The sequence below is a fragment of the Cryobacterium sinapicolor genome, assembly GCF_004403465.1.
In the GTDB taxonomy this organism is placed as follows: Bacteria; Actinomycetota; Actinomycetes; order Actinomycetales; family Microbacteriaceae; genus Cryobacterium; species Cryobacterium sinapicolor.
The window spans coordinates 1-49412 of the sequence record NZ_SOGQ01000025.1 but is presented as its reverse complement, the minus strand read 5'-3'; the positions used below and the strand labels follow the sequence as shown (position 1 = coordinate 49412).

45 protein-coding genes are annotated in these 49412 nt (G+C 68.6%); 26 read left to right on the top strand and 19 right to left on the bottom strand.

Annotation, left to right across the window (positions count from 1 at the left end; translation table 11 throughout):
- Positions 1 to 167 precede the first annotated feature (167 nt).
- The 5 genes from E3T28_RS16775 (at position 168) to E3T28_RS05485 (ending at position 3874) form a co-directional block, all read left to right on the top strand.
- Positions 168 to 338: a hypothetical protein gene (locus tag E3T28_RS16775; protein WP_166786933.1), complete on the top strand. Its 171-nt coding sequence runs from the start codon at positions 168 to 170 to the stop codon at positions 336 to 338.
- A 499-nt stretch (positions 339 to 837) separates the two neighbouring features.
- Positions 838 to 1518, top strand: a complete 681-nt coding sequence (locus E3T28_RS05500) for a GAF and ANTAR domain-containing protein (protein WP_134428711.1) — start codon at positions 838 to 840, stop codon at positions 1516 to 1518.
- A 247-nt stretch (positions 1519 to 1765) separates the two neighbouring features.
- A complete protein-coding gene (locus tag E3T28_RS05495) occupies positions 1766 to 2095 on the top strand; it encodes a hypothetical protein (protein ID WP_134428710.1) in 330 nt (109 codons plus the stop codon).
- Between the two features lie 179 nt (positions 2096 to 2274).
- On the top strand, positions 2275 to 2757 hold the full coding sequence (locus tag E3T28_RS05490) for a heme-degrading domain-containing protein (RefSeq protein ID WP_134428708.1): 483 nt from the start codon (positions 2275 to 2277) through the stop codon (positions 2755 to 2757).
- A gap of 112 nt (positions 2758 to 2869) precedes the next feature.
- The gene (locus E3T28_RS05485) at positions 2870 to 3874 is read left to right on the top strand and encodes an acyl-CoA thioesterase (RefSeq protein ID WP_338145386.1); all 1005 of its coding nucleotides are present in this window, start codon (positions 2870 to 2872) and stop codon (positions 3872 to 3874) included.
- A gap of 410 nt (positions 3875 to 4284) precedes the next feature.
- Here the strand turns inward: E3T28_RS05485 and E3T28_RS16770 are convergent, their stop codons facing one another.
- On the bottom strand, positions 4285 to 4452 hold the full coding sequence (locus E3T28_RS16770) for a hypothetical protein (protein ID WP_166786932.1): 168 nt from the start codon (positions 4450 to 4452) through the stop codon (positions 4285 to 4287).
- Between the two features lie 5 nt (positions 4453 to 4457).
- Positions 4458 to 4583: a hypothetical protein gene (locus tag E3T28_RS17550; RefSeq protein ID WP_277613359.1), complete on the bottom strand. Its 126-nt coding sequence runs from the start codon at positions 4581 to 4583 to the stop codon at positions 4458 to 4460.
- Positions 4584 to 4821: 238 nt separating this feature from the next.
- Between E3T28_RS17550 and E3T28_RS05480 the strand changes: the two genes are divergently transcribed.
- Positions 4822 to 7497: an excinuclease ABC subunit UvrA gene (locus tag E3T28_RS05480; RefSeq protein WP_174843997.1), complete on the top strand. Its 2676-nt coding sequence runs from the start codon at positions 4822 to 4824 to the stop codon at positions 7495 to 7497.
- Between the two features lie 58 nt (positions 7498 to 7555).
- The gene (locus E3T28_RS05475; RefSeq protein ID WP_134428706.1) at positions 7556 to 8842 is read left to right on the top strand and encodes an ATP-binding protein; all 1287 of its coding nucleotides are present in this window, start codon (positions 7556 to 7558) and stop codon (positions 8840 to 8842) included.
- Positions 8843 to 8876: 34 nt separating this feature from the next.
- On the opposite strand, the gene E3T28_RS05470 is transcribed toward E3T28_RS05475, so the two are convergent.
- On the bottom strand, positions 8877 to 9626 hold the full coding sequence (locus tag E3T28_RS05470) for a FadR/GntR family transcriptional regulator (RefSeq protein ID WP_134428704.1): 750 nt from the start codon (positions 9624 to 9626) through the stop codon (positions 8877 to 8879).
- Positions 9627 to 9803: 177 nt separating this feature from the next.
- Between E3T28_RS05470 and E3T28_RS05465 the strand changes: the two genes are divergently transcribed.
- Together E3T28_RS05465 and E3T28_RS05460 are read left to right on the top strand one after the other, a co-directional pair.
- Positions 9804 to 11195 (top strand): GntP family permease, encoded by a 1392-nt coding sequence (locus E3T28_RS05465; RefSeq protein WP_134428702.1) that lies wholly within the window; start codon positions 9804 to 9806, stop codon positions 11193 to 11195.
- 1 nt (position 11196) lies between these two features.
- A complete protein-coding gene (locus E3T28_RS05460) occupies positions 11197 to 11787 on the top strand; it encodes a gluconokinase (protein WP_134428700.1) in 591 nt (196 codons plus the stop codon).
- Positions 11788 to 11885: 98 nt separating this feature from the next.
- Here E3T28_RS05460 and E3T28_RS05455 read toward each other — a convergent pair whose 3' ends face one another.
- Positions 11886 to 12584, bottom strand: a complete 699-nt coding sequence (locus tag E3T28_RS05455; protein ID WP_134428698.1) for a CHRD domain-containing protein — start codon at positions 12582 to 12584, stop codon at positions 11886 to 11888.
- Between the two features lie 230 nt (positions 12585 to 12814).
- Between E3T28_RS05455 and E3T28_RS05450 the strand changes: the two genes are divergently transcribed.
- From E3T28_RS05450 to E3T28_RS05415, 8 genes are all read left to right on the top strand, one after another.
- On the top strand, positions 12815 to 13090 hold the full coding sequence (locus tag E3T28_RS05450; RefSeq protein ID WP_134428696.1) for a hypothetical protein: 276 nt from the start codon (positions 12815 to 12817) through the stop codon (positions 13088 to 13090).
- Positions 13091 to 13197: 107 nt separating this feature from the next.
- Positions 13198 to 13770, top strand: a complete 573-nt coding sequence (locus E3T28_RS05445) for a hypothetical protein (protein WP_134428694.1) — start codon at positions 13198 to 13200, stop codon at positions 13768 to 13770.
- 96 nt (positions 13771 to 13866) lie between these two features.
- Positions 13867 to 14487 carry a DUF305 domain-containing protein gene (locus tag E3T28_RS05440; protein WP_134428692.1) on the top strand — a complete coding sequence of 207 codons (621 nt, stop codon included), beginning with the start codon at positions 13867 to 13869 and terminating at the stop codon, positions 14485 to 14487.
- Complete coding sequence (locus tag E3T28_RS05435) at positions 14487 to 15446, top strand: F510_1955 family glycosylhydrolase (RefSeq protein ID WP_198417159.1); 960 nt, start codon at positions 14487 to 14489, stop codon at positions 15444 to 15446. Before E3T28_RS05440 ends, E3T28_RS05435 begins: the two co-directional genes overlap by 1 nt.
- An 84-nt stretch (positions 15447 to 15530) precedes the next feature.
- Entirely contained in the window at positions 15531 to 15806 is a 276-nt protein-coding gene (locus tag E3T28_RS05430) for an SHOCT domain-containing protein (RefSeq protein WP_134428690.1), read from the top strand.
- On the top strand, positions 15803 to 17344 hold the full coding sequence (locus E3T28_RS05425; protein WP_134428688.1) for a multicopper oxidase family protein: 1542 nt from the start codon (positions 15803 to 15805) through the stop codon (positions 17342 to 17344). The genes E3T28_RS05430 and E3T28_RS05425 overlap by 4 nt, the downstream gene beginning before the upstream one ends.
- 123 nt (positions 17345 to 17467) lie before the next feature.
- Positions 17468 to 18697, top strand: coding sequence for an aminotransferase class V-fold PLP-dependent enzyme (locus E3T28_RS05420; RefSeq protein WP_166786930.1), 1230 nt, complete (start codon positions 17468 to 17470; stop codon positions 18695 to 18697).
- Positions 18698 to 19759 (top strand): DsbA family protein, encoded by a 1062-nt coding sequence (locus E3T28_RS05415; RefSeq protein WP_134428684.1) that lies wholly within the window; start codon positions 18698 to 18700, stop codon positions 19757 to 19759.
- 42 nt (positions 19760 to 19801) lie between these two features.
- On the opposite strand, the gene E3T28_RS05410 is transcribed toward E3T28_RS05415, so the two are convergent.
- From E3T28_RS05410 to E3T28_RS05380, 7 genes are all read right to left on the bottom strand, one after another.
- Positions 19802 to 20254 carry a DUF2269 family protein gene (locus tag E3T28_RS05410; RefSeq protein ID WP_134428682.1) on the bottom strand — a complete coding sequence of 151 codons (453 nt, stop codon included), beginning with the start codon at positions 20252 to 20254 and terminating at the stop codon, positions 19802 to 19804.
- A 74-nt stretch (positions 20255 to 20328) separates the two neighbouring features.
- Positions 20329 to 20976 (bottom strand): hypothetical protein, encoded by a 648-nt coding sequence (locus tag E3T28_RS05405; RefSeq protein WP_134428680.1) that lies wholly within the window; start codon positions 20974 to 20976, stop codon positions 20329 to 20331.
- Between the two features lie 13 nt (positions 20977 to 20989).
- On the bottom strand, positions 20990 to 22201 hold the full coding sequence (locus E3T28_RS05400; RefSeq protein ID WP_134428715.1) for a ferrochelatase: 1212 nt from the start codon (positions 22199 to 22201) through the stop codon (positions 20990 to 20992).
- The gene (locus tag E3T28_RS05395; protein WP_134428678.1) at positions 22170 to 23357 is read right to left on the bottom strand and encodes a TIGR04053 family radical SAM/SPASM domain-containing protein; all 1188 of its coding nucleotides are present in this window, start codon (positions 23355 to 23357) and stop codon (positions 22170 to 22172) included. The genes E3T28_RS05400 and E3T28_RS05395 overlap by 32 nt, the downstream gene beginning before the upstream one ends.
- A complete protein-coding gene (gene hemG, locus E3T28_RS05390) occupies positions 23354 to 24784 on the bottom strand; it encodes a protoporphyrinogen oxidase (protein ID WP_166786929.1) in 1431 nt (476 codons plus the stop codon). The genes E3T28_RS05395 and hemG overlap by 4 nt, the downstream gene beginning before the upstream one ends.
- Before the next feature lie 194 nt (positions 24785 to 24978).
- Positions 24979 to 26391: a pyridoxal phosphate-dependent decarboxylase family protein gene (locus tag E3T28_RS05385; protein WP_134428674.1), complete on the bottom strand. Its 1413-nt coding sequence runs from the start codon at positions 26389 to 26391 to the stop codon at positions 24979 to 24981.
- 9 nt (positions 26392 to 26400) lie between these two features.
- Complete coding sequence (locus E3T28_RS05380) at positions 26401 to 28491, bottom strand: heavy metal translocating P-type ATPase (protein ID WP_134428672.1); 2091 nt, start codon at positions 28489 to 28491, stop codon at positions 26401 to 26403.
- An 89-nt stretch (positions 28492 to 28580) separates the two neighbouring features.
- Between E3T28_RS05380 and E3T28_RS05375 the strand changes: the two genes are divergently transcribed.
- Positions 28581 to 28832: a heavy-metal-associated domain-containing protein gene (locus E3T28_RS05375; protein ID WP_134428670.1), complete on the top strand. Its 252-nt coding sequence runs from the start codon at positions 28581 to 28583 to the stop codon at positions 28830 to 28832.
- An 81-nt stretch (positions 28833 to 28913) separates the two neighbouring features.
- On the top strand, positions 28914 to 29111 hold the full coding sequence (locus E3T28_RS05370) for a hypothetical protein (protein WP_134428668.1): 198 nt from the start codon (positions 28914 to 28916) through the stop codon (positions 29109 to 29111).
- 7 nt (positions 29112 to 29118) lie between these two features.
- On the opposite strand, the gene E3T28_RS05365 is transcribed toward E3T28_RS05370, so the two are convergent.
- Positions 29119 to 30153, bottom strand: coding sequence for an NYN domain-containing protein (locus E3T28_RS05365; RefSeq protein WP_134428666.1), 1035 nt, complete (start codon positions 30151 to 30153; stop codon positions 29119 to 29121).
- A gap of 48 nt (positions 30154 to 30201) precedes the next feature.
- A complete protein-coding gene (locus E3T28_RS05360; protein WP_134428664.1) occupies positions 30202 to 30666 on the bottom strand; it encodes a hypothetical protein in 465 nt (154 codons plus the stop codon).
- A 38-nt stretch (positions 30667 to 30704) separates the two neighbouring features.
- Between E3T28_RS05360 and E3T28_RS05355 the strand changes: the two genes are divergently transcribed.
- Positions 30705 to 31523 (top strand): pyruvate, water dikinase regulatory protein, encoded by an 819-nt coding sequence (locus E3T28_RS05355; protein ID WP_134428662.1) that lies wholly within the window; start codon positions 30705 to 30707, stop codon positions 31521 to 31523.
- 162 nt (positions 31524 to 31685) lie between these two features.
- Positions 31686 to 34124, top strand: coding sequence for a phosphoenolpyruvate synthase (ppsA, locus tag E3T28_RS05350; protein WP_134428660.1), 2439 nt, complete (start codon positions 31686 to 31688; stop codon positions 34122 to 34124).
- Between the two features lie 85 nt (positions 34125 to 34209).
- On the opposite strand, the gene E3T28_RS05345 is transcribed toward ppsA, so the two are convergent.
- The 3 genes from E3T28_RS05345 to E3T28_RS05335 form a co-directional block, all read right to left on the bottom strand.
- On the bottom strand, positions 34210 to 34965 hold the full coding sequence (locus E3T28_RS05345) for a TIGR03943 family putative permease subunit (protein WP_134428658.1): 756 nt from the start codon (positions 34963 to 34965) through the stop codon (positions 34210 to 34212).
- Positions 34955 to 35977: a permease gene (locus E3T28_RS05340; protein WP_134428656.1), complete on the bottom strand. Its 1023-nt coding sequence runs from the start codon at positions 35975 to 35977 to the stop codon at positions 34955 to 34957. Before E3T28_RS05340 ends, E3T28_RS05345 begins: the two co-directional genes overlap by 11 nt.
- A gap of 80 nt (positions 35978 to 36057) precedes the next feature.
- The gene (locus E3T28_RS05335; protein WP_134428654.1) at positions 36058 to 37521 is read right to left on the bottom strand and encodes an Ig-like domain-containing protein; all 1464 of its coding nucleotides are present in this window, start codon (positions 37519 to 37521) and stop codon (positions 36058 to 36060) included.
- A gap of 315 nt (positions 37522 to 37836) precedes the next feature.
- Here E3T28_RS05335 and E3T28_RS05330 point away from each other — a divergent pair, with 315 nt between their 5' ends.
- The gene (locus E3T28_RS05330) at positions 37837 to 38616 is read left to right on the top strand and encodes an HAD family hydrolase (protein ID WP_134428652.1); all 780 of its coding nucleotides are present in this window, start codon (positions 37837 to 37839) and stop codon (positions 38614 to 38616) included.
- Positions 38613 to 41114 carry a glycoside hydrolase family 65 protein gene (locus E3T28_RS05325; RefSeq protein ID WP_134428650.1) on the top strand — a complete coding sequence of 834 codons (2502 nt, stop codon included), beginning with the start codon at positions 38613 to 38615 and terminating at the stop codon, positions 41112 to 41114. Before E3T28_RS05330 ends, E3T28_RS05325 begins: the two co-directional genes overlap by 4 nt.
- A 220-nt stretch (positions 41115 to 41334) precedes the next feature.
- Here the strand turns inward: E3T28_RS05325 and E3T28_RS05320 are convergent, their stop codons facing one another.
- Both E3T28_RS05320 and E3T28_RS05315 read right to left on the bottom strand, forming a co-directional pair.
- Positions 41335 to 42129, bottom strand: coding sequence for an SGNH/GDSL hydrolase family protein (locus E3T28_RS05320; RefSeq protein WP_134428648.1), 795 nt, complete (start codon positions 42127 to 42129; stop codon positions 41335 to 41337).
- Positions 42130 to 42430: 301 nt separating this feature from the next.
- Positions 42431 to 43906, bottom strand: a complete 1476-nt coding sequence (locus E3T28_RS05315) for a hydroxymethylglutaryl-CoA synthase family protein (protein ID WP_134428646.1) — start codon at positions 43904 to 43906, stop codon at positions 42431 to 42433.
- A gap of 189 nt (positions 43907 to 44095) precedes the next feature.
- Here E3T28_RS05315 and mvaD point away from each other — a divergent pair, with 189 nt between their 5' ends.
- Genes mvaD through E3T28_RS17140 form a run of 3 tightly spaced genes read left to right on the top strand, consistent with a single transcriptional unit; the run spans position 44096 to position 48587 of the window.
- The gene (mvaD, locus tag E3T28_RS05310) at positions 44096 to 45106 is read left to right on the top strand and encodes a diphosphomevalonate decarboxylase (protein WP_198417158.1); all 1011 of its coding nucleotides are present in this window, start codon (positions 44096 to 44098) and stop codon (positions 45104 to 45106) included.
- 2 nt (positions 45107 to 45108) lie between these two features.
- Positions 45109 to 46212, top strand: coding sequence for a mevalonate kinase family protein (locus tag E3T28_RS05305; RefSeq protein ID WP_198417157.1), 1104 nt, complete (start codon positions 45109 to 45111; stop codon positions 46210 to 46212).
- Positions 46209 to 48587: a hydroxymethylglutaryl-CoA reductase, degradative gene (locus tag E3T28_RS17140; RefSeq protein WP_198417156.1), complete on the top strand. Its 2379-nt coding sequence runs from the start codon at positions 46209 to 46211 to the stop codon at positions 48585 to 48587. Before E3T28_RS05305 ends, E3T28_RS17140 begins: the two co-directional genes overlap by 4 nt.
- 254 nt (positions 48588 to 48841) lie before the next feature.
- On the opposite strand, the gene E3T28_RS05295 is transcribed toward E3T28_RS17140, so the two are convergent.
- Complete coding sequence (locus E3T28_RS05295) at positions 48842 to 49123, bottom strand: helix-turn-helix domain-containing protein (RefSeq protein WP_134428642.1); 282 nt, start codon at positions 49121 to 49123, stop codon at positions 48842 to 48844.
- Positions 49124 to 49412: the final 289 nt, after the last annotated feature.

Below are 49412 nucleotides of genomic sequence, written 5' to 3'. Positions count from 1 at the left end.
GTCGGCAAATTTGATGGACTCCTCGGCTGCGTAGAGCAACGAAACGAGAGTTTCGAAGTGATGGAAATCGGCGGCGGTTTTCGCTGGACCACCTTCACAGCACTTCGCGAGGTGGTCACGCACTTGGCATCAAGGGCAGAGTCCGGATCTCCACGGCCGGTGAACGCATGACCGTGCTCACTCCTGTGCTTGATCCGATGAATGGTCTCGATAACCGGCCGGCGTTGCCAAAGTCTGCCGCGCGCGGCAGTGAACTGCAGTTCTCAGCCGACCTAACTGAAGTCATCGCCATTTGGGTCGCGGAGATCGCCGTGCACGATTCGAAACGATCCTCGTAGACCTTGTTCAGCCCCGGCGAATTTTGCGTATGGGTCATTATTTTTCGCGGAAGTCTTGATCGCGGTCGCGGTCGTCGACATGGGCGCCGATAGTTAGGGTTTTGGTGCAGAGCACGCCTCGTAGTGGGTCGCATTCGTCAACGTCGGCTACTTCATCAGCTGGGTCTGGCGAAGTCAGGAACGCGCGGTCACGAAAGCAACGACGACCACTGGGCAATCCCGGTGCATCAGACGGCCTTATGGTGCCGGCCGACACGGTGCACCCTGTGTCGACAGCTGAAGATGGTCGTGCCTTCAGCGGTACCACCGATCAGATTCTGATCACCGCCCGCCTCAACCCGCAGGAAGTGGATATGTCCGGATTTCTAAAGTTTGCCTGGCGGGCTGCAGCTGGGCCCGCTCAGGCGGGCACGATGCCCTCAGCGCGGGGCGGGCGTAATTGGTCTGAGGTCGCGATGAAAAAATTGTGGAGCGTCAGTGTCAGGCGTCGCGTTCGCCAATGAGTCTGCCCAACGACGGAAAGGTTGTAGTCGGGGTCAGGAGGGCACTCGCGGATACTTCTATATCGGGTCACGAAGCCAGCGATACCCTCGACCTTTTGATGCATGGCGCATCCTCGCTCACGCGTGTTGTCGAAGCCGGAATTTTGTTAGCTGATAGCAATCAACACCTTCACGTTGTCGCCTCTTCGAAGGAGAGAAGCGGTGACGTCGAGGAAGCGCAGTTGGGCTTTGAACAGGGGCCGTGCCTGGTGGCGTTTCGAACCGGTGAAACTTTGGATGTGCCCCACATCGCTGCATCTTGGCGCGCTTGGCCTACGTTCGCTGCCATCGCCGAAGCCCGCGGGTTCCAGGCGGCGCACGTGGTCCCCTTACGTCTCCGGGGACACATCCTCGGAGTGTTGTGTCTCTTTTTGGAGGAGTTTGGCCCAATGAATGACAAAGATGCTGCGTCGATCGAAGCCTTGGTCCGTGTCGCGACGGCCAACCTCCACGAGGAATTGCAGCAAGCACTCGACGCTCGGGTGACGATAGAGCTCGCCAAAGGGGTCCTCGCTCAGCAGTATGGCGTGCCAATGGGCGTCGCGTTCTCACTCTTGCGCGCTCATGCGCGGAAGACGGATAGGCGGCTGAGCGAAATCGCCAGGAAAATTGTGGATAGTCGAGGCAGGTTTAGATGATTTTGAAGACCGTTCGGATGTGTCTTGGTCACGCCCCTCTACAGGGTGTGTTTTCTACGGCAAGAATGGCGCCGGATTGGGTCAGCGGCGAGTGCTGTGGGCATGTCACTTCTACCGGCATCGGGTCCAGATCGACCGGTGACAAGCTTTTGCCCCTCTCCTTCCGTGAACCCGGGCATTCCAGCTGCGGAGGCCTCCTGTGTGGCGTAGTGGAATCTGATGCTGGCTTTCGAAGCGGAATAGTGTGGTGACGCCGTTGTTCGAGGCAACCGATCAGCGGAAGCTGATGCAGAGCATGGCTTCGGGCAGTCAGGCTGCGTTCGGCCTGATCTACGATCAGTTGTGTGTTCCGACGTTTGCGATCTGCAATCACTATCTGAAGTCCTCGGCCGCGGTCGACGAGGCCATGTGTGGCCTGTGGCTGTACGTTTGGCAACATGCGGCCCTGTTGTCGGGGCTTGAAGGCTCGCCTTGGTCGATCATCATTGGGACAGCGGAGCGCCACGCCGAGTATTACGCTCAGGCAGAGCGCCTAGCCCGAACGTCATTCAAAGTAGCGCAGGATGCAAAAAGATAGCGTGACCTCGGCGCTCACCCGCCCTGGCTCCATCGGAGCACGCACCACCAGCCCCATAGCCCAGAACTGAAAACTAGGATACCCAGTTGCATGAGTGAAAGACTGGCCTTGGGCGTTCCGACATGGATCAAGACGCTCACCTTCAGTTCAGCCGACTGACTCAACCCGAAAGGCCTGCGATGACCGACGCGCACGACGCCGCAGAGCTCCTCCCGCTGCTTCTCGAGCAGGAACGCATCCTTCAGTTCGACTCCTTCGACGTGGACGACGCCTGGGCCGTCGGGTCGCGGCTGGTCGAACTCGGCAACGACCGCAAGCATCCGATCGCCGTGTCGATCACGTTCGGCGACCAGCGCGTCTTCCATGCCGCGCTACCGGGCGCCTGCGCCGACAACGACGCCTGGCTCGAGAACAAGTTCCGGGTGGTGCGGCGCTTCGCCAGCTCCTCCTTCGCCGTGGGCACGCGCTTCCGGGCGAACTCCCGCGACTTCCGCACCGAGTCGAACCTCGACCCGAACACGCACGCCGCGCACGGCGGAGCCTTCCCGCTGCGCGTGCGAGGCTCGCTCATCGGCGTCGTCGGCGTCTCCGGGCTGGCCCAGCGCGAGGACCACGACCTCGTCGTCGAGGTTCTCGAGGAACACCGCAGCACCCACGGCTGACCGGCACTCGGCCTGCCCGCACCCCGACCGACGCCCGGCTGACCTGCAGCGCCCCGGGCCCGGATGTGAAAGTCTGGACCGAAGCCCCCGACCTGCTTCCGCTGGAGTATCCGTGACCGCCGCACCCACCCGTTCGATCCCGCCGTCCGACGCAGGAATGCCCGACGACCGCATCACCCTGCGGTTCATGGCCGTTCCCGCCGACGTCGCAGCCTCGGGTTCAACCGTCGCCGCCGGCAGCGTGCTCGAGTGGATCGACAAGGCGGCCTATGCTTGCGCGGTGGGCTGGAGCGCCTCCGACACGGTCACCGCGTACGTCGGTAACGTGCATTTCACCCGGCCGATCCGCTCCGGCAACCTGGTCGAGGTGCACGCCCGCATCATCCACACCGGGCGCACAAGCATGCATGTGCTCGTCACGGTCGAGACCACGGATGTCCGGGCCCGGGAATACAGTCCAGCCACCCATTGCATCCTCGTCTTCGTCGCCGTCGATGACGCCGGCAAGCCGCACGAGGTGCCGACGTGGGCACCCCACTCCGACGTCGATCGGGAATTGCAGCAGAACGCGACGGCTCGGCTCGAGCCACGCAAGCGCATCCAAACGGTTATGCGTTCACAGGAATATACCGATGACGGCACGACGCCGCGCACGGTGTTCCGTTTCCTGGCGGCTCCCGCCGACGCGAACTGGGGCGGCAACGCCCACGGTGGCACCGTGATGCGATGGATCGATGAGGCCGCGTTCGCCACAGCTGCGGCCTGGAGCTCCGAGTCGGCCGTGGCCGTCTACTCGGGTGGCATCCACTTCTACCGGCCGATCCAGATCGGTCACATAGTCGAGGTGGATGCTCGGCTCATCCACACCGGCAAGCGCAGCATGCACATTAGCATCCGGGTGCGCTCCGGCAGCCCGCGCACGCCGCACGATCTGCAGCTCACGACGCAGTGCATGAGCATTTTCGTAGCGATCGGGGCCGACGGGCACGCCGAGCCGGTGGCACCGCTGACGCTGATCACCGCGGAGGACAAGCGGCTCGACCAACACGCCCGTGACTTGATGGAACTCCGCGCGCCGCTGGTCATGATGCCCGTCGACCACCTGCACCTGCCCTAGCCGACCCGCGCCTGCCGTCGCGAAGCTGCGCCTGCCGTCGCGAAGCTGCGCCTGCCGTCGCGAAGCTGCGCCCGCCCTAGCCGATCGAGCCCTCGCTACCCGAACGAATTCGACGGAGATTTTGCTCTAGACAGCGTGTTTTGGAACGAAAGAGCGCTCTCAAGCGAGAATCTCCGTCGAATTGGTTCGGCGGCGGCTGCGGTGGGACGAGGGCGGGGATGCGGCGGGCCACGGATGACTCCAGCGGGTACGGCAATCCGGCGGGCCAGCCAGCCCCGCGGACCCGCGGACCGGCGGACCCGCGGACCGGCAAACCGGCGGGCCCACGGGTCCGGCGGACCGGCGGGCCCACGGATGACTCCAGCGAGTACCGCGGACCGGTGGGCCAGCCAGTCCCGCGGACCGGCGGGTCAGCCCTGGGTGTTGTGCGCGCGCTCGGCAGCGGCTTCCAGAGCGGCGCGGTCGCTCTTGGGCAGCCGCGCGACGTAGGCACGCTTGAGTTCGGCCCAGCGGGGCATCGACACCTGGTTGGCAGGTGCCTGCTCGGCGGGATCGGCGGAGTCGGCGCGGTCGGCCATGATGCTCAGCCTCGCCCGTTGTCTGACGCGGTGGTCTGCCCGGACTGGCGCGACAGGAATTCGCGCTTCAGGGCCGCCCAGCGAAGCTGGGAAACGTAGTGGGTAACGGTAGATCCGGTTGTATCGGCCATGGGTCTCTCAGTCTCAAACGTGGTCTGAACGGCACGCCGCTGAGCCTGGTTCAATGAAGGAGCGATCGAGATTGACACGGTTGAACATCGGGATCTGTCACGGTTGGGCATCGAGATGAGTACCGACCCACCACCATCAGTGGACGGGATCGCAGTTGGACCAGTGTACCGCGTCGCCCGTGAGCCCCACCAGCCGCAGCCCGGCATCCGCCCAGACGCTCGGACTAGAGTCGACCGGATGCAACCGCCTCTCCCTTCCGTCGGAACCACCGCCTCGACCCAAGCTGCGCCGGGGAACATCGTGGAGCCAACGCCGTTCACGGGCTTCGTGCAGGTGCGCGGGGCGCGGGAGAACAACCTCCGCAATGTGGATGTCGATGTTCCCCGGGACGCCATCGTCGCCTTCACCGGGGTCTCCGGATCCGGAAAGTCGTCACTCGCATTCGGCACCATCTTCGCGGAAGCCCAGCGCCGCTTCCTGGAGTCCGTTGCGCCCTACGCCCGCCGCCTGATCCAGCAGGGCCACACCCCTCAGGTCGACGAGATCGCCGGGCTGCCGCCGGCCGTCGCCCTGCAGCAGCGCCGGGGCGCCCCCAGCTCCCGGTCGAGCGTCGGCACCCTGACCACCCTGTCCAACTCGCTGCGGATGCTGTACTCCCGAGCCGGCATTTACCCGACGGATGCCCCGCGCCTCGAGTCGGACTCCTTCTCCCCCAACACCGTGGCCGGCGCCTGCCCGCGGTGCCACGGCCTCGGCACGGCGCACACCGTGACCGAGGCAACCCTCGTGCCGGACCCGACCCTGAGCATCCGTGACGGCGCCATCGCGGCCTGGCCGGGCGCCTGGCAGGGCAAGAACCTTCGGGACATCCTGATCACCCTCGGTTACGACGTGGACACCGCCTGGCGGGACCTGCCGCGTGAGGCGCGGGACTGGATCCTCTTCACGGAGGAGCAGCCCGTGGTGGAGGTCACCCCGCAGCGCGACCGGATCGCCAAGCCGTACCAGGGCCGATTCTGGAGCGCCAAGAGCTACGTGCTGCACACCCTGGCCGACTCGAAGAGCCAGAGCCAGCGGGAACGCGCGTTGCGTTTCGTCGAATCCGGCCCGTGCCCGCTGTGCAACGGCAGCGGCCTCACTCCCGCGGCCCTGGCGGTCACCGTGGCCGGCCGGTCGATCGCCGAGCTCAACCTGCTGCCCTTGACCGGGCTCGCCGAACTGCTACGGCCGACGCTTCTGCCGGGTGCCGGCGATGGCCCCGCGGAGCCCGGTGCTGCCCCTGGTGCCGGAGACCCGCACGCCGCCGAGCCCACGGAGGCCGCGATCACCCTCACCCGGGACCTGCTCGCCCGCATCGAGGTGCTGCTCGAGCTCGGCCTGGGCTACCTGAGCCTCGGGCGCGCGACGCCCACCCTCTCCCCCGGCGAGATGCAGCGCCTCCGCATCGCCACCCAGCTGCGTTCGGGACTGTTCGGCGTGATCTACGTGCTCGACGAACCCTCGGCCGGGCTGCACCCGGCCGACGCCGAACCGCTGCTGCTGGTGCTGGAGCAGCTGAAGGCATCCGGCAATTCGGTGTTCGTCGTCGAACACAATATGGACATCGTGCGACGGGCCGACTGGGTCGTCGACGTTGGGCCGCTGGCCGGGGCCGGCGGCGGCGCCGTGCTCTACAGCGGTCCGATCGCCGGTCTGGCCGACGTGCCGGAGTCGGTCACCCGGCAGTTCCTGTTCCCGTCCGCGCCGGAAGGGGAACCGGAAGCGGAACCGGTCCCGACCGAGCCGGAAGCGGAGCCGGTGCCGACCGCGCCGGAGGCGCCCCGGCCCGACGCCCTGCGCACGCCCGATCGCTGGCTGGGGCTGCACGGCGTCACCCGGCACAATCTCCGCGGCGTCGACGCGACCTTCCCCCTCGGCGTACTGACGGCGGTGACCGGGGTGTCCGGTTCGGGCAAGTCCACCCTGGTCAGTCAGGTACTGGCGGATGCGGTGCGGCTCGCCCTGCATCCGGACGCCGACGCATCCGTTGCCTCGGAGCCAGACGAAGACGCCGACGCCGCAGACGAGAAATCCGGCGTCGCCGAGCCGCGCGCGCGGGTCGACCGGATCAGCGGGCTGGAGGCCGTGGGCCGGCTGGTGCGCGTGGACCAGAAACCCATCGGCCGCACCCCGCGCTCCAACCTGGCGACCTACACGGGACTGTTCGACGCGGTGCGCGCGACCTTCGCAGCCACCGAGGAGGCGCGCAGCCGCGGCTACGGCGCCGGGCGGTTCTCCTTCAACGTGGCCGGTGGCCGCTGCGAGACCTGTCTCGGCGAGGGCTCGGTGAGCGTCGGTCTGCTCTTCCTGCCCGGCAGTTACACGCCTTGCCCGGCCTGCCAGGGCTCGCGCTATAACCCGGAGACCCTCGAGGTGACCTACCAGGGCAAGTCGATCGCGGAGGTGCTCGGCCTGAGCGTCGAGGAGGCCGCCGGCTTCCTGGCCGACGTACCGGCCGCCGCCCGCAGCCTCGCCACCCTGCGTGAGGTCGGGCTCGGCTACCTCCGGCTCGGCCAGCCGGCCACCGAGCTCTCCGGTGGCGAGGCGCAGCGCATCAAGCTCGCCACCGAGCTGCAGCGTGCCCGCCGCGGCCACACGATGTACCTGCTCGACGAGCCGACCACCGGCCTGCACCCCGCGGATGTCCGCCTCCTCCTGGCCCAGCTGGGCCGCCTGGTCGACGCCGGCAACACGGTGATCGTGGTCGAGCACAACCTCGACGTGGTGGCCGCCGCCGACTGGGTGATCGACCTGGGTCCGGCCGGCGGCGATGCGGGCGGCGAGATCGTGGCGACCGGAACCCCGGATGCCGTCGCGCGGCATCCGCGCAGCCGCACCGCTCCCTATCTCGCCCGCCGCCTCGCAGGCGGCTAGTCCAGACGGGCGCGTGCCATAGATTGGGAGGCGTACGTGCCGGCGCAAAGGAGCTCTCATGACTGGTTGGCGGATCCGCGACTTTCACTCTGATGACCTGGACGGCATCCTCCGCCTCTGGGAGGAGATCACGGCCGCCAAGACGGAGCCCGTCTACGGGCTGTCCGAGGTGCTGGCCTCCTGCCAGAAGGACGACGCCGTGATCGCCCTTCACGGCGACGAGGTCGTCGGGGCCGCCGTGGGCCGCGCCGCCCACGCCCAGGGCTGGGTGGTCTTCCTGGCCACCGCGCAGCGCTACCAGGGGCGCGGCATCGGCACGGCGCTGCTGGCTGCCCTCGAGAAGAAGATGTCCCGGCACGCGTTGACCAAGCTGTCCGCGCTGATGCCCGAATCGGCCACCCGCGTCGACGCCTTCGTGAAGCGCGGCTTCGAGGTCAAGCAGCACCTGCGCTACTTCGAGCGCCACATCCCGGTGCAGCGTGAGGAGCTGCGCTCGCTCAGCGAACTGGGTGGGCGCATCCTGCCCCGCGACCTCTGGGAGGGCGTCGGCGGCATGCGCACCGAGAAGGAGCTGCTCGAGCGCCGGCTCGTCATGCCGCTGGCCAAACCGGACATGGCCGAGCAGTACGGCGTCGTGCCGCCGAAGGCGGTCGTGCTCTTCGGTCCTCCCGGAACCGGCAAGACCACCTTCGCCAAGGCCATCGCGTCGCGCCTGGAGTGGCCCTTCGTCGAGGTCTTCCCGTCGCGGCTCGCGGCCGACCCCAAGGGCCTCGCCGGGGCGCTCCGGGAGACCTTCCTGAAGATCTCCGAACTGGAGCATGCGGTCGTCTTCATCGACGAGGTCGAGGAGATCGCGGCGCAGCGCGGCGGTGAGCCGCCCTCGGCCCTGCAGGGCGTCACCAATGAGCTGCTCAAGATCATCCCGGCCTTCCGCGAGCAGCCCGGCCGACTCCTGGTCTGCGCCACGAACTTCATCCGCGCCCTCGATTCCGCCTTCCTCCGGCACGGGCGCTTCGACTACGTCATACCGATCGGGCTTCCGGATGTCGCCGCTCGCCAGGCCATCTGGGAGCGCTATATCCCCGAAGGCAGGAAAGGCACGGTCGACCTCGATGCGCTTGTCGCCGCGAGCGACGGGTTCTCCCCGGCCGACATTGAATACGCCGCCCGGCGTGCCTCCCAGCAGGCTCTGGAACGCGCACTGTTCGAGGGGGCGGACGAGTCGACGCCCGGCGGCCCGAGCACCGAGGACTATCTGGCCGCGATCCGGTCGACCCGCACCACCGTGTCCGCCCAGGTCGCCAGCGAATTCCTGGAGGACATCGAGCTGCTCGCCCGGCTCTAAGCCCGGGCGACGCCCCGAGTCCGGGCGACGATCCTCAGGCCTCGAGCCCCAGTTCGGCGCGGCCCGATTCCTGGATGAACTCGGTCAGGGTGGCCTCGATCGTGGCATAGGACCAGCGGTACGCGGCATCCTCGTCACGCTCGTGCAGGGCCTCGGCCAGTTGGTTGTGCCGGTGGGCCGAGGGTGGTGTGTACTCGGTGATGGTGAAGCGCTTCTCCTCTTCGCGCGTGCGCAGGAGCGCGGCGACCGTGCCGGCGAAGTGCCCCATCACGCTGTTGCCGGAGCCGCTCAGGATCAGGGAGTGGAAGTCGATGTCGGCCTCGAGGAACCGACGGCCGTCGCCGGCGAGGTCGGCCGCGACCATGGCCTCGGCTGCCGCCCGCACGGCGTCCAACTGCTCCGCCGTCATCAGGCGCGCGCTCAGCCGGGCGGCCACGGGTTCGATGCCGAGACGCAATTCGAGCATCTCGCGCATCTGGGTGAGATAGTCGGTGCCGCGGCCGCGCCAGTAGATGATCTGCGGGTGCATCAGGTCCCAGGACTCGCGGGGCAGCACCTGGGTGCCCACCCGCTGCCGCGGCTCGACCATGCCCAGCGACTGCAGCACCCGCAGCGCCTCGCGCAGCACCGAGCGGGATACCGCGAATTCCGTACTGATCAGGTCAAGGTCCAGGATGTCGCCGGGCGGGAATCCGCCGTCGACGATCTGTTGGCCCAGCGAGTTCAATACCCGCGCGTGAAGTCCTCGTTCACGCCACACTCCGGCGCCCGCCCCACGGTTCATCTCTGCTTCTCCCTGCGGCCTGGCCGCGCGCGTCGCCGCGTCATCGCGGCGTCCCCCATCGTGATCGTACCGGCGTTGGTCCCGGAGTCGCGATTCGTGTGTCACACTCAAATATCTGATTAATCAGATTATTGGACAATGAGGTCGCAGTGAAGCAGCCTCGGAATGGAAATTCAGATGATTCTTCCCTGTGCGGCCCCGGTGGTTCCGATCGAACCGGCCGGCAGCGACCTCCAGCTCATCATCGCCGCCCTCGTCGGCGTCGCGGTGATCATCCTGCTCATCACCTGGCTCAAGGTGCATCCCTTCCTCGCCCTCTCGATCGGGGCCGTGGGCGTCGGCGTCGGGGCCGGTTTGGCTCCGGCCGCCGCCGTCACGAGTTTCAGTACCGGCTTCGGCTCCACCATGGCCGGCGTCGGCATCCTGGTCGGCTTCGGCGCCATGTTCGGCAAGCTGCTCGCCGACTCCGGCGGAGCCGACCGCATCGTCGACTCGCTGGTCACCCGCTCGAGCGCCCGCACCCTGCCCTGGACGATGGCCCTGATCGGCGGGCTGATCGGCCTGCCGATGTTCTTCGAGGTCGGCCTCGTGCTGCTCATCCCGGTGATCATCCTGGTGGCCCGCCGCAGCGGGCTCTCACTCATCCGCATCGCCATCCCGGCCCTCGCCGGCCTGTCCGTCATGCACGGCTTGGTGCCGCCGCACCCCGGCCCGCTGGTGGCCGTGACCACGCTCGATGCGAACCTCGGGCTCACCCTCGCGATCGGCGTGCTGATCGCCATCCCGACCGTCATCATTGCCGGCCCGATCTTCAGCAAGTACGCGAGCCGCTGGGTCTCCGTGCCCGTGCCGGCCCTGTTCCTCACCAACGAGGAACAGGGTTTGGGCGAGAACGCTCGCCGACCGAGCTTCCTGATCACCATCTCGGGCATCCTGCTCCCCGTCGTGCTGATGCTCGCCCGGTCGATCGCCGATGCGACCAACCCGGGCTCCACCTCGCCGCTCAACGCCACGCTCGACTTCCTCGGCACCCCGATGATCGCCCTCGGCATCGCCGTGATCTACGCCATGATCGTCTTCGGTCGCGGTGGCGGCATGGACCGCTCCGCCGTCGCAAAGTCGCTCTCCGACTCCTTGCCGCCGATCGCGGGCATCCTGCTCATTGTGGGCGCGGGCGGCGGATTCAAGCAGGTATTGATCGACACCGGCATCGGCACCGTCATCGCCGACGCCGTGGCCGGCAGCAGCATCTCGGTGCTCTTGCTCGCCTGGTTCGTCGCGGCCCTGATCCGGGTCGCCACCGGCTCCGCCACAGTCGCCACCGTGACGGCCGCGGGCATCCTCGCCCCCGTCGCCGCCAGCCTGGGCGGCACGGATGTCTCGCTGATGGTTCTCGCCATCGGCGCCGGATCCCTGTTCCTCTCCCACGTCAACGACGCCGGATTCTGGCTGGTCAAGGAGTACCTCGGCACGACCGTCGGGCAGAACCTGAAGACCTGGACCGTGATGGAATGCCTCATCTCCGTGGTCGGGCTTGCGGGCGTCCTCCTCCTGAATATCGTGATCTAGCATGTTCGACACCCAGCAACCCGTGCTCGTGATCATGGGCATCTCCGGATCCGGCAAGTCCACCGTGGCAGGGCTTCTCGCCGGCCAGCTCGGCTGGGACCTCGAGGAGGGCGACGACCTGCATCCTCAAGAGAACATCGACAAGATGTCGGCCGGCCGGCCCCTGAACGACGAGGACCGCGCGCCCTGGCTCGACACGGTCTCGTCGTGGATCATCGAGCACACCATGGCCGGGGTGCCGGGCATCATCACCTGCTCGGCGCTCAAACGCCGCTACCGCGACGTGCTGCGCGAGCACAACGTGATCTTCGTGCACCTGACCGGATCGACGGACCTGATCGGTCGCCGCCTAGCCGCGCGGCACGACCACTACATGCCGACCTCCCTGCTCGATTCGCAGGTGGCCACGCTCGAGGTGCCGGACGCCGACGAGCGTGCGATCTCCATCGACGCCGGCCGCGCGCCGGCGGAGGAGGCCGCCGAAATCGTGCGGCGACTGGGGCTCACGCCCCGTCCCGGGTCGTCGAGCCTGGGCGCGCCGGAACCGGGCAAGTCATCGGTGCCGCGCCCCGTCCCCCGGCCGAGGACGTAGGCCGACCAATTTCCCCGTTCCTCCGCCAGACCGCGGTGGCCCGTCATTGATGACGAGCCACCGGCGGTCGTTACCCAAAGGGGGTTGTGGGCGTGTGCCTATTCGAGGATGCCGCAGGCGGCCGGGTCCGTCGCTTCTGCAGGCAGGGTCGGGTCGAGTTCGCTTGCACCTCGGCTGAAGTCGTACTCGCCGTTACCGTTGTAGTCGACGCCATGGATCACGACGACGCCTTCGCCCTCGCGGATGGAATCAGCGATCTCTTTCGCCGACCCTGTGCCGTCGGGTCCGGGGTAGCCCGTTCCCGCCACCTTGGTGATGCGGATGTTATCCCGGCTGTAGTGGTAGCTGCCGCTCTCAGACACCGGGAAACGAGTCACATCGAGAAAGCTCGCGGGAGTCGTGTCACCTGTTGTGTTCAGCGACACAACGACAGGACCGTACGCGGGAATCCCCTCAACGGTGTTCAAGCGGCCATCACCGTTGCTGTCCAGTGCCAGTGTGGGGCACTCGTTCAACGCTTGCTCGCCGTAGTGGATGTGTTGCGCATGCGGAGCGTCCGGCGACAGCCCAGAAGCATGCACTTCAATGTGCGTGATCCTCTGGTTGCGAACTGTTGCCGCAGCCGTTCCGGATGCCCCGGAGCCGTTGAGCTCCGTGAGATCGGCGGACAGTGAAACCGTTTTTTGGTCGCCGGAGTGCCCAGGACTGTGCGCTTGAGCTGCGCTGGACCCGAGTGTGGCCGCCGCGAGCAACGCAACGGCGGAAGCCCCCAGAATTCCTATGGAATGTCGTTTCACGATTGTCTCCTTGGTTAGCCGCCAACGAGACGGTCTCGCTGGTCGTGGATAGTTCGTAACGAACACTAGTGAGGTTTGGTCATGTTGGGTGATTTGTGCACTTTCTTTGCCGCCCGGCCACGATCGGAGTGGAGCGCGAACGAATTCTTGAGCGGGTCTGGCGAGTGTCGGTGGCATGAACTACACTCGCAGAATCGAATAAATGTTCGATGAAATCAAGGGAGCCACGCATGCCTCAGATCATCGACGCGGTCGTCAACGTGGAGCTGTCCGTCGACGGCGACCCGCGCGCATTCATCTGGAACCGGTTCGAGCACACCGTCATCGGCCAGCCGCAGGCGATCTTCACCCGCACCCGCTGGTGGGAGAACGCCGGCGGCGTTCCGTCCCGCATCGACACCGAACTCTGGCGCCTCGACGCCTCGCGTGGCGACGAGGAACAGCACCGCTACGACCTGCGGCGCGACATCGACGGGTCCTGGGTGCTCGCCCTCGACTGGGGGTGAGCCCGCTCCCAGCCGGCGTCGATCCGCCCGGGTATAGCCTGAGGGGGTATCCAAGGTTCAACGATCGGCCAGACGGATGCCCAGACCACAATCCGGACGGAGGCGGCATGCTGCACACGCGCGACGCGATCTCGTTCCGTGGTGGCCGCCGGGTCGTTCACTCCGCCGTCCTGGCGGCGCTCACGCTGGCCGCGATGCTGCTCTGCCTGCTCGCCGTGCATTCGGCCGGCCCGGGGCACGGCCTGGGCCATGCCCCGGGTCACAGCCTCTCCGCCGCCGCCGCCGCAGCCACAGCCACAGCCACGACCACAGCCACGACCACGACCACGACCACGACCATGACCATTACAACGGCTACGACCGCGACCGCCGCAGGAGCTCTGACCGCGGCAGTGACCATGACCGCGATGACGGCCGGCCCGCATTCCGGGGCCGAGCACACCGCAGCATCCGCCGGCGCCGTCAGCAGCGCCGACACGAATGCGATGTCGGGCATGGCCGCCCTCGCGACGACCTGTTCCCTGCTGCTGGTCCTCGGCGGCCTGGTCCTGCTGTCCCGGCACCCGTCGTTCTGTCGGCGCCTGCTCGAGGCCGCCGGTTTCGTCGTCGGCTCCTTCCGGGAGATTCCGCTGCACCTGCACCGGCCCAGCCTCACCCTGCTCTCCATCAGCCGCATTTAGGCCGAACCCGTCGCCAGCGCACCCCACCGGGCTGCGCGGCCCGGCCGCACCCCGGCCCCCGGTTTCCAACCCTTTTTGTCGACGAATGGAACAACAATGCTCAGCACCATCCGCACCACCCGCACCCTTCGCACCTCACTGATCACCGCCGCGGTGCTCACCACGGCGCTCACCCTCAGCGCCTGCGGCGGCACCCCGGCTGCCGATGCCCCGGCAGCCGGTGGCAGTACCGGCGGCTCCAGCACCACCGAGTCCGCCTCCGCCAACGCCGCGGACGTCGACTTCGCCCAGATGATGATCCCGCACCACGAGCAGGCCGTCGAGATGAGCGACAACCTCCTCGCCAAGCCGGGGACCGACCCGCGCGTCGTCGCCTTGGCGACCGAGATCAAGGCTGCGCAGGAGCCCGAGATCACCCAGCTGACCGACTGGCTGGGCGAGTGGGGCGCCGACACGGGAGGCATGTCCGACATGGACCACGGCACCGACGGCATGATGAGCGAGGCCGACATGATGACGCTGGACGAAGCCTCGGGCGCCGACGGCGACCAGGTGTTCCTTGAGCTGATGATCGTGCACCACAAGGGCGCGATCGCGATGGCGCAGACGCACCAGGACGAGGGCAGCAACGCCGACGCCCAGGAGCTCTCGGCCGCCATCATCGCGTCGCAGTCCGCCGAGATCGCCGTCATGACCGACCTCCTCACCGAGTTCTGATGCTGACGACTCCCCGGAGAACCCTCCGCCTCGGCGGCGCCGCCGTGGTCACCGTCGGCCTCGCGGCCGCTCTGGCCGGCTGCGCACCCACTCCGGCTGCTCCGTCGGCCGGCGCGCCCGCCACCACCACGGCGGCCTTCGAACACATCCACGGCCTTGGCGCCGACCTCTCCACGGGAGCGACCTACGCCGGCACGCACCAGGGCGTGTGGCAGATTCCGACCGGCCTGCTCCCCGACAGCTACCTCGCCGGAGCGCCGGATGCCGGGCTCACCCGGCCCACCCTGAGCGACGGCCCGGCCTTCGACGCCATGGGCTTCACGGTGGCCGGGCCGGGCCTGCTGCTGGCGTCCGGGCATCCGGGCTCCGACCAGTCCACGTTGACGGGCCCGAATGTGGGACTGATCAGCAGCACGGATGCCGCGGCCAGCTGGACGAACGTCTCGCTCGCCGGCGAGACCGACTTCCACGACCTCGACGCGGTGCCCCTGCCACAGGAGGCCCTGCGCGTCTACGGCTACGACTCCGCCGCCGGCACGGTCAGCATCAGCGACGACGGCGGCGCCACCTGGTCGGCCGGGGCCTCGGTGGCGCTGCGCGACCTCGCGGCCGACCCGGCGAACCCCGACCGGGTCTTCGCGACCACCGAGGACGGCCTGGCCGTGAGCGACGACGCCGGGCGCACATTCGGGCCGGCCTCCGGCGCGCCGATGCTCTACCTGATCGACGTTCAGGATGCCGCGGCCGGCGGCGGTGTCGTCGGCATCGACCCGGACGGCGTGGTCTGGCGTCAGGAGGCCGGAACCTGGAGCCGCGGAGGGCAGACCGAGGGCACCCCGGAGGCCCTCGCTTTCGTCGGCGGCGGTACGCCCTGGCTCCTCGCCGCCGACCAGCGCGGGGTCGTCGCGAGCGACGACTTCGGCCTCACCTGGACCGTGCTCGTCGCGGACCAGGCTTAGACCGGTGCGACGAATGCTCGAATCCGGCCCCGGGGACATACTCGCAGTGACGGGCACCCCGTCCGCCACGGAAGGAGATCGATCATGATGTGGGGTTACAACGGAGGTCCGGGCTGGACCATTTTCTTCAGCCTGCTCATCATCATCAGCATCGCCACGCTCGTCGTGCTGGCCGTACGCCTGTCGGCCGGAAGCAACGACCGGCGCGGACCTGGCTCACCTCCTGGTGGGACCGGCACCCCGGGCACCCCCGGGCGCAGCCGGGCCCGCCAGATCCTCGACGAGCGCTTCGCGTCCGGCGAGCTGACCCAGGAGCAGTATCTCGAGCAGGTCCGGGCCCTCGGCGAGGGCCCGGCGTGAAACCGCTCAGCCGCCGGGCCGCACTCACCCTCGGCGGCCTGGGCGTGGCCGGCACCGTCGTCGGCGGCGCCGGGCTGCTCTGGAGCCGCCCGACGGACCCGTCCGTCGACCGGGGCGTCGCCCCGGAGCCGCTCTCCGGCTTCGCGGACGGCCAGCCGCTGCGCGAACCGCCCGAGTTGCGAAGCGTCGACGGGCTGCTCGAGGTGCGACTGGAGGCTGCCCAGGGGCCGGCCGAGATCGGCGGCCGCACCGTGACGGTCCTCGCCTACAACGAGGGTCTGCCCGGCCCGACCCTGCGCCTGCGGCCCGGCGACCGCCTGCGGGTGCGCCTGCGGAACGGGCTCGCCGACCTCACCAACCTGCACGTGCACGGCCTGCACGTCTCCCCGGAGGGCAACAGCGACAACCCCTTCGTCATGATCGAGCCCGGCGCCGCGTTCGACTACGACTACCGGCTGCCGGGCGACCACCCACCCGGCCTGTTCTGGTACCACCCGCATCACCACGGACTGGTCGCCGACCAGGTCTTCGGCGGCCTGTACGGGGCCATCCTGATCGACGACCCCGAGCCTGTGCCGGTGGCCCGCGAGCGGGTGCTGGTGATCTCCGACCTCACCCCGGACGGTGCCGTCGGGGTTGCCTCGGCCGGCCAGGCCGAACGGATGCGCGGCCGAGAGGGCCGTCTCGTGCTGGTGAACGGGCAACTGAAGCCCCGCATCGACATCCGCCCGGGCGAACGCGAGCGCTGGCGCATCGTCAACGCCTGCGTCTCGCGGTACCTGCGGCTGAGTCTCGACGGTCTGGGGATGCAACTGCTCGGCCTCGACTCCGGCCGGTTCGAGACACCCCGCGACGTGGAGGAGGTGCTGCTCGCGCCCGGTAACCGGGCCGACCTGCTCGTCACCGCGGCGACCTCGGCAGGCGGCGCGACCACCCCGGCCGCACTCCGCGCCCTGCCCTACGACCGCGGCAGCACGGGCATGGGCATGGGCGGCATGATGGGCGGCGGCAGCGGCTCGTCCACCCGGACGGTCGACCTTGCCACGGTGACCGTCTCCGGCGAACCGGTGGCCGCGGCATCCGACGTTCCCCGCCGCGCGGCGGAACGCGACCTGCGCGGCGCCGGCGTGACGGCCCGCCGCGAGCTGGCGTTCGCCATGGGCATGGGTGGCGGCATGGGCGGCGGGGGCATGAGCTTCACCATCAACGGCGAGCCGTTCGACGGCGACCGGGTCGACACCACCGTGCAGGCCGGCGGCGTCGAGGAATGGCTGCTCTCGAACTCGAGCCCGATGGATCATCCGGTGCACCTGCACGTCTGGCCGATGCAGCTCATCGAGCGGAACGGCCGCGTCGTCCAGGCGGCCGAGTGGCAGGACGTGGTCAACGTGCCGGCCGGCGGAACGGCCCGGGTGCGCATCGCATTCGACGACTTCCCGGGTCGCACGGTCTACCACTGCCACATCCTCGACCACGAGGACCTCGGCATGATGGGTGTGATCGACGCCCGAGGCGGCTCCGCGCCCGGCGCCGGGTAGGCACGCCACAGCCCCGTGCGGCGCAGCCGAACCCACCACGACCACCACGCTCGCAGCCGGCTCCCAGCCGCCCCGGGTCGGACAGGCTGCTCGCCTAGAATGAGCCGGAAAGAATCGAAGGACATGAAGCACACTGGGTTGTTCCGGCGCACACCGCCGGTCACGGTCGACACCGGCCGCCTCGCCGATTTCGGTTACCTCGACCCAGGTGCGGTCTATCTCGACTCCGCCTGTCAGAGCCTCCGGCCGCAGCCGGTCCTGGACGCCCTGACCGAGTACTACACGGCGTACAACGCCTGCGGCGGGCGCGTGAAATACGCCTGGGGCACCCGCGTCGACCGGAAGGTGCAGGACACCCGCAAGGCGGTTCTCGACCTGCTCGACCTGTCCGGCCGCAGCCACGCGGTCTCCTTCACCCTCAACACGACCTTCGGCCTGAACCTGCTGCTGCAGCAGCTGCCGCAGGGCCGGTTCGGCCGGGTGGTCACGAGCCACATCGAGCACAACTCGGTCTTCCTGCCCACCATCACGGCGGCCACCCGGCTGGGCGTGCCCCGTCTGGTGCTCGACCGTGCCCCCGACGGCGCCCTGGTCTACCAGCCGGCCCAGCTCGAACGCGCGGTCGTGGTCGTGAACGTGGCCTCGAACATCGACGGCCGCCTGCTGACCAACCTCACCGACCTGGTGCGCGACACCCACGCCCGCGGCGGCATCGTCATCCTCGACGCCGCCCAGGCGATCGCGCACGAACGCACCCTGCTGGCCAGAACCGAGGCAGACGCACTGTGCTTCTCCGCCCACAAAACGTACGGCGCCAGCCTCGGGGTGGTCGTGGCCACCCAGGAGCTGCTCGGATCCCTCGCGCTCACCTTCGTGGGCGGCGGCATGGTGACGAATGTCCGTGAAGACTCCTACGACCTGCTCACCGACGACCCGGGCGCCCTGCTCGAACCCGGTCTGCAGGCCTGGGGCGAGATCATCGCCCTCGGCCGCGCGATCGAGTGGCTGGGCCAGGTGCGTCCCGGCGGACGGCCCGCGGCGGAGCACCTCCAGGGGCTCTCGCAGCGCCTCTTCGAGGGTCTTCACGACATCCCCGGCCTCACCCTCGTGAACACCGAAGCCAGCCCCGTGATCAGCGTCTACGCGCCGAAGCAGGACTCGCACCGGCTCGCGGTGTTCCTCTCCCAATCGCAGATCATGGTGCGCAGCGGATACTTCTGCGCCCACCACTACCTGAAAGACCAGCTCGGGCTGCCGCCGCTGCTGCGCTTCTCGCTCGGACTGCACTCAACCACGGCCGACATCGATCAGGCCTCACAGGCCCTCGCGCGCCTGATGAAAGGCCTCTCCTAAGTGTTCTGTATTGCCGCATTCATCGTTCTCGTCTTCATGGCTGCCGTATCGGCCCGCTACCGCCGCTACCTCGGCAAGGCGTGGAACTGCACCCTCCGCCGCGTCACATTCCGCCCCTGCGACACCACCTTCAAGCAGGACATCAAGGATCACCTGCTGGCGCCGCTGGCGGTGCGAAGTCCGAAGCTGGTGGGCCCGGCATCCGTCGCCCTCGAGGTGGTCGCGCTGCTCGTGGTACTGACCACCGTCTGGAGCGCCTACGTCGTCGTCAAGAGCGGCGTGAACCTCTACGTCTACGGCACCTGCAACAAGCAGGATTCCGCATCGTGCAGCCTGGGCGCCGAGGCCTGCTCGATCCCCGACCAGACGCCCACCTTCGGCGAATCGCTCCTGTCCGGCGACGTGATCGGCGCGTTCGGCAACGACTTCGCCAGCCTCGGCGAGACCTTCTCGGCGATCCCCTCCCGCATGCAGAACTGGGACGCCGAGGAGTACCTGCCGGCCAACGCCAGCTACCTCACCGTGTACGACAAGGAGAAGGAGACCGCGCTCGAGGTGATCGACCCCGGCTGCACCTACTGCCTGCAGCTGTTCAACAACATCGAGGAGGCCGGGTTCGACGACCGGATGAACCTCACCTACATCGCCTACCCGATCGCCTCCGCCGACGGTTACAAGTTCCAGAACTCGCTGCTCGTCACCCAGTACCTCGAGGCGCTGCGGCTGAACCCGCTCGAGGGCGCTGAGACGCCGGTCGACTGGGAGATCCTCCGCCGGATCTACACGGAAGACGACGCCAACGGCGTGTCCTGGCAGAGCGTGCTCAACGGCGCCGAGCCGGAGACCGCCACCGCGCTGCTGCAGGACTGGTCGGCCGAGTTCGGCCTCAGCCCGGAACAGGTCGCCGACGTGGCATCCGTCGCCGCCTCCGACGAAGTCGCCGACATCATCGCCGCGAACACGCGACTGGTCGAGGAGAGCATTCACACCGTGAAGATCCCGTCGATCATCTTCGACGGGCGCCGGCATGACGGCCTGGTCTCGGTCGACGACCTGGAGTAGCCGACCAACGGGTGTTCGAACCGGAGGGACCGGCGGGACCGGCTATACCGGCTTGACGACCATTAGTACGACCACGGCCACCAGGAGCAGCGAGGCGATCCCCGAGCCCATGGCCACGCGCGAGTAGCCGGCGACCTTCGTGCCGGCGACCCGGGTGCCGCTGGCGGACTGCTCGGCGAGGAGCTCGGAGGCCGACTTCATGGCCGGGATCACGAGGAACAGGCTGATCGCCAGCGCTGCGGCGTAGAGCACGATCGAGAGCCAGACCCAGGTTGAGGCGAAGGAGGCGTTGTCCCGGAATCCGAGTGCGCCGAAGCCGAAGAACACGACCAGCACCGACAGCAGGGTGAAGATATTGGTCGACTTCGCCAAGGAGGCCACCTGGCCCGCTTCGCCGGCGCGCATGGAGCGCATGGCAGTCATGGGGAGGATGGCCATGGGCCCGACGATGAAGACGCCGGAGACAATGTGCAGGGTGCTGAGCAGTGGTTCCATTTCTTCAGCGTAGGCCCGGGCGGCGCCCTCGGGTGAACCGACACGTTCGAGGGGTTGGCGGCGGCCCGCACCCCTCAGGGCTGTCGCTTCGAGGCCCCCACCTCGGGGTGGTCGTCGGGCAGGGCGTTCCGGGAGCCGGCGCGCAGCAGCACGAGATTCTTCCGCTCCCAGTCGAGCAGGGCCTGTCGCTGCGGATCGATCGCCCGGCCTTCCGCGCAGGCCGCCGCGGTGCGCCCGCAGACGCAGGCCAGCGGCTTGCCCGCCACGGCGTGGTGCAGCTGCCCGATCCGCCAGAGCACGGCCATCGCCCAGTCGAGCTGGCGGTGCGCAAGCTCGGTCTTCCGCTCCGCGCGCCGCACCAGGTCGCTCTCGAGGAGTGCGCGCACCCGGGCGCTCTTCGCGGGGTCGGACTCGCCGGCCACGACGCCGCGCAGCTCCGCCACCTGCGCGGCGAGCCCGTCGATCGCCGCTTGCCGTTCGGCATCCACCACCGCCGACTTCTCGGCGAACAGGCGGTGATTCTCCTGCTGGTCGGCGTACTGGCCGACCCACAGCTTGATGTGCTCCGCGTCCCGGCGGGTGGCCTTCTCCGCCCCCAGGTGGTGCAGGCAGGATGCGCAGACCACCTGGTCGGTCGCCGAGGTGAACGTGAACGGCTGCAGCGACTGGCAGCAGAAGCACTGCGCCCGGATGGCCACATGCAACGGATACGGGTGGGTCACGGTTGGTCCTTCGCTAGCCTTGGTCAGCCTTACCGCCGAGCGTACCAATCGGCGGGATGCCCCGGGCCGGCCCTTTCTCGCAACATCCGGCCGGGCACTCATCCGGCCACGGTCCGAGCGCGGTGAGCGCGCAGCGTTCCGGTGCCGGGGCCGGCGTCAGTCGCTCGAGCAGCAGGTCGACGAGCCCAGCCACAAACGTCGGGTGGAGGCCTGGGGTCGACACCCGGGCGAACCCGAGGTTGTGCGCGGCGGCAGTGGCAGCCGCCTCCGTGTCGAGGTCCCAGGTAACCTCCATGTGGTCGGAGATGAACCCGATCGGAACGACCACGACGGCACGGGTGCCGGCCGCGGCGAGCAGGGTGATGGCGTCGTTGACGTCAGGTTCGAGCCACCGCATGCCGGGCGGGCCCGAACGTGACTGGTAGGCCAGGGACCACGCCGGGGTGACTCCGGCCTCGGCGCCATCGGCCGCCGCAGCGGCAACCGCGGCCATCACCACCTCGGCGACTGCTCGGTGTTGAGCCTCGTAGGCGCCGCCGGTGCCGAAGGATCGCTCGCGCGGGCCGCTGCGCACGGCATCCGCCGTCGGAATGGAGTGGGTCGTGAAGAGCACGTGCACGTCGGACGGGGCCAGGCCCCGCCGGGCGAATTCGGCGAGGGCAGAGCAGACTCCCACCACGAAGGGCGCGATGAAGCCGGGATGGTCGAAGTAGGGGCGCACCGCGTCGATGCGCACGGTATCGCCGAGCCCCGTGGCACCCTGCGCCTCAGCCAGATCCTCCCGGTATTGCCGGCAGCTCGAGTAGGAGCTGTACGCGCTCGTCGTGAGCGCGAGCAGCCGGGTATGTCCGGCGCCGACGGCCTCGGCCACGGCGTCCCCCAGGTACGGAGCCCAATTGCGGTTTCCCCAGTACACCGGCACGGCCGTGCCGCGAGCGGCCAGTTCGTCCTGGAGCGCGTCGCGGAGGGCGCGGTTCTGGGCATTCACCGGGCTCACACCGCCGGAGGCGCGGTAGTGGGTGGCCACGGTTTCCAGGCGGGCTTCCGGGATTCCGCGACCACGGGTGACGTTGCGGAGGAACGGAATTACGTCGTCCTGGCCCTCGGGGCCGCCGAACCCGAGGAGGATGACGGCGCCGTACCCGGTCGGCTCCACGCCAGTGACAGGCCCTGAGCCAGTCACTGGCGCTGGCTCAGGCACCAACGAGTGCCGAAGCCGCGCCAGGCTGGAACGGGCAGGCCGGGTCCTCGCCCAGCGGATCACCGCTCGAAGCGAACGCGCGGGCTCGGGAGCCACCGCACAGGTCCGCGTACTCGCAGCTGCCGCAGCGACCGGTGAACTCCGTCGCCCTGATCTGTTTGAGCAGCGGGTTGTCCCGGTAGATCTCGGCCAGCGGGGTCGTGCACACATTACCGAGCCCGAGCGGAAGGAACCCGGCCGGGTAGACCTCGCCGTCATAGGCCACGAAGACGATGCCCTTGCCGTCGCGGGTCGACGCGGTCTGCGCCCTCGGCAGGCCTGCGGGCGGCCCCATCAGGGTTTCCAGCCGCGCGGACAGGGACGTGTACCCTGCGCTCGTCGGCGCAGGGTCGCCGGCCCGGCGGCGGGCCACGACGCGCCGGAAGAAGGGTGCTTCAACCGTGCGCACGATGAAGCCGTGCTGGGAGGCGTCGAAGAGGAAGTGGCAGATGTCCTCGTGCTCGGCCGGGGTGACGGCCTCGGTCGAGACCCCGCGGCCGACCTGAACCAGGAAGAACACCTCCCAGATCGCGGCTCCGGCGTTCTTGATCAGGGCCGCGACATCGGCCAGTTCTTCGACGTTGGCGCGCATGACGGTCGTGTTGACCTGCACGGTCAGCCCGGCTGCAGCGAGGGCTCGGATCGCCGCCACGGTGTCGTCGAAATGGCCCGGGATGCCGCGCACGCCCTCATGGGTTGCGGCGACGGCGCCATCGAGGCTGATCGACACCGCCTTGACCCCGCTCGCCACGATCCGTTCGATCATCTGCGGTGTGAGGGTCGGCGTCACCGAGGGGGACAGCGCCGTCGGCAGGCCAAGTCCGGTGGCGTAGTCGACGAGTTCGAACAGGTCCGGGCGCATCAGGCAATCTCCGCCGGTCAGCACCAGAATCGGGTACGGCCGGCCGAAACCGGCTACCTGGTCGATCAGGTCCTTGCCCTCTGCCGTTGTGAGCTCACCCGGCAGCGCCTGCATCGTGGCGCTGGCCCGGCAGTGTTTGCAGGCAAGCGCGCAGGCCCGGGTCGTTTCCCAGAACACGAGCATCGGGCGCTGCGCATAGTCCGGGCCCTTTCCGCGGCGGGCGGCAGGCAGGGTCGGCAGTACAGCGGTCTCGCCGAGGGGGATGCTGAGCCCGCTCATGCGGACACCTCGTTCCGGGGACGAGCCTCACTCAGAAGCTGCACGATGCTGTCGGCCGTGCGCTCGGCATCCGCCACGCAGCTGGCTAACCCGACCCCGCGGTAGGCGGAACCGGTCAGGTAGAGCCCCGGAAGTTGGCCGAGGGCTTCTTCCGCGGCGACCAGCCGGCCCTGGTGGCCGACGATGTACTGCGGCATCGCCTGCAGCCAACGTTCGATGTGCTGTTCGGTGGGTCGCCCGGTGAGACCCATGGCCTCGACGAGCTCCGCATGCACCCTGCTGACCAGGGTGTCCTCGTCGAGGTCCAGCCAGCGCTGATCGCGGCGGCGACCGACCATGCAACGGATGATCACGGTGCTGTCATCGGCGAGGTGCGGCCACTTGGCACTGGACCAGGTGCAGCCGACGATGAGCCTGCCCTCCTCCGGCGGCACCAGGAAACCCGTGCCGGTGAGGTTGCGGGCGACCGCGGAGCGCGGGTACGCCAGGCAGATCGTGGCGACGTCGACGTAGGGGATGCCGGCCAGCGCGGCGGCCAGGTCGGGGGCCTCCTCGCGCACCATGTCCGCCGCAGCGAACGCGGGGGTGGCGAGAACCACCGCATCGGCCTTGAGGACCGTGCCATCGCTCAGCGTCACCTCGTAGCCGCCGATACTGCGCGACACGGAGTCGACGGCCGTATTGAGGCGCACCTCGTCGCCCACGACGCGAGCGGCCAGCGCGTCGATCAAACGGGCCAGCCCGCCACGGAGCGTGACGAGCACCGCCCCGCCGGCACGCTTGGATGCGGCCGGGGCGTTCCTGCGCCGACGACGCAGCCCGAGGTAGAGGCTGCGATTGCCGCGGGCGAGCGCTTCGATGTCGGGAGCAGTGCTGCGGGCGCTGAGCTCGTCCGCCCGGCCGGCATGCACGCCGCCGAGCAGCGGATCGACGAGGCGGTCGAACACCTGCTTGCCCATTCGCGGTCGTACGAGTTCTGCGATCGTGGGATCGTCGGGCAGCGCCGCCGGAGCCGCCTTCACCAGGTCCAGGGCGGCGCGGGCCAGGCCGAGGGGGGAAAGCAGCCGGGATTTCATCAAGGGCAGCAGGCGGTCGGGAATCCCGAACAGGGTTCCGGCGGGGAGGCGGCGGAGCTTCCCGCGCGACCAGATCCGGGCGCCGGACCCGGCGGGGGCCACGACGAGGTCGCCGAGGCCAAGGTCCTCGATGAGCGCCGCCGCCACCGGTGCCCGCACCATCAGCGCGTCCGGTCCGACGTCGACGAGTTGCCCGCCGAACTGCTCGGTGGAGATCTTGCCTCCCAGTCGCGCCCCTCCCTCGACGAGGGTGAGTTGCACTCCGTCGCCAAGCCGGCGGTGCAGATAGTGTGCTGTCGCCAATCCGCTGATTCCGCCGCCGACGATGACGACCCGTGGTTGAGAGAGCACTGTATATTCCTCCAGTTGCCGGTGAATCCGGTGCAACCGGTAACCTGTGGCAATTTCGTTACTTCGATCCTACGACCGTCGACTCCGGCCATTCCGCGTCGGCCGTCACCGACGACCGCCGATCAGAGGGCGAATCGCCGCTCGGACCGGGCCCTGATCGACGCTGCACTCCTGCCGAATCAAGGCCATATTCTCTACTCTGCATATTCCGTCGGGCGGTCGCGCGAGACAGTGGCGACGGCGCGCTCCACGGCCGCGACAGAGAGGGCGACGTCCTCCGCATCCGTCGACCAGTTGCTCACCGAGACCCGCAGCACGTCGCGGCCCTGCCAGTGGGAACCCGACATCCAGGTGGTTCCGTCGGCGAGCAGCGCCTCGGTCACTCGGCGGGTGAGCTCGTCGTCGCCGAAGCTGACGCAGACCTGGGTGAAGACCACGTCGTTCAGTACCTCGGCGCCGGGGATGCGCGCCAGCCCGTCGGCGATGGCCCGGGCTCGATCGGCCAGACGTTCCACCAGCTCCACGGTGCCCGACCGGCCCAGGGAGCGCAGTGCCGCCCAGACCGGAACGCCACGTGCCCGGCGCGACAGTTCGGGAACCTTCTCGTAGGGGTCGCCCGGACCGGTCTCGTCCGCGAACAGATAGCTCGTGTGCACGCCGAAGGTGGACCGCACCTCGGCGGGCCGGGCCACGATGGCCATGCCGCAGTCGTAGGGCACTTGGAGGGTCTTGTGTGCGTCGGTGGCCCAGGAATCGGCGGTGTCGAGGCCCGCCAGCCGTTCGCGGTAACGCGGGCTGGCGGCGGCCCAGAGGCCGAATGCGCCGTCGACGTGCACCCAGGCGCCGTGTTGGTGGGCCAGGGTGGTGAGTTCGCCCACCGGATCGAAGGCGCCGGAGTGCAGGTTGCCGGCCTGCAGGCAGACGATTGCGGGGCCCGCGACCTGGTCGAGTCGGGCCGCCAGGGCAGTGGGGAGCATGCGCCCCTGGGAGTCGGACGCAACGACGATGGGGGCGCCGAGTCCTAGGTAGCGGAGGGCCAGGTCGATCACCGCGTGGCGCTCCTCGCCCACGTAGACGGAAACGCGCGGGGATCCGGACAGACCCAAGGCGGCGACGTCCCAGCCGGCGTCGCCGAGAACGTGATCGCGCCCGGCGGCCAGACCCACGAAGTTCGCCATGGTGGCCCCGGTGGTGAAGCCCACGTCGGCCCCGGGCGGCAGCCCCAGCAAGTCGAGGATCCAGCCGCCGGCGGCCTCCTCGGCGGCCGCGGCGGCCGGGGTCGCGAAGCGCATGCCGGCGTTCTGGTCCCATGCGCTGACCAGCCAGTCGGCGGCCAGGGCTGCCGGCAGCGTGCCGCCGATCACCCAGCCGAAGAAGCGGCCGGAGGGCATCGCCATCAGGCCAGGTTCGGACAACCGGGCCAGTTCGTCGATCACCTCCGCCGGGTCCGTCGGCTGAGCCGGCAGAGGTGCCGCGAAGCCCGCGGCGAGGGTGTCGGCGTCGGCCTGTGGACCTACCGGACGGGTCGGAACGGAGGCGAGCCAGCGCATCGCATGCGTTTGCGCCCGCTCCAGCGCGGCACGGTAATCCTCCGGATCAGCCGACATGCCGCGAGCCTAGCGCCGGGCCACGGTCAGGGGAAGAGAGCTGCTCTCCGGGCGCAGATCGAGCCGCCGCAGCAGCTGCGCGTTCAGCGCCACGACCACCGTCGACGCCGACATGAGCAGCGCTCCGACCTCCATGGGCAGCACGAATCCGATCGGTGCCAGCACGCCTGCCGCGAGCGGCACCGCCAGGAGGTTGTAACCCCCCGCCCACCACAGGTTCTGCGTCATCTTGCGATAGCTCGCCCGGGACAGCTCGATCACCGAGAGCACCGAGCGAGGGTCGTCGCTGGCGAGGATGACACCCGCGGAGGCGATCGCGACATCCGTGCCCGCTCCGATGGCGATACCCACGTCGGCCTGCGCCAGGGCGGGCGCGTCATTGACGCCGTCGCCGACCATGGCGACCTTCCGGCCCTCGACCTGCAGCTCGGCCACCTTCGCGGCCTTGTTCTCGGGGCGCACGCCGGCGAACACGCGGTCGATGCCGAGTTCTGCGGCGACCGACCGGGCCACCGGTTCGGCGTCGCCGGTGATCATCACGACCTGGACGCCCAGCGCGTGCAGCGCGTCGACGGCCTGCCGGGATTCCGGCCGCACGGCGTCGGCCAGGCCGATCGCGCCGATCACCACGTCGCCGCGTAGGACGTGCAGCACGATGGCGCCCTCGTCAGCCCAGGACTCGGTCACCGGCAGCGGGCGCGCACCGTGTTCCCGAAGCAGGCCGGGGCCGCCGACGCTCACCTGCTGCCCGTCGACCGCACCCGTGACGCCCACGGCCGCGGATGCCCGGAACCCCGTCGCCTGCGGCACGCGCACCCGGCGTTCTCCAGCCGCCGCCACGATGGCTCGGGCCAGCGGATGTTCGCTGTCGGCTTCCACGGCCGCCGCCAGCGCCAGCAGCTCGCCTTCTGCCCCCGATGCATCCCCGACCGCGTCCACCGACGCATCCGTCGCCGCGAGGTGCGTGACCGTGGGTGCGCCCGTGGTCAGGGTGCCGGTCTTGTCGAACAGCACCGCGTCAACCGTTCGCATGCTCTCCAGGGCCAGCCGGTCCTTGATCAGTACGCCGCCCTTCGCGGCCCGCTCTGTGGCGATCGAGACCACCAGCGGAATCGCGAGCCCGAGCGCGTGCGGGCAGGCGATCACCAGCACGGTCATGGTGCGCACGACCGCGATCTCCGGCATGCCGAGCAGCGCCGACCAGACGAACGCGGTGACCACGCCGGCGCCGAGCGCGAACCAGAACAGCCAGCCGGCCGCCCGGTCGGCGAGGCGCTGCGCGTGCGACGACGACGACTGCGCCTCCGCCACAAGCCGCTGGATACCGGCCAGGGCCGTGTCGTCGCCCACGGCGGTGATCAGCACCCGGAGCGCCGTGTCCGTGGCCACTGTGCCCGCGACAACCGGGTCACCCGGCCCCCGGCTCACCGACCGGGACTCCCCCGTGATCATCGACTCGTCCACGTCGGCGGTGCCCTCGGTGACTCGCCCATCGGCCGGCACCCGGCCGCCGGGACGAACGATGACGAGGTCACCCACCCGCAGCTCGGTCGGGGCCACCACCTGAACCTCGCCGCCGCCCGCACCGCCCTCGATCCGCTCCGCCTGGTCCGGCAGCAACGCCGCCAGCGATTCGAGCGCCGTGGAGGTCTGGGCGAGCGAGCGCATTTCGATCCAGTGGCCCAGCAGCATGATCGTGATCAGCAACGCCAGCTCCCACCAGAAGTCGAGTTCGGGGGCCAGGATGCCGAGGCTCGCCCCCCACGACGACACGAACGCGACCGTGATCGCGAGTCCGATCAGGAGCATCATGCCGGGCTTCCGTGCACTGAGCTCCGCGACGGCCCCCGTGAGGAAGGGCTGCCCGCCCCAAAAATACATGACGGTGCCCAGAACGGGCGAGATCCACTGGATTCCGGGCAGGTCGGGCCTGGAGTATCCGAGAACCATCGAAAACATGTGGCTGAAGGCGACAACCGGCACACTGAGGGCCAGCATCCCCCAGAACAAGCGCCGGAACCCGGCCACGTGGTCGCCGTGACCGGTGTGGCCCATGGCCGCGTGGCCGCCCGCATTCATCGCCCCGTGATTCTTATCCATACCGCTAAGGTATACCCCCCAGGGGTATGCTTTCAGAAGACAGCGCAGCACCGCACCACGGCGCCGCACAACGAATGATAGGAATTCCGATGACCACCCCGACCCCGTCCCCGTCCCCGTCCCCGTCCAGCCTGACCGAGGAGTTCCAGGTCACCGGCATGACCTGCCAGCACTGCGTCGGAAGCGTCGTTGCCGCGCTCGGCAAGCTCGCCTCGGTGGAAGCCGTCACGGTGGACCTGAACAGCGGCGGAGCCTCCACCGTTCGGGTCACCAGCGCCGCCGCCCTCGACCGGGCCACCGTGGGATCCGCCGTCACCACGGCCGGATACCAGCTGGCCTGAACCGAAGTACGGGTGTCACCCTGCCGGCGGTCCTGCTACGCTCGCGCCGAATGATTCGGCATCTGCGGGGACGGAGAACGGATGACCGACAGTCGTGCACGTGTGATCGTTCAAGAGGGGCCGTGGGGTTTCTTCTTCCTGCTGGCCTATATCGGAGCCGCGATCTACTTCGTCTCCGTCTCAGACGGCTCCTTCTGGGGTGTCATCCTGGGGCTGCTCCAGGCGATCGTCTGGCCGGTCTACGTCGTCTATCACGCGTTGGTGCTGCTCGGCGCTTGACCGCGGCTCAGCGTCGGGCGTTCGACTCGGGACGCAGCCGGATGAGCCGATGCGGGCCATCCTCCTGCAGCTCGGCCACGTCGCTCCGGGACGACAGGAAATCGGTGAAGGACCGGAAGCCGAGCGGCTTCTCGTTGAACGAGGGGTCCATCCGGCGCATCTGGTTCTTGACCGATCCGGTGTTCAGCCACTCGTCGTCGTCGCCCTTGGCGTGAGCGATCTGCAGGGCACGCACGAGGAGCTCCGTCGCGATGGTCTGCGGGTCGATGTCATCGGCCGGTTCCGGCTCGTCGAAGGGCAGATCCTCGGTGTGCGAGAACATCGGAACCATCGTCAGATTACGGGCCGGGATGGCGGCCGTTTCGGGTTGCGCAACCGCCACCGTGACCGCGGGCCCGGCAGCCTTCCGGCCCGATGGGGGCTTATCCGCAGTCACCGCGGCCGCAGGAGCACTGAGGGTGACCTTGGCAATTCCGGGGAGGGAGTCGTAGTCCTCGAATTCGTCACAGGCGGCCGCGAGGGAGGTGCTGGTCGACCCGGCGACTCCGATGCCCACGACGAAGCGACCGAGCCGTTTCGACTTCTGGGCCAGGGCGATGTAGTCGGAGTCACCGGCGATGATGATGACATGGGTGAGGTCGGGCAACCGGAAGAGGTCTTCGACCACGTCGACGGCCAGACGGATGTCCGCGCCGTTCTTGGTGCCCCGCGTGGTCGTGGTGAACAGCTGGGTGAGGTCCACCGCCCGCGACATGAGCTGACGCTGGTAACTCGCATTGACGGGCACCGACCAGTCGGCGTACGCGCGGTTCACGACCAATGTGCCGAATGACGCGGCAAAATCGATGATGGCGTTGAAATCGACTGTCGCGGCGTTCAGTCTCGCCGTGATGACGGGGTCGGCATCCGAGCTGGACCGGTCGAAATTACGGATGCCGTCGCGCTGGAAGGCATTGCGACCGTGCAACTGCTGATAGCGCGAGATGACGATGTTGTCGAAGTCGATATAGAGGCCGACGCGTGCGTCGTTCGGTTCAGTCATGGTGGATTCCTTCAGCTACCGGGCAGACGGATCGGTCGCGACCCGGACTCAAGTCTGCTGCGCGTGACGCGACGACAGCAAACCCACATCGGATCGGCGCCGGGTCGCGACCAGCAGGATTCCGGCGCCGGCCAGCAGAACACCCAGGACAAGAGTCCCCCCAGCGGCGAAGCCCGTGTCTGCCAGGGTCGGCCGTGCGACGACAGCCGTGGCCGGCTCGTCGTCCAGTACGGGGACCGTCTGCCCTGACGGGGCCGGGGCCGGGACCGCGGTTTCGGTGGGAACGGGGAGGGGCTGGGGTAGAGCGAGGGCGTCAGACCGGTAGGGGATGGTCAGGGTTGCCTGGGCAGGCGCGACGCCCGGCTCGGTCCCGGAGGGTTCCGGGAAGCAGGAGCCGACAAGCACGACAGTCCCCACGAGCGTCGCGGCGTTCGTGCTCAGCCAGAGCGACACGGGCTCCAGCGGGACAGTGGCGACGCCGTCAGCGAGAACGACGATGGCAGGCGTCAGCACGATTGAGCTCGAGGACCGCCGCAGGTGCACAATAAGTCATGGCCAATGAAGATCCATGCCCGGTTTTCTTTCTTTCCGATAGCACCGGGATCACGGCGGAAACGCTCGGGAGCACCCTGCTGTCCCAGTTTCCCACTCTGGAGTTCGACCGCACGACGATCCCGTTCATCCTGAACGTGGACCAGGCCCGGGCCGTGGTCGACCTGATCGACGCTCTGGTGGAGCGCGGCCAGAAACCGATCGTGTTCTCCACGGCCGTGACCAGCGACATCCGCCACACCCTGGGCACCTGCAAGGCGACTCTGATCGACCTGCTCGGAACCTACCTGGGCGAGCTCGAGGAAGCCCTGGCGACTCAGCCCAGCAACGAACCGGGTCGGGCGCACGGCCTCGGTAACGCCGCCCGATACCAGTCCCGAATGACGGCGGTCGAATACGCGATGGAGCACGATGACGGCCAGAGCCTGCGCGCACTCGAGAAGGCGCAGCTGATCCTGGTCGCCCCGTCGCGCTGCGGCAAGACTCCCACAACGATGTACCTGGCGCTGCAGCACGGCATCTTCGCCGCGAACTTCCCGCTTGTGGACGAGGATTTCGAGCGGGAAGGGCTCCCCAAACCGCTGCGGCCATTCGTGGACAAGTGCTTCGGGCTCACCACCAATCCCCTGCGCCTGAGCCAGGTCCGCACCCAACGGCGCGAGGGTTCGCCCTACGCCTCCCTGCGCCAGTGCGGATTCGAGTTGCGCAGTGCGGAACGGCTGTACGCCTCCCACGGCATCCCGTTCCTCAACTCGGCGAGCATGTCCGTGGAGGAGATGTCGGCCATGATTCTGCAGCAAATGAACCTCAAACGTTGACTCACGTTCGAAACGCAGACAAGTGAACATGTCAATCAAGTAAACAAATCGGGCTCAGGCGGGATAGACCTGCCACTATGGGACCAGGGCGCTTATCCATGAGATGAGCCTCCTCACCTCGTGGCCTCACCTCTGGTCGCACACTGCAAGGGAGCAGAACACATGACGACAGACATCCTCTGGTTTTCAGAGATCGGCCTCACCGACCTGGAGCGGGTGGGCGGCAAGAACGCCTCTCTGGGCGAAATGGTGCAAAACCTGACCTCGGCCGGCGTCAAGGTGCCCGACGGCTTCGCCACCACCGCAGACTCCTACCGCCGCTTCCTCTCCGATTCCGGTTTGGACCGGCGGATCATCGAGCGCCTGAAGGGCCTCGACATCGACGACGTCACCGAGCTGGCAGCGGCCGGCAAGGAAATCCGCGGCCTGATGCGCGACACGCCCTTCCTGCCCGAGTTCGAGTCCCAGGTCCGCGCCGCCTATGCCGCCCTGGTCGAGAAGCACGGCGGCTCCGACGACATTTCCTGGGCCGTGCGCTCCAGTGCCACGGCCGAGGACCTTCCGGATGCGTCCTTCGCCGGTCAGCAGGAGACGTTCCTGAATGTGCGCGGGATCGAGAACATCCTGCCGGCCATCAAGGATGTCTTCGCCTCGCTCTACAACGACCGGGCGATCGCCTACCGGGTGCACCACAACTTCGAACACGCCGAGGTGGCGCTGTCGGCCGGTATCCAGCGCATGGTGCGCTCGGACATCGGCTCCTCCGGGGTCATGTTCACGATGGACACCGAGTCCGGCTTCCGCGACGCGGTCTTCATCACCTCGTCCTACGGGCTGGGCGAGGCCGTCGTGCAGGGCGCCGTCAACCCCGACGAGTTCTACGTCTACAAGCCGTCGCTCGAGGCCGGCCGTCCCGCCATCCTCAAGCGCACCCTCGGCGAGAAGGCGCTGCAGATGACCTTCACCCAAAACCGTGAGATCGGCCGCACGATCGACTTCGTGCCGGTGGACGTCGCACTCCGCAACCTGTTCAGCATCACCGACGCGGACGTGGAGGAGCTGGCCCGCCACGCCCTCTTGATCGAGGCGCACTACGGGCGCCCGATGGACATCGAGTGGGGCAAGGACGGCGTCGACGGCGGCATCTACATCCTGCAGGCCCGCCCGGAGACCGTGCAGTCGCGGGCGACCGCCGTGTCCCAGAGCCGGTTCAAGATGAATGAGACCGGCAAGGTCTTGGTCGAGGGGCGCGCGATCGGCCAGCGGATCGGCGCCGGCAAGGTGCGCATCCTCTCCTCCATCGACCAGATGGCGAGCTTCGCCACCGGTGACGTGCTCGTCGCGGACATGACCGACCCCGACTGGGAACCGATCATGAAGCGCGCCAGTGCCATCGTGACCAACCGCGGCGGCCGCACCTGCCACGCCGCGATCATCGCCCGCGAACTCGGCATCCCCGCAGTCGTCGGCACCGGGACCGCCACCGACATCCTCTCCGACGGCCTCGAGGTCACGGTCTCCTGCGCCGAGGGTGAGGCCGGCCTGATCTACGAGGGTCTGCTCGACTTCGGCATCGAGGAGACCGCGCTCACCACCCTGCCGCCGGCACCGGTGAAGGTCATGATGAACGTCGGCACGCCGGAGCAGGCGTTCACGTTCGCCCAGCTGCCCAACCACGGTGTGGGTCTCGCCCGGCTCGAATTCATCATCAACCGGCAGATCGGCATCCACCCCAAGGCCCTGCTCAACCTGGCCGACCAGCCCGACGACGTGACCCGCGAGATCAACACCCGCATCGCCGCCTACGGCAACCCGCGCGACTACTACATCAAGCGCCTGGCCGAGGGCGTGTCCACCATCGCGGCCGCGTTCGCCCCTGAGACCGTGATCGTGCGGATGAGCGACTTCAAGTCCAACGAGTACGCCAACCTCATCGGCGGACCGGCCTACGAGCCGCACGAGGAGAACCCGATGCTCGGGTTCCGCGGAGCGTCCCGCTACCTCGAGCCCTCGTTCCGGGACTGCTTCGACCTCGAATGCGAGGCCCTGTCGTTCGTGCGCAATGAAATGGGGCTGACCAACGTCAAGCTGATGATCCCCTTCGTGCGCACCCTGGACGAGGCCGCCGGAGTCATCGAGCTGCTCGCCGAGAACGGGCTGCGCCGCGGGGAGAACGGCCTCGAAGTCGTCATGATGTGCGAGCTGCCGGCCAACGCACTGCTCGCCGACGAATTCCTGGACTACTTCGACGGCTTTTCCATCGGCTCCAACGACATGACGCAGCTAGCGCTCGGCCTCGACCGCGACTCGGCGATCGTCGCCGGCAGCTTCGACGAACGCAACCCGGCCGTCAAGAAGCTGCTCAGCATGGCGATCGCGGCCTGCAAGGCCCGCGGCAAATACGTGGGCATCTGCGGTCAGGGCCCCAGCGACCACCCGGACTTCGCCGAGTGGCTCGTGGCCGAGGGCATCGACTCCGTGTCACTGAACCCCGACACCGTGGTCGACACCTGGCTGCGCCTCGCGGGCGTCACCGCGGGCAGCAACCACTTCGGCACGGATGACGATGCCACCGACCCCGAGGAGGCCTCGGCCGCCTGATCGATGGTCGACTTCGACCCACGGGGCATGGCGGCGGAGCCATCGCGCCCCGGGGGTCGAGCCCGTGGAGACCCCGCGCCGACGGTCAGTAGACGTACGGCTGGGCGGGCTGCTCAGTCGGCGTGATCGTGCTCGGGACAAGCACAATGGCCTCCTCGCTGCTAATGCTCGGGTTGGTTTCGAAACCGCTCTCGATCGAAACCCAGCTGTCGGTCGGGTATTCGTCCTGCCAGCCGGGGTAGTACACGGGGATGCCGACCGGCTGCGCGTCGACCGCGCAGCAGGAAACCACGAATCGGGCCACGAAGAACACGTTCTCGGGGTCACTCGTGTCCGGCGTGACGAACCCGGTCACTGTCGCGGTCTTGTCGGCAAAGAAGTCCTCGCCGGCGCCTTGGCGCAGCAACGAGGACCAGTCCCGCACGGTGAAGGTCGAGTAGTCGCCGCCGACGAGGCTGTCGGCCTCGCTCTGCGTGAGATCCGAGGTCGAGCCGTTGAGGTCGCGCTTGGCGACCGTGGCCGTGGTTAGGGTCGCCGGCGGCAGCACCAGCAGGCCCACGGTGGCCGAAACGATGATCAGGATGCTGCCGGCCGACCAGAGCCAGGCCCACCGTCCCCCGTCGTCGAGGATCTCGTGCTCGTCTTCGGCGGCGGTCACGAGGGCGAACGCCGCCACCACGAGTGCGGCGGCGATCAGGGCCATCACCATCGTGAACACGAAGTACCGGGGGTGGATGTAGAGCCCGAGCTGCCCGTTGACCCCCAGCCAGACCGTGGCCACAATGCCCACGATACTGAGGAGCGCGCCCTGCCAGCGCCGCAGGAGACGTCTAAACGGCATAGTTGATCGCCAATCCGAGCGCCGCGGAACAGAGCGCCACAATCAGGGTGAGTTGCACCAGGGTCTTGGCCGTGAACGTGGTGCGCAGCAGGGCGAGCATCTTGATGTCGATCATGGGGCCGAAGACCAGGAAGGCCACGATGGCGCCGGGCATGAAGGTCGCACCGAACGAGAGGATGAAGAAGGCGTCGACGTTGGAGCAGATCGAGACGACGAAGGCCAGGGCCATCAGTGCCAGCACGGACCAGACAGGGCTGCTGCCGAGCGTCACGAGCACCTCGCGGGAGACGGCGGTCTGGATCAGCCCGGCCAGTCCGGCACCGATGAAAAGCGCCGGCAGCATCGCGCTGGTCTCCTTCGTGAACAGGCCGGCGCTGCGTTTGATCTTGCCGTCGGCCGCGTCGTGGTGGTCGCCGAGCGCACACGCATCCTGAAACCGGGGGGTGAGCAGGGATTCGGGTTTCGGATGCCGGCTATAGATATAGCCGATCAGGTTGGCGATCAGGAATCCGCCGGCGATGCGCCAGACCAGGATGCCGCTGTCCCAGCCGAAGGCCTGCTGGGTGGTGATGATGGTCACCGGGTTGAGGATCGGGGCGGCGAAGAGGAACGTCATCGATTCACCGACCGTGAGGCCCTTGGCGATCAGGCCACGGGCGAGGGGCACGTTGCCGCACTCGCAGACCGGCAGCAGCATGCCCAGCAGTGAGAGCACCACCCGCCGGGCAGCCGGGTTCTTCGGCAGGCGCCGCAGCAGAAACCCTTCCGGTAGCCAGATCTGCACCACGATCGACAACACGATCCCCAGGAAGACGAATGGCAGCGACTCGATCACCACGCTGATCGACAGGGTGACGAAGTCCCGGACGGTGTCCGCCAGGGTGTCGGCCGGGGCCTCGGGCGCGAATGCGCGGAGCAGGATGACCAGGCCGATGATGACCAGGCCGACGATCAGGCCCCGGCCGGGCCTCTTTCTCGCCGCGAAGGGGCGCAAAGCGGTGGTTCGGCTCATGTGCCCATCCAGTGGTGTTTCGGCTCCGACGCGCTAAGGGCGGGAGGATATCGGGGGGAGGTAGGTGCGCACATCCGTCGTCAACCGCACCAGTCAGGGAGGAAACCGGACACGCTGCGGCTGCTGGTGCCCCGGTCGAGGTCGACCAGGGTGGTGGTCATGCCCGTAAACGCGGGCAGAGTCGGGTAGTCGTCGCCGAGGCCGGCCGCCGGGATCGTCTCCACCGCGAGATACTGGCCGTTCGGCGACACGCAGAAGTCCCGCACCCGCGACGAGTCGGATGCGGGCGTGAAGGCGACACTCGACTTACCGGCGTCGGTGACGGCGATCAGGGAGGCGAGCTGGTTGATGTCGCCGGTCTCCTGCAGGAACAGACGGGCGTAGCGCCCCTGTTCGCTGAGCAGAACGAGCTTGCCGGGGTAGGCGTTCTCATCGAGCAGGCTCGGCGGGAGGTCGAGGGTGGTCACGGCCCCGTCGGCGAGGTCGATTGTGGAGCCCTGGTCGGGGTCGGCGACGACGAGCGCGCGGGTGCCGGGTACGAACCCGCGCATCTCGTCATGCTCGCCCAGCGGGGTCAGCACGGCGTCGCCCAGCATGTCGATCAGAAACATGGTCTGCCCGGTGTTCTGCACGACGAGGGAGGTGCTGTCCGGCACGAACCCCAGGTCCATCACCGTCATCGGCAGGCCGTCCACCCCGGTGACCTCGACCGGGAGGCCCGAGTACTCCGTCAGGTCGTAGACGAACGGGGTGCGGTCGTAGCGTCGCCCCGCCGTCTCCGGGGCGCTGGTGAAGGTGTAAGCGATCAGGTATTTCGACGGGGAGGCCGCCAGGTTCTCAATTACGCCTGCGCCCGGCACTGGCACCTGCACGTTGTCCCCGCCCGCGAACGAGACCACCTCGATGGCGGCCGTGTCGTCCTCGGCGAGCGTGACGGCGGCGAGGTGGTCCTCCAGGGCGACATACTGCTGGATGCGCGGGGCGCTGAACACGATCTCGCCGTCGCCCCGGCCCTGCAGGGTCGTGCGGCGCACGGTGTCGGGCCGCTTCGCCCCGGCGTCGCCCGCCCGGCTGTCGCGCTGCAGTGCGTAGATGTCGATGTCCGGGGTCGTGAACTCGTATTCCAGGGTGGAGGTGGCGTCCTGGGTGGTGGCGGCGACATCCGTCACCGTCACCGTATACACGGTGTTGTAGCGCAGGATGCCCGCGAACTGCACGGTGAGGTTGCGGTCGGCGACACTCGCCGAGACCTCCGTCGCCGGGGACACCGTCACCTGACCGGCCGTGATCTCGGCGAGCGGCTGGTTCGCGGTGAGCAGCAAACGGGGGTTGCCACGCATGACGGAGGCGTCGAGGTTGATTTCGGCAGACGCGAGCCGGGGACCCTGGTTGAAGTTCGCCGCTGCGAGGCCCGCCACGAGCAGAACGAGCACCGCGATCGTGGCCGAGAACAGCCGCCGGAATCGGCGCTGCGCCGTTCGAACGGCGCGCGCGTCAGCCGTCGGCGCGAGGGCGGCCGGGTTCGCGCTCGGTTCACGGTTCATCCGACCAATCGTACCGGGCGGCTCCGGCCGGCTCCGGGAGGTGACGGGGCGGTGAACGGCCGGTAACCGGGGGCCCGCGGACACGCGGGATGGCAGGGAGCCCCTACCGGAGAAATCGGCGCAGCGGCCTCGGGGGCATAGGATCGTGGGTGTATTCAGGCGCATGCAGCCCTAGACCTGGTCCGCATCGTCGTCATTCGCGTTCTCGCCGCGTTGGCGCACATCACGTCGATCCACCCTGATCGAGATCGTGACCCTATGACCGATTCGATCAGAGCCCCCCTCTCTGAGGACCTACCGAGCAAGGCACCAGTTATGACTTCTACGCGATTCCCCCTGTCGCGCGCGGAAACGCGCGACCGGCTCCTGTCCCTGCACGGCGTTCTCTTCGACCTCGACGGGGTGCTCACACCCACCGCCGACGTTCACATGGCCGCCTGGTCGCGGCTGTTCACCCCGTTCCTCGAGGAACAGGGCGTGAGCCCCGCCTACAGTGACGCCGACTACTTCCAGTACATCGACGGCAAGCCCCGCTATGACGGCGTGCGGTCGCTGCTCGCCTCCCGTGGCATCCTGTTGCCCGATGGCGACCCGACGGATGCCCCGGAGCTCAACACGGTCTGCGGCCTCGGGAACCGCAAGAATGAGGCCTTCAACGAGACCCTCGCCGAGAGCGGCGTCACGCCCTACCCGGGATCGATCGCGTTCCTCGACTACGTCGTGTCCGCCGGCCTCTCCGTGGCCGTCGTCACGAGCTCGCGCAACGGGGAGAAGACCCTCGCGGCGGCCGGAATCCGTGGCCGCTTCGAAATCGTCGTCGACGGCCTGCTCTCCGCCGAGCGCGGACTGGCCGGCAAGCCGGCCCCCGACACCTACGAGCTCGGCGCCGCGCTCCTCGGACTCGATGCCGCCCAGTGCGTCGTCGTCGAAGACGCTCACTCGGGCATCCAGGCCGGCCGCGCCGGCAACTTCGGCCTGGTGCTCGGAGTGGACCGCGGCGTCGGAACGCAGACCCTGCTGGACGCCGGCGCCGACGTCGTCGTCCCGGACCTCCACGACCTGCTCCCCCACGCCGAAACGGAGCCCGCCGAATGAACCGGATCGACACCGACCCCCTCGACCGCAACCGGTTCCCGATCGACGAATGGGCCCTGGTCGAGAAGGACTTCTCCGGCGACGACATGGGTCGCACCGAGACGCTATTCGCCGTCGGCAACGGCTACCTCGGCCTGCGCGGCAATGTGGACGAGGGCCGGGACGGCCACGCCCACGGCACCTTCATCAACGGTTTCCACGAGACCTGGCCGATCCGGCACGCGGAGGAGGCCTTCGGCTTCGCGCGCGTCGGGCAGACGATCGTCAACGCGCCGGACGCCAAGATCATCCGCATCTACGTCGACGACGAGCCGCTCGTCCTGACCCTCGCTGACCTGCTCAGCTACGAGCGCCGCCTGGACTTCGCCGGCGGCATCCTCTCCCGGTCCCTCGAATGGCGCACACCCTCGGGCAAGCGCGTGCTGATCCAGTCGCGCCGGCTGGTGTCGTTCACCGAACGCCACCTCGCGATCCTCGAGTACGAGGTCACGATGCTCGACGCCGACGCGTCGGTCGTCATCTCCAGCCAGATCCTCAACCGCCAGGACGGCATCGGCGAGTACGACGCCCCCAAGCCCACCAACGGCAAGGACTTCGACCCGCGCAAGGCCGAGTCGTTCACCGACCGGGTGCTACGCCCCCGCTTCAAGCGGGCATCCGACGGCCGTTACATCCTCGGCTTCCGCTGCACCAACTCGGGCATGACCATCGCCTGCGCCGCCGACCACCAGATGGAGACGCTCAACGAGTACGACGAGGCCTCGCACATCGGCGACGACCTCGCCAAGCACGTCTACCGCATCAAGGCCAAGCAGGGCCAATCCATCCGGCTGACCAAGATCCTCAGTTACCACACCTCCACCGGCGTGCCCACGCACGAGCTCGCCGACCGTTGCGACCGCACCCTCGACCGCGCCGTGGCGGCCGGAACCGAGCACTACGTCGCCGAGCAGCGCGACTGGCTCAACGCTTTCTGGGCGCGCACGGATGTCGAACTCGCCGGCCAGCCTGCCCTCCAGCAGGCCACCCGCTGGAACTTCTTCCAGCTCGCGCAGGCGTCGATGCGTGCCGACGGCCAGGGCGTGTCCGCAAAGGGCGTGTCCGGCTCCGGCTACGGCGGCCACTACTTCTGGGACACGGAAGTGTACGTCCTCCCGTTCCTGACCTACACGTCGCCGAACGCCGCGCGCAACGCGCTGCGGTTCCGGCACGCGATGCTCGAGCATGCCAGGGCCCGCGCCACCGAGCTGAACCAGCTGGGCGCACTGTTCCCGTGGCGCACGATCAACGGTCTGGAGTCGTCGGCGTACTACGCCGCCGGCACCGCGCAGTACCACATCGACGCCGACATCTCCTATGCGCTCAGCCAGTATGTGTCGGCCACCGGCGACGAGGACTTCCTCTCCCGCGAGGCCATCGACATCCTGGTGGAAACGGCGCGCATGTGGGCCGACCTCGGCTTCTGGCGCGGCAACGGCAACGACGTCTTCCACATCCACGGCGTCACCGGACCCGACGAGTACACGACGGTCGTCAACGACAACCTCTACACGAACATCATGGCGCGCTCGAACCTGCGGGCCGCGGTCACGAGCGTGCGGCGGCTGCGCGAGGTCGACATCGCCTCCTACGACTTCATGGTCGCCCGCCTCGGACTCGACGAGGCCGAGATCATCGAGTGGTCGTTCGCCGCGGAAGCGATGCACATCCCCTTCGACAAGACCCTGGGCATCCACCCGCAGGATGCGCAGTTCCTGGAGAAAGAACGCTGGGACCTCTCGCAGACCCCGGTGGCCAACCGCCCGCTGCTGCTGCACTACCATCCCCTCGTGATCTACCGCTTCCAGGTGCTCAAGCAGGCGGATGTCGTGCTCGCCCTCCTGCTGCAGGGCGACCAGTTCACGCCGGAGCAGAAACGCGCCGACTTCGACTACTACGACCCGATCACCACGGGTGACTCGACGCTGTCCGACGTCGTGCAGTCGATCATCGCGGCCGAGGTCGGCTATCACGAGCTCGCGCTGCGGTATTTCACCTCAGGGCTGTTCGTCGACCTCGCCGATCTGCACCACAACGCGGCGGACGGCGTGCACGTGGCATCCGCCGGCGGCGTGTGGAGCGCGCTCATATACGGCTTCGGCGGCATGCGCGACCACGGCGGCAAGATCACCCTCGACCCGCGTCTGCCCGAGACCTGGGAGGCGCTGACCTTCCGCATCACGCTCCGGGGCACCCGGCTGCGCGTGGACGTGCGGCAGACCGAGGTCAACCTCACGATCGAGGAGGGCGTCGACGTCATGCTGGCCGTGCGCGGCGTCTCCGTCATCGTGCGGATGGGCCTGCCCGTCACGGTCCCGCTGACCCACCAGGGTCCGCGGGACTCCGGAGCACCCTCGCGGGCGCTGGTCGAGGGCGGGCGACGGGCCGACGGCACCGTCATCACGTCGTCGATCCCGACGATCGCGCACACCTTCGAGTTCATGGAGGCGAACGACTAGCTCCGGCTCCGGCTCTAACAAATTCGGCGGAGATTTTGCCCAAACGACCGCATTTCACGTGAGTATGGCCGGTTCTCCCCAAAATCTCCGTCGAATTCGCTGGGGGCTCGGGCCTGCCGGTGGTCCGGTGCGCCCCGGCATCTAGGGTCCTGGGCGTGAGACTAGAGCGCGGGTACCGGGTACCGGAAGCCAGATTCCGGGTACCGGGTGCGATGCCGCTCTACAGAGCCGCCTGGATGGCCTCCGCATAGGCCTGGTAGCCGACGGGGGTCGGGTGGAAGGCATCCGGGCCGGCGAAAATGACCCACGAGTCGATGTCGCCGATGGCGTGGCCCTCGAAGGCCGCGGACACATCGACGTATTCGATGCTGGAGTTCGGTCGGGTTGCCTGGGCCTGGGCGACGACACCCTGGATGGTCTGGTTCAGCGCGATCGTGGCGCCATTGAGTTGGGCGATCAGCGGGTCGGCCGAGGGGGCGAAGAGCAGCGGGTAGCCGGTGACGACCACGTGGGCCTTCGGGGCGGCCACAGCGACCTGCGCGTATGTGTCGGCCAGGCGGGCTGCCAGCTCACCGGAGTAGAGCAGGGCCCCGGCGGTGGAGATGGCGTTCCCGCACGCAACCGGATCCGCGGAGGCGCACGCCGCGGCCACGCCGGCCACATTCAGGTCGTTGCCGCCCACCGTCAGCGTCACCAGGGTGGTCCCCCGGTTCAGGGACGACAGCTGCGTGGTGGTGACATCCCCGGTTGTGGCCAGGCTGCAGCTGACGTTCCGTAGGAGGTTGGTGCCCTTCACCGCGTCCAGGAGAGCCGGGTAGCCGTTCGGGCTCTGCAGGCAGCTGTCCACGTAGCCAAGGCCACCCTGTCCGGCTGCATAGGAGTCGCCCAGGGCGACGTATTTGTTGACGGGGGCCGTGGGCGCGGCGGATGCCGGGAGGGCACCGGCAGCGAGCACGCCCGAGGCGGAGAGAACGGCGGCGATGACGCTGGACAGGACACGGGTTCGGGTTTTCATGGCCTGACTGTACTCGCAACCGCGCGGCGGGCACAGGACTATTTTCGGCTCGGCCCCAGCGGCTCCATGAATGCGGCCCTGCGCTCGGCCATCTTGGCGTGCTCAGCCGCCCGGTGCATCCGCTGCCTGGCGCCCTGACGACGGTTGAGTTCCCATCTGGCTCGGTCGATGGCACCGCCGATGCCGTTGAGGAGGCATTCCCTCCTTTTTCGGGGCACCAGGCCGCTTCGGAGCAGCCAGGCGGTCAGTTTCTCGACCAGATCGAGCGCCAGGCGGTGAGCGCACCAGGAGACGACGACGCTCAGACGAGGCGAGGCACGTAACGGTAGTACTCGATACCCTGGTCGTAGAAGTCGGGGCCGTTCGCGGTGCCGAGGTGGTCGACGATGAACTGATCTTCGGCCGGGGCCGGCTCCAGGTCGCCCGGGCGTCCCTCGTGCAGCGCGATGTACTGCGCCTCGGTCAGGTCGACCGGGTCCTGTAGCGCGGCCTCGAATTTGATCAGCGCGGCGGCGGCCTGCCAGCCGGCGACCACCCGCATGGGGAGGGCCTCGGCGGCGTCGCCACTGCCGTAGCCGAGCGCGAGCCACTCCTGGCCGGCGAGTTCGAGGCCCTCCGCCCGGGCGTGGTTGAGACCGGATGCGAGCCAGGCCGGCAGGGCCGCCGTGTAGAGGTTGCCCAGGTCGCGCATGGCGTCCGAGCCGAGGCCGAGCTTCTCGCTGACCAGGGTGGTCCAGAGCCCGGTGCTGCGCAGGTGCTGGCGCAGGCGGCGGGACAGCGGGAAGACGTCACCGGTGATCTCGCCGATGTCGGCACCGTTGCCGTGGAACGGCGACGGTGCGCACAGTTCGGCGAGCAGGAGGTCGGGGTCGATCCCGGCATCCGCGCAGTGCGCGCGCAGCTGGTCCCGGCCCGATTCCTCGTCGGCCGCGAGGGTGAACAGATAGGCCATCACCCAACCGGTCGCCGGCATCTGGTGGTACGGGCGGTGCATGAACACCCGGTCGACCTCGTTGAAGTAGTCCAGGGAATTGCCGGGGCGCTTGCCCAGCATGGCCGTCATCGCGTGATGGGTGGCGTCGATGTAGCAGCTGGTCGAATACCGGCCGTTGAATACGGGCAGGTCCTGCATCTGCCCGTCGTCGCGGGGCGGCTGGCCGCGGAAGCGCGCGAACGGCTTGCGGAAGTCCGCCACCCGGTAGTCGGAGTCGCTGCCGGACCCGGCCAGGTTCACTTCCAGCAGTCGGGCCTCGCTCTCCAGCAGCACGGCGACGGCACCGGCACCCTGGGTGGGCTCACCGCTGCCGCCGCGGGCGTACTCGGCGATGTCGGCGGAGACGACGATGGCCTGGCGGCCCACGCCATCCGTCGCCAGATAGCGCAGGGCGGCCTTGATGCCGTAGACGCCGGCGAGGCAGGCCTGCTTGAACTCGGGCACCTCGCAGTCTCGCGCGAGCAGCGGCATGCCGTGGGCGGAGAGTGCGTCGTTGACCATGCCCTTGACGATGACCGCGCCGGCCGAGTTGTCGCTGCTGGACTCGGTGCCGAGCGCCAGGAGGCCGACCTGGCCAGGATCGATGTCGTAGTCGCGGATCAAACGCCACACCGCGTTCGCCGCGAGCGTGTAGACGCTCTGGCCGGGGCCGCGCATGCGGAAGCTCCGCCCGACGACATTCTTGACCTTCCCCCACGGCTGGTCGTTCCAGTCGCACCAGGCTTCCAGCTGCACCCGGTAGGGAGGCACGAACAGGGAGAATCCACTAATTCCAGGTGTCAACGGTTCCCTCTTCAGGTTTGGCGTGGTTGTTCACCCACACCGGGTCTCAAACGCACCATCCCATTATTCACGGATCGGTAGGTGAAAGTGGTGACCAGGAGCAGATCGTCAGGCGCCACCAACCCGAGCCGGGCGGCGCGGCACCCCGGGAAGCGACTAAAATCGAGGGAACCCGATCGGAGCACCACTGTGGACCAACCCATCGATGGTGGCGCCACCGCCGTGGCCCGCGCGCACAGCAACATCGCCCTCGTCAAATACTGGGGCAAGCGCGATGCCACCCTGAACACGCCCGCGGTCGGCTCCATCTCGGTCACGCTCGACGCGCTCTACACCGACACCCGCGTCACGTTCGCGCCCGACCTGGCAGTCGACGAATTCTGGCTGGCCGGATGCCGCAGCGACGCAACGCGCATCACCCACGTTCTCGACCTGGTACGTGGGTATGCCGCCAGCATGGGTCTCCCCACCGCCGGGCTGAACGCCGTCGTGTCGTCGACGAACAACTTCCCGACCGGGGCCGGCCTCGCCTCGTCGGCCTCCGGTTTCGCCGCCCTGGCGCTGGCCGCGTCCGGCGCCGCCGGCCTCGCCCTGCCCGCCCGGGAGCTGTCGATCCTGGCCCGGCACGGCTCCGGTTCGGCCGCCCGCTCGATCTTCGGCGGCTTTGCCGAGATGCACGCCGGCACCGCCGCGGACGGCTCCGACGCCTATGCGGAGGAGCTGCTGGACCGGGCGGACTGGCCGTTGGCCGTGGTCGTGGCGATCACCGAGCACGGCGAGAAATCGATAAATTCCACAATCGGCATGAACGAGAGCAAGGCGTCCTCGCCGTTCTACCAGGCCTGGCTCGACTCGGCCGACGGCGACCTCGCGGAGATGCGGGGCGCCATCCATGACCGTGATTTCACCCGGCTCGGGGAGCTCTCCGAATACAACTGCTTGAAGCTGCACGCCCTGATGCTCACGACGCGTCCCGCGCTGATCTACTGGAATGCCGCGACCGTCGCCGCGATGCATGCCGTGCAGGGCCTGCGCGCCGCCGGTGTGTCGGCCTACTTCACCATCGACGCCGGCCCGCAGGTCAAGGTGCTCTGCCGGCCGGGCGACGCCGCCGCGGTGCAGCACGCGATGGCGCTCGTGCCGGGCGTGCACGAGGCGCGGATCAGCGCGCTCGGCCCGGCCGCCTTCCGGCTGGAATGATCATGGCGACGACCCAGCCGACGCCCCTGCCGACGGCACCGATGCCGACGATTCGGACGTCCGCGCCCGGCAAGCTCTTCCTACTGGGCGAATACGCCGTGCTCGAGGGCGCACCGGCCCTGCTGACCGCCGTCGACCGGCGGGTGGAGGTGACGATCGACCCGTCCCCCACCGGGTCCTGGCAGGTCAGCGCGCCCAATCTGGGCATCCGTGCTCTGGGGCTGGGCACGGATGGCGCCCTCCCGGCCGGACTCAGCGACCGGCAGCAGGCCCACCTCCGCGTCTTCGACGAGGTGCGCGTCGCCGTGCAGACCGCGGCGCGGCAGGCGCACGAGCTGCAGCAGACCGACCCGCGCGTCCGGCCGGAGACCTCGACTCCCCCGCTCGCGATCACCATCGACAGCAGCGCACTGTCCCGGGGCGGCCACAAGCTGGGCCTCGGCTCCAGCGCCGCCGCTGCCGCCGCACTGACCGACGCCCTGGCCCAAGCGCTGGGTCTGACCCTCGACCGGAACGACCTGTTCCACCTGGCCCACGCCGCCCACCGGAGCGCGCAGAACGGTGCCGGAAGTGGCGGAGATGTGGCCGCGAGCGTGCACGGCGGGCTGATCCGCTATGCCCCGGGTACCGCAGCGGTGCCGCTTCGCTGGCCGGAGGAGCTCCGCATCTCCGCCGTCGTCACCGGCGAGGGCGCGCTGACCACCCGCCTGGTGGGCCGCGTGGCCGACTACGCCGCCGTGAACCCCGCCCAGCACCGGGCCGACCTCGACCGGCTGACGCGCCTCGCCGAGGCCGCCGAGGCCGCGCTGGCCGACCCGGCCGACTTCCTGCGCCTGGCGTCCGACTACTTCGACGCCCTGTCCGCGCTCGACAACCATGCCCGGGCCGGCATCGTGAGCCTGCGGCACCGCGAGCTGCATGCCCTCGCGGAGCGCGAGGGCGGCGTCTTCAAGACCAGCGGAGCCGGCGGCGGAGACGTCGGTCTGGCCTTTAGCTACGCTGGAGAACCCACCGAGCGACTGGCCGGGGCACTTGCCCGGGCCGGGGCCGCCATCGTCCCGCTCGGCCTCTTCGCCGCCGGCTTACAGGGAGGTACCGCGTCATGAGCCGGTCCCGCATCCCCCGCTTCTACCAGTTGTCGGTCCGTGAGCGCATCGCGCTCCTCCAGCAACGCGGCGTTCTGACGACCGATGCCGCCGCTCACCTCGCAGACGGAACATCCGCCCTCGACGTGGCCGCCGCCGACCGGTTGATCGAGAACGTGATCGGCGTCTTCTCGATGCCGATGGGACTCGGCCTGAACTTCCAGATCAACGGCCGGGACTATCTGGTGCCGATGGTGGTCGAAGAGCCGTCCATTGTCGCCGCGGTCAGTTCCACGGCCCTGCTGGTGCGCCAGGCCGGCGGGTTCACGAGCGTCGCCGACGAGCCGCTGCTGATCGGCCAGATCCAGGTTCTCGACCTGATCGACCCCGAGCGCGCCCGGGCCGACCTGCTCGCGCGCGGCGACGAGCTCGTCGCTCTGGCCAACAGCGGGCATCCGAATATGGTGGCGCGCGGCGGCGGCGCCCGCGGCGTCGAGGTCTTCCTGCGCGGTGGCACGGTGCAGAACGGCGAGCTGCTCGTCGTGCATCTGCTGGTCGACACCCGCGACGCGATGGGCGCCAATCTCGTCAATTCGATGTGCGAGCGGCTGGCCCCGCTGGTCGAGGAGATCAGTGGCGGCCGGGTATTCCTGCGTATCCTGTCCAACCTCACCGACCGGGCCCTGGTGCGCGCCCGCGCCGTGATCCCGAACGCGCTGCTCGAGACCGCCGACTTCCCAGGCGTTCGGGTGCGCGACGGCATCGTGCTCGCCAACGAATTCGCGGCGATGGACCCCTACCGGGCCACCACGCACAACAAGGGAATCATGAACGGCATCGACGCCGTCGCCCTCGCCACCGGCAACGACTGGCGGGCGATCGAGGCGGCCGCACACGCCTACGCCGGGCGCGGCGACGGTTACGGCCCGCTCACCTCCTGGAACGTGAACGACGCCGGCGACCTCGTCGGCGAGCTGACCCTCCCGCTGAAGGTCGGCACGGTCGGCGGGCAGGTCGAGTCGAACCCGGCCGTTCGGCTCGCGCACACGATCCTCGGGGTGTCTTCGGCGCCCGAGCTGGCCGAGGTGATGGCCGCCGTCGGGTTGGCCCAGAACCTGGCCGCGCTCAAGGCCCTGTCGACCAACGGCATTCAGCATGGCCACATGCGCCTGCACGCGCGGGCCGTGGCGGCCGCCGCCGGCGCCGGCGCAGCCCGGTTCGAGGAGGTCGTCGAGAAGCTGATCGCCGACGGCGAGATCAAGGTGTGGAAGGCGCGCGAGATCATGCAGGCCCTCGACGCGGCCAGCGACGGCGACCGGACCATCGATCCGGCCGTCACGGATGCCGGGTCCGGCGCCGCGGCATCCGTCACCTCTCCCGCTCTTGGGCTCACGCCCCGGCCCGCGGTCATCCGCACGCCCAGCACTGCCACGCCCCCTGCAGCCACGACCCCCAGCGCCCCCGGCCCGGATGCCCGCCTCGGCTTCGGCAAGATCATCCTGATGGGCGAACATTCCGTCGTCTACGGCTACCACGCGATCGCCGCCCCGATCGGGCTGTCCGTGCGCGCGCAGGTCACCCGCCAGGAGTCACTCCTCGAACCGGTCATCGCGGACTGGGACGTCGACGGCTCGGTGCGCGAACCGATCCGCGCGGACCTCTCACACCGGGTGGCGGCGCTGATCGCGTCCCGGCTCGGCGTTTCCGCCGTGGGCCTCCGCGTCGACGTCTTCTCGCACCTGCCACGCGCCAGCGGCCTGGGTGCCTCCGCCGCGTTCGCGGTTGCGGTGATCCGCGCCGTCGCCGACAGCTTCCGGCTCACGATCAGCGACGCCGAGGTGTCGAGCCTCGCCTTCGAGTGCGAACAGATCGTGCACGGCACCCCGTCGGGCATCGACAACACCGTGGCCACCTTCGGCCGGTCGGTCCTGTTCCAGAAAACGGATGCCCCGGGCGGCCACACCATCCGCGACGTCTTCACTCCACATCCGATCCCGATCGTGATCGGGCTGTCCGGGGTGGAGTCGCTGACGAAGCAGACCGTGGGCCTCGTGCGCAGCGCCTGGAAGCGAAACCCCGCGCGCTACGACGCAATCTTCAGCCAGATCGACGGGCTGGTACTGGCCGGCGTCGATGCGCTCCGCCGCGGCGACATCGCCGAGCTTGGCGAACTGATGAACATCAATCAGGGGCTGCTGAACGCGCTCCAGGTGTCCAGCCCGGAGATTGAGGCGCTCGTGGCCATCGCCCGCCGTGCCGGCGCGCTCGGAGCCAAGTTGACCGGTGGCGGCGGCGGCGGCGCCATGATCGCCATCGCCGAACCCGGCGGCACCGAGCCGATCCTCACCGCCATGCGCAGTGCCGGCTACACCACGTACCTCACCGAGATCCGCTAGAAGCACGGATCCCGAACCTGTATTCGACGTATTCGGAACCGGGCATCCTGTAATTCCCGGTAGAAATACCCGGCTCAGACGGCGATCATTCACAGGTTTCGCTCGGAGTTATCCACACCGCGAAGCCCCGTGATCATGCGGGCGACAGTCACTTTTCGCACTGCTGTCCACAGGGTTGTCCACAAGGCTGTGGATAGACGTATCTTCGACGTCCTCCGGTCCAGTCCACCGGGCGCAGGTCTCGATCGGCGGTCTTACTGCGGGCCGAGGCGCCCAGGCCATAGGTCGATGCCCAAACCGTTCTCAAGACGAGCCACGGTCGCGAGATCGGGCCAGGAGCGCCCATGCAGCACCGAGAGCAACGTCGTGTGGTCGAGCCCGGCATCGCGCGCAGCGGCGCGCACGCTCCGCTCGCCGATAGCGGCTTGCACGTTCACCGCGAACCGACGGGCCACCTCCCCAACGGAATCCGCCGACGAAACGTCGGGCCACCCCTCCACGAGGTCACGGGGAGCAGGGCGCGCCGGTCTGGACATAGCCCGAGCGTAGACGACGAATGCGCGTCCCACCCCACAGGTCGAGCACCGGTGGTCGAGCTCGTCGAGACCCAGTGACCGAGCACCCGGTGGTCGAGCCCGCCGAGACCCAGTGACCGAGCACCCGGTGGTCGAGCTCGTCGAGACCCGGTAGGCCGCCCTCGAGATGATCGTACATAACTTCGAATAAACTAGCCCAAGTATGTGAACAACTCTCGACTACGTGTGCCCATTAAGGTATCCTTGGAACATGATGAACCTCGCGGAAGACCTCAGGCAGGCGGCCGAG

Bases quoted from the DNA above. Each gene is read 5' to 3' on its own strand.
- E3T28_RS16775 (WP_166786933.1), top strand. From the start codon at position 168: ATGACCGTGCTCACTCCTGTGCTTGATCCGATGAATGGTCTCGATAAC.
- E3T28_RS05500 (WP_134428711.1), top strand. From the start codon at position 838: ATGAGTCTGCCCAACGACGGAAAGGTTGTAGTCGGGGTCAGGAGGGCA.
- E3T28_RS05490 (WP_134428708.1), top strand. From the start codon at position 2,275: ATGACCGACGCGCACGACGCCGCAGAGCTCCTCCCGCTGCTTCTCGAG.
- E3T28_RS16770 (WP_166786932.1), bottom strand. From the start codon at position 4,452: ATGGCCGACCGCGCCGACTCCGCCGATCCCGCCGAGCAGGCACCTGCC.
- E3T28_RS17550 (WP_277613359.1), bottom strand. From the start codon at position 4,583: ATGGCCGATACAACCGGATCTACCGTTACCCACTACGTTTCCCAGCTT.
- E3T28_RS05480 (WP_174843997.1), top strand. From the start codon at position 4,822: ATGCAACCGCCTCTCCCTTCCGTCGGAACCACCGCCTCGACCCAAGCT.
- E3T28_RS05475 (WP_134428706.1), top strand. From the start codon at position 7,556: ATGACTGGTTGGCGGATCCGCGACTTTCACTCTGATGACCTGGACGGC.
- E3T28_RS05470 (WP_134428704.1), bottom strand. From the start codon at position 9,626: ATGAACCGTGGGGCGGGCGCCGGAGTGTGGCGTGAACGAGGACTTCAC.
- E3T28_RS05465 (WP_134428702.1), top strand. From the start codon at position 9,804: ATGATTCTTCCCTGTGCGGCCCCGGTGGTTCCGATCGAACCGGCCGGC.
- E3T28_RS05460 (WP_134428700.1), top strand. From the start codon at position 11,197: ATGTTCGACACCCAGCAACCCGTGCTCGTGATCATGGGCATCTCCGGA.
- E3T28_RS05450 (WP_134428696.1), top strand. From the start codon at position 12,815: ATGCCTCAGATCATCGACGCGGTCGTCAACGTGGAGCTGTCCGTCGAC.
- E3T28_RS05445 (WP_134428694.1), top strand. From the start codon at position 13,198: ATGCTGCACACGCGCGACGCGATCTCGTTCCGTGGTGGCCGCCGGGTC.
- E3T28_RS05440 (WP_134428692.1), top strand. From the start codon at position 13,867: ATGCTCAGCACCATCCGCACCACCCGCACCCTTCGCACCTCACTGATC.
- E3T28_RS05435 (WP_198417159.1), top strand. From the start codon at position 14,487: ATGCTGACGACTCCCCGGAGAACCCTCCGCCTCGGCGGCGCCGCCGTG.
- E3T28_RS05430 (WP_134428690.1), top strand. From the start codon at position 15,531: ATGATGTGGGGTTACAACGGAGGTCCGGGCTGGACCATTTTCTTCAGC.
- E3T28_RS05420 (WP_166786930.1), top strand. From the start codon at position 17,468: ATGAAGCACACTGGGTTGTTCCGGCGCACACCGCCGGTCACGGTCGAC.
- E3T28_RS05410 (WP_134428682.1), bottom strand. From the start codon at position 20,254: ATGGAACCACTGCTCAGCACCCTGCACATTGTCTCCGGCGTCTTCATC.
- E3T28_RS05395 (WP_134428678.1), bottom strand. From the start codon at position 23,357: ATGAGCGGGCTCAGCATCCCCCTCGGCGAGACCGCTGTACTGCCGACC.
- E3T28_RS05385 (WP_134428674.1), bottom strand. From the start codon at position 26,391: ATGTCGGCTGATCCGGAGGATTACCGTGCCGCGCTGGAGCGGGCGCAA.
- E3T28_RS05380 (WP_134428672.1), bottom strand. From the start codon at position 28,491: ATGGATAAGAATCACGGGGCGATGAATGCGGGCGGCCACGCGGCCATG.
- E3T28_RS05375 (WP_134428670.1), top strand. From the start codon at position 28,581: ATGACCACCCCGACCCCGTCCCCGTCCCCGTCCCCGTCCAGCCTGACC.
- E3T28_RS05370 (WP_134428668.1), top strand. From the start codon at position 28,914: ATGACCGACAGTCGTGCACGTGTGATCGTTCAAGAGGGGCCGTGGGGT.
- E3T28_RS05365 (WP_134428666.1), bottom strand. From the start codon at position 30,153: ATGACTGAACCGAACGACGCACGCGTCGGCCTCTATATCGACTTCGAC.
- E3T28_RS05355 (WP_134428662.1), top strand. From the start codon at position 30,705: ATGGCCAATGAAGATCCATGCCCGGTTTTCTTTCTTTCCGATAGCACC.
- ppsA (WP_134428660.1), top strand. From the start codon at position 31,686: ATGACGACAGACATCCTCTGGTTTTCAGAGATCGGCCTCACCGACCTG.
- E3T28_RS05345 (WP_134428658.1), bottom strand. From the start codon at position 34,965: ATGCCGTTTAGACGTCTCCTGCGGCGCTGGCAGGGCGCGCTCCTCAGT.
- E3T28_RS05340 (WP_134428656.1), bottom strand. From the start codon at position 35,977: ATGAGCCGAACCACCGCTTTGCGCCCCTTCGCGGCGAGAAAGAGGCCC.
- E3T28_RS05335 (WP_134428654.1), bottom strand. From the start codon at position 37,521: ATGAACCGTGAACCGAGCGCGAACCCGGCCGCCCTCGCGCCGACGGCT.
- E3T28_RS05330 (WP_134428652.1), top strand. From the start codon at position 37,837: ATGACTTCTACGCGATTCCCCCTGTCGCGCGCGGAAACGCGCGACCGG.
- E3T28_RS05325 (WP_134428650.1), top strand. From the start codon at position 38,613: ATGAACCGGATCGACACCGACCCCCTCGACCGCAACCGGTTCCCGATC.
- E3T28_RS05320 (WP_134428648.1), bottom strand. From the start codon at position 42,129: ATGAAAACCCGAACCCGTGTCCTGTCCAGCGTCATCGCCGCCGTTCTC.
- E3T28_RS05305 (WP_198417157.1), top strand. From the start codon at position 45,109: ATGGCGACGACCCAGCCGACGCCCCTGCCGACGGCACCGATGCCGACG.
- E3T28_RS17140 (WP_198417156.1), top strand. From the start codon at position 46,209: ATGAGCCGGTCCCGCATCCCCCGCTTCTACCAGTTGTCGGTCCGTGAG.
- E3T28_RS05295 (WP_134428642.1), bottom strand. From the start codon at position 49,123: ATGTCCAGACCGGCGCGCCCTGCTCCCCGTGACCTCGTGGAGGGGTGG.